General features: G+C 68.1%; 58 protein-coding genes and 4 tRNA genes (1 of these 62 running past the window's edge). 32 read left to right on the forward strand and 30 right to left on the reverse strand.

Annotated elements, in window-relative coordinates; all coding sequences use genetic code 11:
* Positions 1-43 precede the first annotated feature (43 nt).
* The 4 genes from ACWF9G_RS29015 to ACWF9G_RS29030 form a co-directional block, all read right to left on the reverse strand.
* Positions 44-508 carry a DUF5130 domain-containing protein gene (locus ACWF9G_RS29015; protein WP_379310481.1) on the reverse strand — a complete coding sequence of 155 codons (465 nt, stop codon included), beginning with the start codon at positions 506-508 and terminating at the stop codon, positions 44-46.
* Positions 495-773, reverse strand: a complete 279-nt coding sequence (gene ctaJ, locus ACWF9G_RS29020) for an aa3-type cytochrome oxidase subunit CtaJ (protein WP_379030216.1) — start codon at positions 771-773, stop codon at positions 495-497. The genes ACWF9G_RS29015 and ctaJ overlap by 14 nt, the downstream gene beginning before the upstream one ends.
* Before the next feature lie 72 nt (positions 774-845).
* A complete protein-coding gene (locus tag ACWF9G_RS29025; protein ID WP_452519204.1) occupies positions 846-2,450 on the reverse strand; it encodes a glycoside hydrolase family 13 protein in 1,605 nt (534 codons plus the stop codon).
* A 177-nt stretch (positions 2,451-2,627) separates the two neighbouring features.
* On the reverse strand, positions 2,628-3,041 hold the full coding sequence (locus tag ACWF9G_RS29030; RefSeq protein WP_379310479.1) for a globin: 414 nt from the start codon (positions 3,039-3,041) through the stop codon (positions 2,628-2,630).
* 185 nt (positions 3,042-3,226) lie between these two features.
* Here ACWF9G_RS29030 and ACWF9G_RS29035 point away from each other — a divergent pair, with 185 nt between their 5' ends.
* Positions 3,227-3,940 carry an HNH endonuclease gene (locus tag ACWF9G_RS29035; RefSeq protein WP_379082009.1) on the forward strand — a complete coding sequence of 238 codons (714 nt, stop codon included), beginning with the start codon at positions 3,227-3,229 and terminating at the stop codon, positions 3,938-3,940.
* On the opposite strand, the gene ACWF9G_RS29040 is transcribed toward ACWF9G_RS29035, so the two are convergent.
* The gene (locus ACWF9G_RS29040) at positions 3,941-4,510 is read right to left on the reverse strand and encodes a helix-turn-helix domain-containing protein (protein ID WP_452519206.1); all 570 of its coding nucleotides are present in this window, start codon (positions 4,508-4,510) and stop codon (positions 3,941-3,943) included.
* Between the two features lie 68 nt (positions 4,511-4,578).
* On the opposite strand from ACWF9G_RS29040, the gene ACWF9G_RS29045 reads away from it, so the two are divergent.
* From ACWF9G_RS29045 to ACWF9G_RS29055, 3 genes are all read left to right on the forward strand, one after another.
* Positions 4,579-5,277 carry an AzlC family ABC transporter permease gene (locus ACWF9G_RS29045; RefSeq protein WP_379310476.1) on the forward strand — a complete coding sequence of 233 codons (699 nt, stop codon included), beginning with the start codon at positions 4,579-4,581 and terminating at the stop codon, positions 5,275-5,277.
* Between the two features lie 127 nt (positions 5,278-5,404).
* Entirely contained in the window at positions 5,405-5,725 is a 321-nt protein-coding gene (locus ACWF9G_RS29050; RefSeq protein WP_452519266.1) for an AzlD domain-containing protein, read from the forward strand.
* Between the two features lie 42 nt (positions 5,726-5,767).
* Positions 5,768-6,286 carry a DinB family protein gene (locus tag ACWF9G_RS29055; RefSeq protein WP_452519209.1) on the forward strand — a complete coding sequence of 173 codons (519 nt, stop codon included), beginning with the start codon at positions 5,768-5,770 and terminating at the stop codon, positions 6,284-6,286.
* 16 nt (positions 6,287-6,302) lie between these two features.
* Here the strand turns inward: ACWF9G_RS29055 and ACWF9G_RS29060 are convergent, their stop codons facing one another.
* From ACWF9G_RS29060 to ACWF9G_RS29090, 7 genes are all read right to left on the reverse strand, one after another.
* Positions 6,303-6,974 (reverse strand): hypothetical protein, encoded by a 672-nt coding sequence (locus ACWF9G_RS29060; RefSeq protein ID WP_379310473.1) that lies wholly within the window; start codon positions 6,972-6,974, stop codon positions 6,303-6,305.
* Positions 6,975-6,981: 7 nt separating this feature from the next.
* Positions 6,982-7,407, reverse strand: a complete 426-nt coding sequence (locus ACWF9G_RS29065; RefSeq protein WP_379310483.1) for an acyl-CoA thioesterase — start codon at positions 7,405-7,407, stop codon at positions 6,982-6,984.
* 41 nt (positions 7,408-7,448) lie between these two features.
* Complete coding sequence (locus ACWF9G_RS29070; RefSeq protein WP_452519211.1) at positions 7,449-12,323, reverse strand: NAD-glutamate dehydrogenase; 4,875 nt, start codon at positions 12,321-12,323, stop codon at positions 7,449-7,451.
* 250 nt (positions 12,324-12,573) lie between these two features.
* Entirely contained in the window at positions 12,574-14,250 is a 1,677-nt protein-coding gene (ettA, locus tag ACWF9G_RS29075; protein ID WP_379310471.1) for an energy-dependent translational throttle protein EttA, read from the reverse strand.
* A 69-nt stretch (positions 14,251-14,319) separates the two neighbouring features.
* The gene (locus ACWF9G_RS29080) at positions 14,320-14,883 is read right to left on the reverse strand and encodes a single-stranded DNA-binding protein (RefSeq protein ID WP_452519213.1); all 564 of its coding nucleotides are present in this window, start codon (positions 14,881-14,883) and stop codon (positions 14,320-14,322) included.
* A gap of 121 nt (positions 14,884-15,004) precedes the next feature.
* Positions 15,005-15,979 carry a serine/threonine dehydratase gene (locus ACWF9G_RS29085; RefSeq protein ID WP_379310469.1) on the reverse strand — a complete coding sequence of 325 codons (975 nt, stop codon included), beginning with the start codon at positions 15,977-15,979 and terminating at the stop codon, positions 15,005-15,007.
* Positions 15,976-17,952, reverse strand: a complete 1,977-nt coding sequence (locus ACWF9G_RS29090; RefSeq protein WP_452519268.1) for a cytochrome c oxidase assembly protein — start codon at positions 17,950-17,952, stop codon at positions 15,976-15,978. Before ACWF9G_RS29090 ends, ACWF9G_RS29085 begins: the two co-directional genes overlap by 4 nt.
* A gap of 225 nt (positions 17,953-18,177) precedes the next feature.
* Here ACWF9G_RS29090 and ACWF9G_RS29095 point away from each other — a divergent pair.
* From ACWF9G_RS29095 to ACWF9G_RS29105, 3 genes are all read left to right on the forward strand, one after another.
* Positions 18,178-18,251: transfer RNA gene (locus tag ACWF9G_RS29095), tRNA-Arg, on the forward strand.
* A 96-nt stretch (positions 18,252-18,347) separates the two neighbouring features.
* Positions 18,348-18,815: a hypothetical protein gene (locus ACWF9G_RS29100; RefSeq protein ID WP_452519214.1), complete on the forward strand. Its 468-nt coding sequence runs from the start codon at positions 18,348-18,350 to the stop codon at positions 18,813-18,815.
* Positions 18,712-19,635, forward strand: a complete 924-nt coding sequence (locus tag ACWF9G_RS29105) for a site-specific integrase (protein WP_452519216.1) — start codon at positions 18,712-18,714, stop codon at positions 19,633-19,635. Before ACWF9G_RS29100 ends, ACWF9G_RS29105 begins: the two co-directional genes overlap by 104 nt.
* Before the next feature lie 70 nt (positions 19,636-19,705).
* On the opposite strand, the gene ACWF9G_RS29110 is transcribed toward ACWF9G_RS29105, so the two are convergent.
* Both ACWF9G_RS29110 and ACWF9G_RS29115 read right to left on the reverse strand, forming a co-directional pair.
* Positions 19,706-20,806, reverse strand: coding sequence for a BTAD domain-containing putative transcriptional regulator (locus tag ACWF9G_RS29110; RefSeq protein WP_379310465.1), 1,101 nt, complete (start codon positions 20,804-20,806; stop codon positions 19,706-19,708).
* A gap of 323 nt (positions 20,807-21,129) precedes the next feature.
* On the reverse strand, positions 21,130-21,774 hold the full coding sequence (locus ACWF9G_RS29115; protein WP_452519218.1) for a hypothetical protein: 645 nt from the start codon (positions 21,772-21,774) through the stop codon (positions 21,130-21,132).
* A 233-nt stretch (positions 21,775-22,007) separates the two neighbouring features.
* On the opposite strand from ACWF9G_RS29115, the gene ACWF9G_RS29120 reads away from it, so the two are divergent.
* Positions 22,008-22,082, forward strand: a tRNA-Arg gene (locus ACWF9G_RS29120).
* A 331-nt stretch (positions 22,083-22,413) separates the two neighbouring features.
* Here the strand turns inward: ACWF9G_RS29120 and ACWF9G_RS29125 are convergent.
* Positions 22,414-23,022 (reverse strand): helix-turn-helix domain-containing protein, encoded by a 609-nt coding sequence (locus tag ACWF9G_RS29125; protein ID WP_379310341.1) that lies wholly within the window; start codon positions 23,020-23,022, stop codon positions 22,414-22,416.
* Positions 23,023-23,037: 15 nt separating this feature from the next.
* Between ACWF9G_RS29125 and ACWF9G_RS29130 the strand changes: the two genes are divergently transcribed.
* Complete coding sequence (locus tag ACWF9G_RS29130; protein WP_452519221.1) at positions 23,038-23,949, forward strand: MBL fold metallo-hydrolase; 912 nt, start codon at positions 23,038-23,040, stop codon at positions 23,947-23,949.
* An 85-nt stretch (positions 23,950-24,034) separates the two neighbouring features.
* On the opposite strand, the gene ACWF9G_RS29135 is transcribed toward ACWF9G_RS29130, so the two are convergent.
* Positions 24,035-24,433 (reverse strand): hypothetical protein, encoded by a 399-nt coding sequence (locus ACWF9G_RS29135; protein ID WP_452519222.1) that lies wholly within the window; start codon positions 24,431-24,433, stop codon positions 24,035-24,037.
* A 104-nt stretch (positions 24,434-24,537) separates the two neighbouring features.
* On the opposite strand from ACWF9G_RS29135, the gene ACWF9G_RS29140 reads away from it, so the two are divergent.
* From ACWF9G_RS29140 to ACWF9G_RS29155, 4 genes are all read left to right on the forward strand, one after another.
* On the forward strand, positions 24,538-25,908 hold the full coding sequence (locus ACWF9G_RS29140) for an ATP-binding protein (protein WP_379310344.1): 1,371 nt from the start codon (positions 24,538-24,540) through the stop codon (positions 25,906-25,908).
* Between the two features lie 61 nt (positions 25,909-25,969).
* Complete coding sequence (locus tag ACWF9G_RS29145) at positions 25,970-26,845, forward strand: ABC transporter permease (protein WP_452519225.1); 876 nt, start codon at positions 25,970-25,972, stop codon at positions 26,843-26,845.
* Complete coding sequence (locus tag ACWF9G_RS29150; protein ID WP_189032919.1) at positions 26,838-27,671, forward strand: ABC transporter permease; 834 nt, start codon at positions 26,838-26,840, stop codon at positions 27,669-27,671. Before ACWF9G_RS29145 ends, ACWF9G_RS29150 begins: the two co-directional genes overlap by 8 nt.
* 2 nt (positions 27,672-27,673) lie before the next feature.
* Positions 27,674-28,666: an ABC transporter ATP-binding protein gene (locus tag ACWF9G_RS29155; protein ID WP_452519227.1), complete on the forward strand. Its 993-nt coding sequence runs from the start codon at positions 27,674-27,676 to the stop codon at positions 28,664-28,666.
* Between the two features lies 1 nt (position 28,667).
* Here the strand turns inward: ACWF9G_RS29155 and ACWF9G_RS29160 are convergent, their stop codons facing one another.
* The gene (locus tag ACWF9G_RS29160; protein ID WP_379030081.1) at positions 28,668-28,988 is read right to left on the reverse strand and encodes a hypothetical protein; all 321 of its coding nucleotides are present in this window, start codon (positions 28,986-28,988) and stop codon (positions 28,668-28,670) included.
* A gap of 355 nt (positions 28,989-29,343) precedes the next feature.
* Here ACWF9G_RS29160 and ACWF9G_RS29165 point away from each other — a divergent pair, with 355 nt between their 5' ends.
* A complete protein-coding gene (locus ACWF9G_RS29165) occupies positions 29,344-29,874 on the forward strand; it encodes a DUF4254 domain-containing protein (RefSeq protein ID WP_379310347.1) in 531 nt (176 codons plus the stop codon).
* A 3-nt stretch (positions 29,875-29,877) separates the two neighbouring features.
* On the opposite strand, the gene ACWF9G_RS29170 is transcribed toward ACWF9G_RS29165, so the two are convergent.
* From ACWF9G_RS29170 to ACWF9G_RS29180, 3 genes are read right to left on the reverse strand one after another with little or no spacing between them, the layout of a single operon-like run.
* Positions 29,878-30,150 carry a hypothetical protein gene (locus ACWF9G_RS29170; protein ID WP_452519229.1) on the reverse strand — a complete coding sequence of 91 codons (273 nt, stop codon included), beginning with the start codon at positions 30,148-30,150 and terminating at the stop codon, positions 29,878-29,880.
* Positions 30,151-30,192: 42 nt separating this feature from the next.
* Positions 30,193-31,341, reverse strand: coding sequence for a fatty acid desaturase family protein (locus tag ACWF9G_RS29175; RefSeq protein ID WP_379310349.1), 1,149 nt, complete (start codon positions 31,339-31,341; stop codon positions 30,193-30,195).
* 34 nt (positions 31,342-31,375) lie between these two features.
* The gene (locus ACWF9G_RS29180; protein ID WP_452519231.1) at positions 31,376-32,467 is read right to left on the reverse strand and encodes a ferredoxin reductase; all 1,092 of its coding nucleotides are present in this window, start codon (positions 32,465-32,467) and stop codon (positions 31,376-31,378) included.
* A 143-nt stretch (positions 32,468-32,610) separates the two neighbouring features.
* Between ACWF9G_RS29180 and ACWF9G_RS29185 the strand changes: the two genes are divergently transcribed.
* Positions 32,611-33,258, forward strand: coding sequence for a TetR family transcriptional regulator (locus tag ACWF9G_RS29185; protein ID WP_379310351.1), 648 nt, complete (start codon positions 32,611-32,613; stop codon positions 33,256-33,258).
* A gap of 125 nt (positions 33,259-33,383) precedes the next feature.
* On the opposite strand, the gene ACWF9G_RS29190 is transcribed toward ACWF9G_RS29185, so the two are convergent.
* Positions 33,384-34,712: an MFS transporter gene (locus ACWF9G_RS29190; RefSeq protein WP_452519233.1), complete on the reverse strand. Its 1,329-nt coding sequence runs from the start codon at positions 34,710-34,712 to the stop codon at positions 33,384-33,386.
* Between the two features lie 115 nt (positions 34,713-34,827).
* Between ACWF9G_RS29190 and ACWF9G_RS29195 the strand changes: the two genes are divergently transcribed.
* Entirely contained in the window at positions 34,828-35,382 is a 555-nt protein-coding gene (locus tag ACWF9G_RS29195) for a PadR family transcriptional regulator (protein WP_379310353.1), read from the forward strand.
* Positions 35,379-37,409 (forward strand): oxidoreductase, encoded by a 2,031-nt coding sequence (locus tag ACWF9G_RS29200; protein ID WP_379310354.1) that lies wholly within the window; start codon positions 35,379-35,381, stop codon positions 37,407-37,409. Before ACWF9G_RS29195 ends, ACWF9G_RS29200 begins: the two co-directional genes overlap by 4 nt.
* Positions 37,410-37,568: 159 nt before the next feature.
* Here ACWF9G_RS29200 and ACWF9G_RS29205 read toward each other — a convergent pair whose 3' ends face one another.
* Entirely contained in the window at positions 37,569-38,687 is a 1,119-nt protein-coding gene (locus ACWF9G_RS29205) for a phosphotransferase enzyme family protein (RefSeq protein ID WP_452519235.1), read from the reverse strand.
* Complete coding sequence (locus tag ACWF9G_RS29210; protein ID WP_452519237.1) at positions 38,675-38,833, reverse strand: hypothetical protein; 159 nt, start codon at positions 38,831-38,833, stop codon at positions 38,675-38,677. Before ACWF9G_RS29210 ends, ACWF9G_RS29205 begins: the two co-directional genes overlap by 13 nt.
* Positions 38,834-38,962: 129 nt before the next feature.
* On the opposite strand from ACWF9G_RS29210, the gene cmrA reads away from it, so the two are divergent.
* The 3 genes from cmrA (at position 38,963) to ACWF9G_RS29225 (ending at position 41,690) form a co-directional block, all read left to right on the forward strand.
* Positions 38,963-39,766: a mycolate reductase gene (gene cmrA / locus ACWF9G_RS29215; RefSeq protein WP_452519239.1), complete on the forward strand. Its 804-nt coding sequence runs from the start codon at positions 38,963-38,965 to the stop codon at positions 39,764-39,766.
* A gap of 154 nt (positions 39,767-39,920) precedes the next feature.
* The gene (locus ACWF9G_RS29220; protein WP_452519241.1) at positions 39,921-41,210 is read left to right on the forward strand and encodes a diaminopimelate decarboxylase family protein; all 1,290 of its coding nucleotides are present in this window, start codon (positions 39,921-39,923) and stop codon (positions 41,208-41,210) included.
* Between the two features lie 183 nt (positions 41,211-41,393).
* Positions 41,394-41,690, forward strand: a complete 297-nt coding sequence (locus ACWF9G_RS29225; protein ID WP_452519243.1) for a hypothetical protein — start codon at positions 41,394-41,396, stop codon at positions 41,688-41,690.
* 11 nt (positions 41,691-41,701) lie between these two features.
* Here the strand turns inward: ACWF9G_RS29225 and ACWF9G_RS29230 are convergent, their stop codons facing one another.
* A complete protein-coding gene (locus tag ACWF9G_RS29230; protein WP_452519245.1) occupies positions 41,702-43,360 on the reverse strand; it encodes a helicase HerA-like domain-containing protein in 1,659 nt (552 codons plus the stop codon).
* A 101-nt stretch (positions 43,361-43,461) separates the two neighbouring features.
* Here ACWF9G_RS29230 and orn point away from each other — a divergent pair, with 101 nt between their 5' ends.
* The 3 genes from orn (at position 43,462) to ACWF9G_RS29245 (ending at position 45,665) form a co-directional block, all read left to right on the forward strand.
* Positions 43,462-44,100, forward strand: coding sequence for an oligoribonuclease (gene orn, locus ACWF9G_RS29235; protein WP_379030038.1), 639 nt, complete (start codon positions 43,462-43,464; stop codon positions 44,098-44,100).
* Positions 44,101-44,155: 55 nt separating this feature from the next.
* Positions 44,156-44,228 (forward strand) — tRNA-His (locus ACWF9G_RS29240).
* 126 nt (positions 44,229-44,354) lie between these two features.
* Positions 44,355-45,665, forward strand: coding sequence for an FAD-binding oxidoreductase (locus ACWF9G_RS29245; protein ID WP_452519247.1), 1,311 nt, complete (start codon positions 44,355-44,357; stop codon positions 45,663-45,665).
* Between the two features lie 3 nt (positions 45,666-45,668).
* On the opposite strand, the gene ACWF9G_RS29250 is transcribed toward ACWF9G_RS29245, so the two are convergent.
* The gene (locus ACWF9G_RS29250) at positions 45,669-46,193 is read right to left on the reverse strand and encodes a CGNR zinc finger domain-containing protein (protein WP_452519248.1); all 525 of its coding nucleotides are present in this window, start codon (positions 46,191-46,193) and stop codon (positions 45,669-45,671) included.
* Between the two features lie 25 nt (positions 46,194-46,218).
* Here ACWF9G_RS29250 and ACWF9G_RS29255 point away from each other — a divergent pair, with 25 nt between their 5' ends.
* Positions 46,219-46,395 carry a hypothetical protein gene (locus ACWF9G_RS29255; RefSeq protein WP_378856687.1) on the forward strand — a complete coding sequence of 59 codons (177 nt, stop codon included), beginning with the start codon at positions 46,219-46,221 and terminating at the stop codon, positions 46,393-46,395.
* A 109-nt stretch (positions 46,396-46,504) separates the two neighbouring features.
* On the forward strand, positions 46,505-46,858 hold the full coding sequence (locus tag ACWF9G_RS29260; RefSeq protein WP_379311474.1) for a hypothetical protein: 354 nt from the start codon (positions 46,505-46,507) through the stop codon (positions 46,856-46,858).
* A 71-nt stretch (positions 46,859-46,929) separates the two neighbouring features.
* Here ACWF9G_RS29260 and ACWF9G_RS29265 read toward each other — a convergent pair whose 3' ends face one another.
* Positions 46,930-48,132 carry a L,D-transpeptidase gene (locus ACWF9G_RS29265; protein WP_452519270.1) on the reverse strand — a complete coding sequence of 401 codons (1,203 nt, stop codon included), beginning with the start codon at positions 48,130-48,132 and terminating at the stop codon, positions 46,930-46,932.
* A 360-nt stretch (positions 48,133-48,492) separates the two neighbouring features.
* Between ACWF9G_RS29265 and ACWF9G_RS29270 the strand changes: the two genes are divergently transcribed.
* The 3 genes from ACWF9G_RS29270 to ACWF9G_RS29280 all read left to right on the forward strand — a co-directional run bounded on the left by ACWF9G_RS29270 (position 48,493) and on the right by ACWF9G_RS29280 (position 50,246).
* Positions 48,493-48,565, forward strand: a tRNA-Lys gene (locus tag ACWF9G_RS29270).
* Between the two features lie 620 nt (positions 48,566-49,185).
* Positions 49,186-49,827, forward strand: coding sequence for a transglycosylase SLT domain-containing protein (locus ACWF9G_RS29275; RefSeq protein WP_379311191.1), 642 nt, complete (start codon positions 49,186-49,188; stop codon positions 49,825-49,827).
* Between the two features lie 74 nt (positions 49,828-49,901).
* Positions 49,902-50,246: a hypothetical protein gene (locus tag ACWF9G_RS29280; RefSeq protein ID WP_452519251.1), complete on the forward strand. Its 345-nt coding sequence runs from the start codon at positions 49,902-49,904 to the stop codon at positions 50,244-50,246.
* A 10-nt stretch (positions 50,247-50,256) separates the two neighbouring features.
* Here ACWF9G_RS29280 and ACWF9G_RS29285 read toward each other — a convergent pair whose 3' ends face one another.
* Positions 50,257-50,877, reverse strand: coding sequence for a LysE/ArgO family amino acid transporter (locus tag ACWF9G_RS29285; protein ID WP_452519252.1), 621 nt, complete (start codon positions 50,875-50,877; stop codon positions 50,257-50,259).
* Between the two features lie 72 nt (positions 50,878-50,949).
* Here ACWF9G_RS29285 and ACWF9G_RS29290 point away from each other — a divergent pair, with 72 nt between their 5' ends.
* Complete coding sequence (locus ACWF9G_RS29290) at positions 50,950-51,846, forward strand: LysR family transcriptional regulator ArgP (protein WP_452519254.1); 897 nt, start codon at positions 50,950-50,952, stop codon at positions 51,844-51,846.
* Between the two features lie 33 nt (positions 51,847-51,879).
* Here the strand turns inward: ACWF9G_RS29290 and ACWF9G_RS29295 are convergent, their stop codons facing one another.
* Complete coding sequence (locus ACWF9G_RS29295) at positions 51,880-52,683, reverse strand: alpha/beta fold hydrolase (RefSeq protein ID WP_452519255.1); 804 nt, start codon at positions 52,681-52,683, stop codon at positions 51,880-51,882.
* 136 nt (positions 52,684-52,819) lie between these two features.
* Entirely contained in the window at positions 52,820-53,800 is a 981-nt protein-coding gene (locus ACWF9G_RS29300) for a GlxA family transcriptional regulator (protein WP_452519257.1), read from the reverse strand.
* Positions 53,801-53,851: 51 nt separating this feature from the next.
* Here ACWF9G_RS29300 and ACWF9G_RS29305 point away from each other — a divergent pair, with 51 nt between their 5' ends.
* Complete coding sequence (locus ACWF9G_RS29305) at positions 53,852-54,247, forward strand: cupin domain-containing protein (RefSeq protein ID WP_452519259.1); 396 nt, start codon at positions 53,852-53,854, stop codon at positions 54,245-54,247.
* Between the two features lie 39 nt (positions 54,248-54,286).
* Here the strand turns inward: ACWF9G_RS29305 and ACWF9G_RS29310 are convergent, their stop codons facing one another.
* On the reverse strand, positions 54,287-54,751 hold the full coding sequence (locus ACWF9G_RS29310; protein ID WP_378847696.1) for a MarR family winged helix-turn-helix transcriptional regulator: 465 nt from the start codon (positions 54,749-54,751) through the stop codon (positions 54,287-54,289).
* A 73-nt stretch (positions 54,752-54,824) separates the two neighbouring features.
* Between ACWF9G_RS29310 and ACWF9G_RS29315 the strand changes: the two genes are divergently transcribed.
* A complete protein-coding gene (locus tag ACWF9G_RS29315) occupies positions 54,825-55,802 on the forward strand; it encodes a pirin family protein (RefSeq protein ID WP_452519260.1) in 978 nt (325 codons plus the stop codon).
* A gap of 135 nt (positions 55,803-55,937) precedes the next feature.
* Positions 55,938-56,105, forward strand: partial view of an excalibur calcium-binding domain-containing protein gene (locus ACWF9G_RS29320; protein ID WP_379039782.1) — the 5' portion only. 129 nt of this gene lie beyond the right edge of the window; 168 of the gene's 297 nt are visible here — the first part of the coding sequence; it begins with the start codon at positions 55,938-55,940; its stop codon lies beyond the right edge, outside the window.

Here is a 56,105-nt window from a genome sequence, read left to right on the forward strand (position 1 = left end):
CGTTCACCTCGAGAGGTGAACGCGCCGTTCGGAAGAGAAGGAGCTAGCGGCCGATCGCCGCGGCCATCACGCGGACGGCGGAGATCAGGCCGTCGATCAGGTTGCCCTGACGGAACGACGCCAGCGCGGCGGTGACGCCCAGCTGGCAGATGCGATCGTTGGCGCGCTCGGCGACGTTCGCACCGGACCGCACCTCGATCGCGCCCTGGTTCGGCGAGACGGCGATGAGTACCGAGTCGGCCGCCTCGGGGGTGTTCGGCAGGACCGCGTCCGCGCCGGCCGCCGGGTCGTTGCCGAGGTCGCCGAGGTAGATGTTGAAGCGGACCTTGGTCGCGCGGGTCGCTTCGGTGAGCGCGTTGTCGAGCATGATGCGTTCACGGTCGGTGAACGGCACCTCGTCGAAGACGGTGCCCGACTCGTGCACGCCCGACACCCGGCCGCTGCTGGTCAGCGCGGACCCGTGCGGCAGGTCGGCCTCGACCACCGCGGGCCACTTAGAACTTGCCACTTGCCCGGCCTCCGATCAGCTCCGCGTTCGCGGCTTCGAGAGCCGCATGGCTGCCATGCGACTCGGCGGTGTGGTGACCCGCCGCAGCGGTCACCTCGTCGGTAGCGCTCCACAGCACCGGCGAGTGGGTCCACTTCTGCCCGAGCGCGAAGTGGGCCGGCTTGTCACCGGGGAATGGCTTACCGAGATAGGACAAACCCGCGATCGCGAAATAGATCGCGGCCGGGATGCCGACGAAGATCAGCACTGTCTCGAGAATGCTCACGGTCCAACGGTAGACGATGCTGTGTAGTAGTTCATCCTCCGGCTATCCCGAACGTCCGCGTGTCCGGCGTGATCAGACCAACCAGGCCGCCGCGTCGGCGGGCAACCGGTCGTCGACGATGGGCGCGCTGGCCAGCAGCACCTCTCCCGGCGGCAGCTGAATCGGCCCGTCGGAAGCGTTGAGCACGCAGACCAGCCCGCCCGGCCTGCGGAAGGCCAGGCAGCCGTCGGGGCTGCCGTACCACTCGATCCGGTCGCCGGCGAACTCCGGCCTTGTCCCGCGCAGATCGATCGCCAGCCGGTACAGCGACAGCGTCGAATGCAGGGTCTCCAGCTGGGCTTCCACGGTGCGGTCGGCCCAGTCCGCTGGGATCGGCAGCCACGCCTGCTCGGCGGCGGTGAACCCGAACGGTGTGCTCGCGCCCTCCCAGGGAATCGGCACCCGGCAGCCGTCACGGCCGCGCTCGGTATGCCCTGACCGCTCCCACACCGGGTCCCGCAGCGCGTCCTCGGGCAGGTCGTCGACATTGGGCAGACCGAGTTCGGCGCCGTTGTAGACGAACACCGCGCCGGGCAGCGCCAGCTCGACCATCATCATCGCCCGCGCCCGCGCCACCCCGGTCTTGCCGCCGCCGTACCGGGTGACCTCACGCTCGATGTCGTGGTTGGACAGCGTCCAGGTCGGTGGCGCGCCGACACCGCTCACCGCGTCGAGGGAGAACGTGATCGCCTCGCGCACGCCCTCGGCGGTGAAGGGGACCTCGGCGAGGCGGAAGTTGAACGCCAGGTGCAGTTCGTCCGGGCGCACGTATTCGCCGAAGCGGGTGTTGTCGTCGACCCACACCTCGCCGATCGACACCGCGTGCGGGTAGTCGCCGAGGATCGTGCGGATGCGGCGATGGATGGCGTGCACACCGGGATTGTTGAAGCGCAGATCGTCGTCGTCGTGGACCAGCATCTTGGTCTCGACCCTGGCCATGTCGGGCAGGCCTTCCGGCTTGGCCATGCCGTGGGCGACATCGATCCGGAAGCCGTCGACCCCGCGGTCGAGCCAGAATCGCAGCGTCTTCTCGAAATCGGCGGCGACCTCGGGGTTTTCCCAGTTCAGGTCGGGCTGTTCCGGCGCGAAGATGTGCAGATACCACTGCCCGGGCGTGCCGTCGGGTTCGGTGACCCTGGTCCAGGCCGGGCCGCCGAAGATGCTCGGCCAGTTGTTGGGCGGCTCGGTGCCGTCCTTCCCGCGACCGTCGCGGAAGATGTAGCGGGCCCGCTCGGGGCTGCCCGGTACCGCATCCAGCGCCGCTGTGAACCACGGGTGCTCGACGCTGGTGTGGTTGGGCACCAGATCCATCGTCACCTTGATCTCGCGGTCGTGCGCCTCGGCGATCAGCTCGTCCAGCGCGGCCAGCCCGCCGAACAGCGGGTCGATGTCGCGCGGATCGGACACGTCGTAGCCGCCGTCGGCCTGCGGCGAGCGCATCACCGGGCAGATCCACAGCGCGTCGACACCCAGTAACTCCAGGTAGCCGAGCTTCTCGCGAACGCCGCCCAGGTCGCCGACACCGTCGCCGTCGGAGTCGGCGAACGAGCGGGGATAGACCTGATAGAACACGGCGGTTGTCCACCACGGAGCGGTGCTGTCTTCCCCCGGCACCGGCGAGGCAGGTGTCTGTGTCACATCGGCAATATTGCCAAAGATTGCCCGTGATATTCCTGTGGCGCGAGACTTTCTTCGAATCCGGCAAATCACCAGCGTTTCGCCACGCCGGGCCGAAACACCGGGGTAAACCTCGGCATCGACCCGAAACCGGCCCGTCACCTGCCGCTCATCAGCGAACGCGCGGCACCCACACCCTCAGCCGGGCGCGTTTTGCAGGGATGCCGCCGCCATCTGGAAGTAGTCCATCAGCGTCTTGCGGTGTTCGTCGTCCAGGATCGATGGCTCGATCTCGCCGACGGCGATCGTCATGCACCGTATCCAGGCGTCGCGCTCGAGCGGGCCGATGACGAACGGGTTGTGCCGCATCCGCAGGCGCGGGTGCCCGCGCTCGTCGGAGTAGGTGCGCGGGCCGCCCCAGTACTGTTCGAGGAACATGCGCATCCGGCGCTCGGCCGGGCCGAGGTCCTCCTCCGGATACAGTGGGCGCAGGATCTCGTCGGCAGCGACCTCGCGATAGAACACGGACACGATGCGCCGGAACGTCTCGGCGCCACCCACCGCTTCGTAGAACGAGGTCGTTGTCTGCTCACCTGAAGTCACGAGGTCCATTGTGCCCCGATGAGCCTGCGGGCGGCCCGGCGGCAGCCTCGGTCACGAACACATGGCCCTTCAACCACAGTTCACCCGAAAGTTTGAAAAATAGCCGTGCAATACCGGCTCAACCATGGTCAACTGGGGGGCAGTATCGGCCCCAGATACCACATGATCCTGCCAATCATGAAATTGAGGTCAAGATGAAGCAGCGACCAGGCGCCCGGTCACACGAGGCGCGCGCGCACCGACAACTCCAGCCCGCCGACGTCCACAACCGTGGCTCGGGGGCCATTCCGCTGCATATCTTGTCCGATCACCATCCGGGCGCACACGGTCATCACGACCTGCCGCATCACCCCGCGCCACTGCATCTCGCCGGAGACCACGACGCCGCCGCGTGGCGCAAACGCCGGGTCCTCCTCCTCAACGCCACCTACGAACCGCTCACCGCGCTGTCCGCGCGCCGCGCTGTCGTGCTGCTGATCTGCGCCAAGGCGGACGCGGTCCACGACAATCCCGAAGCCCCGGTCCTGCATTCGGCTGGCGCCGCGGTGGCGATTCCCTCCGTCATCCGGCTGCGCACCTATGTGCGCGTGCCCTACCGCGCCCGCGTCCCGATGACCCGCGCCGCTCTCATGCACCGCGACCGCTACCGCTGCGGGTACTGCGGCGGCAAAGCCGAGACCATCGACCACGTGATCCCCCGCAGTCGCGGTGGCGAGCACTCGTGGGAGAACTGCGTCGCCAGCTGCGCCCCGTGTAACCACCGCAAAGCAGACAAGATGCTCACCGAGCTCGGCTGGACCTTGCGTCATCCACTGGTTTCCCCCAAGGGCCCGCACTGGCGGCTGCTGTCCACCACCGCCGACCTGGATCCGATCTGGTTGCAGTACCTGGGCGAAGGAGCCGCCTGATCAGGCGCTTTCGATGACCATCGTGGCCCGCGTCCCCGGTTCGAGGGCTTCGAAGATGTGCGGTAGATCGCCCAGGTAGCGGATGTAGTCACCTGGGCGCATCTCCACGGGCTCGTCCGCAGGACCGACCATGGCGTGGCCGGCGGCGAGGACGACGTGCTCGACGACGCCGGGGGTGTGCGGGTCCGAGCGGCGGATGTGGCCGGGTTCGGCCGCGATGCGATAGACGTCACAGCGAGTGTGCGACTGACCCGCTGCGAGCAACGTCACCCGGTAGTCGGCATCGGCCGAGGGGACCGGCGCGCCCTCGTCCGCGCGGATCACCTGGACATTGGGACGAGGCGGGTCAAGCAGTCGGCTGAACGGCATCTCCAGGGCGACGCACAGCGCCCACAGGGTTTCCAGGCTGGGATTGCCGGTGCCCGATTCCAGTTGCGACAGTGTGGATTTCGCGACGCCTGCCCGGCTCGCGACCTCGGTCAGCGACAAGCCTGCGCGCGCGCGTTCGCGGCGCAAGGCCGCCGCGATCACCGCTTGGGGTGGTCCGGCGACCGGGTCCTGCCGGTCCATCGACGCCTCCTGGGGGCTGGCGGTATTCGCGTTGACTTTACCCAGCACTGGCGTTCATTATGAGAAACATGCGTTCGATATGGCGAACACTCGATCGGCGAACCGTCACCGCCGTGGCCGCGGCCTGCCTGGCCGTCGGCCTGTTCGGCGTGTCCTACGGCGCCTCGACGATCGCGGCCGGATTCCCGGTGTGGATGCCGATCGTGATGGCGGTGACGGTGCTGGCCGGCGGGTCGGAGCTGCTGTTCTTCGGCATCGTCGCCGCCGGTGGGAGCCCGCTCGCGGCCGTGGTCGCCGGTCTGCTGCTCAATGCCAGGCACCTGCCGTACGGGCTGTCCGCGCCCGAGGTGTTCGGCAGTGGCTGGAAGCGAGTGCTCGGCATCCACGTCCTCAACGACGAATCGGTGGCCTTCGCCACCGCGCCCGGCGATCACGAGCGCAAACGCGCCGCGTACTGGGCCTGCGGTATCGGTGTCGCCCTGAGCTGGCCGCTCGGCGCGACGCTGGGCGCCGCACTGGGCTCGCTCGTCCCCGACACCTCGGCGCTCGGTCTCGACGCGGTGTTCCCGGTGATCCTGCTCGCGCTGATCCTGCCCGCGCTGCGCGATCGCGCCACCCTGCGCCCGGTGCTGGTCGGCGCCGCGCTCGCGGTGGTCGCAGCGCCGTTCGTGCCCGCCGGCCTGCCGGTGCTGATCGCGCTGCTGGGTCTGGTGTTCGCGCTGCGGCCGCCGGAGAAGCACAGTGAACCTGCGGCACAACCATGCTGACGCTCCACACTCGGGCATCCGCCCGCACCGGTCGCACGCCCGGTTCGGAAGGGAACGTGCCTCGGCGGACACCGCTGTCCGGCGCGTCCGACGCGGACCGGCGGACACCACGGTGGCGGTGCGTATCGTGAATGCGCCGTACCTTCTCCCCGCGATGCTCGCTCTTGCTGTCGGCACCTACGCGCTGCGCTGGGCCGGTCCCGCCCTGCGGCATCGACTTCGCCTGTCGCCCAGGACGATCCATCTCCTGGACACCGGCGCACTGATCCTGCTCGCGGCACTGGTGGCGACCGCCACGCTGCCGACCGGTTCCGGCGAACTCGGGGTCGCGCTGCCCGCCGGGGTCGCGGTCGGCGGGGTCCTCGCGTGGCGGCGCGCGCCACTGCTGGTCACTGTGCTCGCGGCTGCGACGGCGACCGCCTTGCTCCGGCTCGCGGGCATTCACTGATCGCGTCGTCGACATCGGTTGATGTCCGACCGGACTGGCACCATGTCGCCCGTGACGACGAATGAACGGCCGATGCCGCCCTTGAACGCCGACGAGCGCACGACCATGGAGGCGTGGCTCGACTTCTACCGCGCAACGCTGGCGCTCAAGTGTCAGGGGCTCGACGATACCCAGTTGCGTATCGCCGCCGCACCGTCAGCACTGACCCTGCTCGGCCTGCTTCAGCACATGGCCGAGGTCGAACGGAACTGGTTCCGCAGAGTCCTCGCCGGGGAGCCGGCGCCGCCGATCTACGACCCGCACGCCGATACCTCGGGACACGATGGCGGGTTCGAGCTGTCCGACGACTCGTCCTACGACAACGCCCTGACGACCTGGCAGGACGAGATCGCCTATGCCCGCCGCCATTGCGCCGCACGCGAGTTGGACGACACCAGTCCGTTCATGGACAGCCGGGTGAGCCTGCGCTGGATCTACACGCACATGATCGCCGAGTACGCCCGCCACTGCGGCCACGCCGATCTCCTTCGCGAACGCATCGACGGAACCACGGGCGTATGACCCGCGGCGCGCGACGTCAGCTGGGCGACAACGGGATTCCGCCGCCCAGGCGACGGGCGACCGAACCGTAGCGGGCGTCGAGACGCAGCCAGGTACGAGTGGCGCGGACGCGGACCAGTTCCGTGGGCTGGATGCGGCGCGATTCGGTCTTCTCCCCCGCATGCGGGATGAAGTCCATGGCGGTGAGCGCGAAGACGACGCGCATCGGGACTTCGACCGAGATATCACCCGCGCCGGTGACCGTGAGTACCGACTGGTCGAGCAGCGACGCGGGCGGGCCGTGGGCGCCGCCGTGTTCACGGGCCACCTCGGCGCCACGCTCGGCCAGTTCGACCAGCGCGCGGGCCGGGACGTCGTCGATGTGGGTGAAGCCTTCGGTGGGCGGCAGTGCGCCGCGCCACGCCGAGTCCATCGAGTAGCCGAGGTCGACCGGGTGACCGGTGCGCAGTCCGGCCAGCACCATGTCGGCGCCGACGGTGACATCGTCGACGCCGAGCTCGGCGGTCACGGTCCGCACCGCGAGGGTTTCGAAACCTGTTGCGACCCAGGCGGAGACGAGGCTGGAGCCGCGCCGTCGCAGCCGCACGACGGCGGCGGGGTCGAGCCGGATCGCGCGGGTGAGGAAGGTGGCCAGGTTCTCGCGTTCGGCCGGGTCGGGTGCGTGCAGCACCCGCTGTTCGGAATTCACGGACGTCTCAGGCCCGCCATAGTGCGAGATAGTCGCGCTCGGTGTCGCTGAGCCTGCGCAAACGCTGGGTCTCGATGTCGAACGCGGCGAGCTGGGTGGTCGCGGTGACCGCGGGCGACGAGTCCGGCGCGGCGCCGCTGGCACGCACCTCGTAACCGATCGTGAAATCGACCGCCCGCAGCTGCTTGACCCACATGGCGATGTCGAGCGGGGTGTCCTCGTGGCGCAGCTGGCCCCGGTACTTCACGTGCAGGTCGACCAGCACGCAGCCCTGCCTGCCCATCGACGCCGTCGGCTTGTCGTCGTCGAACAGCCACGGAATCCTGGCCTCTTCCAGCAGCGTCACCATCCGCGCGTGGTTGACGTGCTGGAACACGTCCATATCCGACCAGCGGATCTCGACCTTGGCGTGAAAACGCTGCGGCAGAACCAGGTCCGCCGCGGGCGCGGCCGCGTTTCCGTTCGGCGAGCTCGTCACCGTGGTACCTCCGATTGGGCGCCCACCCCGCTCACCATGCTCCGCACCTGTCGCGCGGCGACCGACAGTGTGGCGAGGTCGTGGGTCCCGGACTCGAACAGTTCCGACAGCGCCGCGCGCGCACGGCCGAGCCGGGACTGGTTCTTCGACTCCCAGTATGCAATTTTCTCGTCGGCCGTTTCCTCCGGGTCACCCCCGGACAGCACATCCAGGGTGAGCGAGCGCAGCGAACCGTACATGTCGTCGCGCAGGGCGAGCCGGGCCAGCGCGTGCCAGCGGTCGCCGCGTTCGAGGTGGCTGACTGCCTCGAGCAGCCAGTCGATCTTGAGGTGCTCGTTGAGCGCGTAGTACAGCGCGCCCACCTCGGCGCCGTCGCGGTCGGCGATATCGGCGATGTCGACCACGTCCAGCAGCGGGTACAGGCTGAGCAGGCCGAAGACCTCGGTCGCCAGCTCGGTCGGCGCGCCACGGGCGATCAGCTCGGCCGCGCCCTGGGTGAGCGAGGTGACGTGGTGCCCGCGCAGCCAGCCCGGCACCTGCGGCGCCAGCTCCTGCACCCGGCGGTGGTACCGGTTGATCTCCGCGCCGACCGCGATCGGCTGCGGCCGGTTGCTCAGCAGCCAGCGCGAGGCGCGGTCCAGCGTCCGCTTGGATTCCAGTTCCAGCAGATCACAGACGCCGGCGGGGGCATCGGCGCTGCGGATACGTGCCCACACGTCGCGCAGCTCGAAGATCTCCGAGGCAGCGGCGAACGCGCGGACGGTGTCGGAGGTGCTGGCCCCGACCTCCTCGTTGAGCCGGTGGGCGTAGGTGATGCCGCCGTAGTCGACGACCTCGTTGACGATCATCGTGGTGACGATCTCGCGGCGCAGCCGGTGCCTCTTGATCTCGGCACCGAACCGCTCGCGCAGCGGCGTCGGGAAATACATCGGCAGCCGTCGCGCGAAGTAGACGCTGTCGGGCAGATCGGTCTCGAGCAGATCGGCTTTGAGCCCGAGCTTCACATGCGCGAGCAGGTTCGCCAGTTCCGGCGAGGTGAGGCCGCGGCCCTCCTCCCCGCGCCGCTTCAGATCGACCTCCGAAGGCAGCGCCTCGAGTTCCCGGTCCAGGCCGCGGCGCTGTTCGAGATCGTCGATGACCCGGCCGTGCACGCTGACCATCTGCGGCGCGTCGGTGCGCGCGATGCCGATCAGCGCGTTCTGATCGACGTTGTCCTGCAACACCATCCGCGCGACCTCGTCGGTCATCGAGGCCAGCAGCGGATTGCGGTCGGCGGGTGCGAGCGCGCCCGCGCTCACCACGCCATCGAGCAGCACCTTGATGTTGACCTCGTGGTCGGAGCAGTCCACACCCGCCGAGTTGTCCAGGGCGTCGGTGTTCATCTTGCCGCCCGAGCGGCAGAACTCGATCCGGCCCAGCGCGGTGGCACCGAGGTTGCCGCCCTCGCCGATCACCTTGACCCGCAACTGATTACCGTCGACGCGCACCGCGTCGTTGGACTTGTCACCCACCTCGGCATTGGATTCGGTGCTGGCCTTGACGTAGGTGCCGATGCCACCGTTCCACAGCAACTGCACCGGGGCGAGCAGGATCGCGCGCACCAGTTCCGGCGGCGAGAGCGCCTGCACCGCGTCCGGCAGGCCGAGCGCGGCCCTGGCCTGCGGCGAGATCGGCACCGACTTCACGGTGCGCTCGAACACCCCACCACCCGCGCTGATCAGGCTGCGGTCGTAGTCGGCCCACGAGGAACGAGGCAGCTCGAACAGTCGCTCGCGCTCGGCGTAGGAGGTGGCGGCGGCGGGGTTCGGGTCAAGGAAGATGTGCCGGTGGTCGAACGCGGCGACCAGCCGGATGTGGCGCGAGAGCAGCATGCCGTTGCCGAAGACGTCACCGCTCATGTCGCCGACGCCGACGGCGGTGAAGTCCTGGCTCTGGGTGTCGATGCCCATCTCGCGGAAGTGGCGCTTGACCGCCTCCCACGCGCCCCTGGCGGTGATGCCCATCGCCTTGTGGTCGTAGCCTGCCGAACCCCCGGAGGCGAACGCGTCGCCGAGCCAGAAGCCGTAGCTGGTGGCCACGTCGTTGGCGATGTCGGAGAAGCTGGCGGTGCCCTTGTCGGCGGCGACCACCAGGTAGGTGTCGTCGCCGTCGCGGCGGACCACCCGGGCGGGCGGGAGCACCGCGCCCGTGGCCAGGTCGACATTGTCGGTGACGTCGAGCAGCCCGGAGATGAAGGTGCGATAGCAGGCGATGCCCTCGGCGACGCTCGCCTGCCGGTCGGCGGCCGGGTCGTCGGTGGCGGCGGGCGGGCGCTTCACCACGAAACCGCCCTTCGCGCCGACCGGAACGATCACCGCGTTCTTCACCGCCTGTGCCTTCACCAGGCCCAGGATCTCGGTGCGGAAATCCTCGAGCCGGTCCGACCAGCGCAGGCCGCCGCGAGCCACCGAACCGAAGCGCAGGTGCACGCCCTCGACCCGCGGCGAGTAGACGAAGATCTCGAATTGCGGTCGCGGCTTGGGCAATTCGGCGATCTCGCGCGGTTCCACCTTGAACGAGAGGTACTCGCGCGGCCTGTCCTCGGCGTCGACGACGTAGTAGTTGGTGCGCAGGGTCGCCTTGATCAGACCGAGGATGGCGCGCAGGATGCGGTCGGCGTCCATGCTGACCACTTGGTCGATCCCGGCCCGCACCTTCGTCTCGATCTCGGCGGCTGCCTCGGCCGAGACGGTGGCCGGATCGAAGCGTGCCACGAACAGGTCGACGAAGGCGCGCGAGACCTCGGGATGGGCCAGCAGCACCCGGGCGATGTTGACCTGGCTGTACGGGAAACCGGCCTGCTGCAGGTACTTCGCGTAGGCGCGCAGGATCGCCACCGAACGCCACGGCAGACCGGCCCGCAGCACCAGTTCGTTGAGTCCGTCGGCCTCGGCCCGGTCGTACCAGACCGCCTCGAACGCATCGGTGAACCGGGAATGCAGCTCGTGGCTCGCCTGCTCGAGCAGTTCGGCGTCGAGATCACCGCCGAGCGCGTTGCGCAGCAGCTCGGGCCTGGCCTGCAGGCCGAAATCGTAGATCCAGCGCTCGGCGCCGCCGTCCATCTCCAGCTGATAGGGCCGCTCGTCGACCACCTCGACGCCCAGGCTCTGCAGCACCGGCAGCACCTGGCTCAGCGAGACGGCCGCGCCGGCGATGTAGAGGCTGAAGCGCCATGAGCCCGGCGCGGCCTCGGGCCTGCGATACAGGTGCTGGCCGATGCCGCCCTCGGTGAGCCGTTCCAGCCTGCCGATATCAGCCAGCGCTCGCGCGGGACCGAAGTCCTCCTTGTAGCTTTCCGGGAACGCGTCCGAATACCGTTTCACCACCGCGGGATCCAGCACGGTGGAGGTGGCGACCTCGTCGTCGATCCGATCGTCCCAGGTGTGGCTGGCCGCGTTCAGCAGGCCCTGCAGGCGCAGCCGGTTGTCCTCGGAGGTGTCGGGCGCCGCGGTGGCATCGGCAGGCAGCGTCACCGTGAAATACACACTGGCGAGCTCGCTTTCGCTCACCCGCGCCGAGTAGTCGATGTCGGCGCCGCCGAGCTCGCGGACCAGGATCTCCTGCATCTGCAGGCGCACGGCCGTGGTGTAGCGATCCCGCGGCAGATACACCATGCAGGCGACGAAACGGCCGTATCTGTCGCTGCGCAGGAACAACCGCACCTGCCTGCGCAGACCGACGCCGAGCACCGCGACGGCGGTGCGGCGCATCGCCTCGGTGTCGGCGGAGAACAGTTCGGTGCGCGGGAACGACTCGATCACCTCGAGCATCGCCTGCCCGGAGAAGGAGTCCTTGTCGAATCCCGCCGCCTCGATCGCGGTCCGCACCCGGGTGTTGATGACCGGGATGTCGAGCACGTTCTCGTGCACGGCGCTGACGGTGAACACACCGATGAACAGGTGCACGCCCGCCACGGTGCCGTCGTCGTCCACATCGGCGACACCGATGAAGTACGGGTACACCGAGCGGTGCACGGTCGCGCGGACCAGGCCCTGGGTGAGCATCAGCAGCGGGCGGTCGCCGCCGTTGAGCGGCACCTGGAAGTCGGTGCCGGTGTCGGCGCGCAGCACCCCGAGACTCACGCCGGGCACCGGTGTCGACACGGTATGGCCGTGGTCGATCTGGCGGTGGTAGCGCGCGTAGCCGAGCAGCGTGAAGTTGCCGCGGGCGAGCCAGCGCAGCAGCTGCGCGCACTCGGCCAGGTCGTCGGCCGGGAACGGTCCAGCGCCTGCGGCCGCGGCGCGGTCGAGCTGGTCGGCCAGCGAGCTCTGCACCTGGGTCATCGCCTCGGTGTCGTCGATGACCTGGCGGACGTCGGCGAGCACCGCGGGCACGGTCCGCTCGATGTGGTCGAGCTGGGCCCGGCTGGTCGACGGATGCAGCTGCAGGTGCATCCACGACTCCGGCTTCCCGGTCTCGCCGTTGGCGTCGACCTCGTGCGGTGCCGCGGTGACCAGCACGCCGTGCTCGTCGCGCGTGACCTCGAAGATCGGGTGGATGACCTCGGTGACGCTGACCTGCATCCGGGTCAGCGCCGCGGTGATCGACTCGACCAGCAGCGGCATGTCGTCGGTGACCACCTGCACCGCCGCACCCATGCTCGACCCGTCGTCGGGATGGTAGACCCGCACCAGCGCGGTGTCGGCGGGGCGTTCGGCGGCCAGCTCCATGTGCCGGCGGAAGATCTGGTTGATGCCGGTGACCGGGAAGTCGGCGTCACCGGCGTCGACGTGTCGGAAGTACGCTCCCTCGAGTGTCGCGAGTTCACCGCGCAAGCTTTGCGGCATTCCCGCGGCCCACGCCGCGCTCGACATTTCCGACGAGACCGTCATCGTTTTCGCCCACTCCCATGGATTCGGTTCGCTTCGATTCCGCAATTCAGGTGACGCAAATTCGAGACTAGCCGCGGGTACATGGACACGCGGAAGGTTTTTCGCCTTGCCGCGCCGGTAACTTGGCCAACGTTCGGTGAACGCGGGACATGACCCGGCTACCAGTACTTTTCGCGCACCGACGACGACGGCCCGGCAGGGATCGATCGTTCACCGATCGACCCCGCCGGGCCGTTGTGCGCGCCGCGAATCAGTCGCGGGTCAGCTTGCGGTGGGTCACCCGGTGCGGGCGGGCCGCTTCCGCGCCGAGGCGCTCGACCTTGTTCGCCTCGTAGGCCTCGAAGTTGCCCTCGAACCAGAACCACTTGGCGTCGTTGTCGTCGTCGCCCTCCCACGCGAGGATGTGGGTGCAGGTCCGGTCGAGGAACCAGCGGTCGTGGGAGATCACGACGGCGCAGCCGGGGAACTGATCGAGCGCGTTCTCCAGCGAGCTGAGGGTTTCCACGTCGAGGTCGTTGGTCGGCTCGTCGAGCAGGATCAGGTTGCCACCCTGCTTGAGGGTCAGCGCGAGGTTCAGGCGGTTGCGCTCACCACCGGAGAGCACCCCGGCCGGCTTCTGCTGATCCGGGCCCTTGAAGCCGAACGCGCTGACGTAGGCGCGCGACGGCATCTCCTGGTTGCCGACCTCGATGAAGTCGAGCCCCTCGGAGACGACCTGCCAGACGTTCTTCTTCGGGTCGATGCCCGCGCGGTTCTGGTCGACGTAGCTGAGCTTGACCGTCTCGCCGACCTTCACCTCGCCGCTGTCGGCCGATTCCAGGCCGACGATGGTCTTGAACAGCGTGGTCTTACCGACGCCGTTGGGGCCGATCACACCGACGATGCCGTTGCGCGGCAACGTGAACGACAGATCCTTGATCAGTTGACGATCGCCGAAGCCCTTGTCCAGGTTCGACACGTTGACCACGATGTCGCCCAGGCGCGGACCCGCCGGGATCTGGATCTCCTCGAAGTCCAGCTTCCTGTGCTTGTCGGCCTCGGCGGCCATCTCCTCGTAGCGACCCAGACGTGCCTTGTTCTTGGCCTGGCGGGCCTTGGCGCCGGAGCGCACCCACGCCAGCTCGTCCTTGAGGCGCTTCTGCAGCTTCTGGTCCTTCTTGCCCTGGACCTCGAGACGTTGGGCCTTCTTCTCCAGGTAGGTGGAGTAGTTGCCCTCGTACGGGTAGGCACGACCACGGTCGAGCTCGAGAATCCACTGCGCGACATTGTCGAGGAAGTACCGGTCGTGGGTGACGGCCAGCACGGCGCCCTGGTAGGAAGCCAGGTGCTGCTCGAGCCACAGCACACTCTCGGCGTCGAGGTGGTTGGTCGGCTCGTCGAGCAGCAGCAGATCGGGCTTGCTCAGCAGCAGCTTGCACAGCGCGACACGGCGACGCTCACCACCGGAGAGGTTGGTGACCGGCTCGTCCGGCGGCGGGCAGCGCAGCGCGTCCATGGCCTGCTCGAGCTGGGAGTCGACATCCCACGCGTCGGCGTGGTCGAGGAACTCCTGCAGCTTGCCCATCTCGTCCATGAGCTCGTCGGAGTAGTCGGTGGCCATCAGCTCGGCGATCTCGTTGAAGCGATCCAGCTTCACCTTGACCTCGCCGAGGCCCTCCTCCACGTTGCCGCGGACGGTCTTCTCCTCGTTCAGGTGCGGCTCCTGCATGAGGATGCCGACCGTCGCGCCCGGCGCGAGGAACGCCTCGCCGTTGTTCGGCCGGTCCAGTCCCGCCATGATCTTCAGCACGCTGGACTTACCGGCGCCGTTCGGGCCGACCACACCGATCTTGGCGCCGGGCAGGAAGTTCAGCGTCACGTCGTCGAGAATGACCTTGTCGCCGTGCGCCTTGCGAACCTTGATCATCTGATAAATGAACTCAGCCATATACGGAAGCCTATCGGTGCGGGTAACGGGGGTGAGATGCGGAGCGGGCCGGGGTGCCGCGGAGCGACCTCAGGCGTCGACCTGCTCGGGCATGCCTGAGATCGGCACCGCAACCGGCGATCGCGCCGGGAGGGAATCCGCCGCGGTCGTAGAGGCTACGGCAGTGGGTGCGGTCGACGCATACTCGGCCACGTCCTCGGACGGGACCGGGTGTACAGCGCCGCGGCGATCCGAAATATTCCGCACCGCGTGGGGCGCCGACCGGGCGACGTCGGAGCGGCGAACGATCGACGCGCTGCACCGCCCCAGATCAGGACCAACGGCCACCGCGCGCATCTCCAGATCGCGGCGTTCGGTGCCGTCCTTGCCACGGTACTCGTGCGAGCGCAGCTGACCGTAGGCGATCACCGGATCGCCCCGGTGCAGCGACCGGTCCACCCCGGTCACCAGCCTGCGCCAGCACGACACCGTCAGGTAGAGGGTCCCGTTGTCCACCCATTCCCCCGCCGCGGCGTCGAAGCGGCGGGAATTGCTCGCCATCCGGAATGTCACCACCTGCTCGCCGTTGGCGAGATCACGCCGTACCGGATGGGTGACCACCGTGCCGATCACCGTCGCATGTGCCTCGTACATCGAACCAGCCCCCGCTCGGTCGTTGCTGCTCTGACCATCCAAGGATGGCTCGTCGCCGCCCGGATCGGGAGGCCGTGCCGGTAGCTGGGGACAACTTCGACAGTTGTGGATATCGCCCGTGTCAGAGCACGGGAAGCTCGGTGTTCGCCCCGCACAGGACGACGATCGGCCGCACGCCCTGCTCCGGGCGGTACACGCCGCTCTGCACCGCGGCCAGGGCGGCGGCACCTTCGAGTTCGACGACGACGCGAAACTCACGCCACAGGTATTCGCGGGCCGCGGCGATCGCGTCGTCGGCGACCGACAGCACGGGCATCCGGTTCCTGCGGGCGATCCCGAAGGCGATGTCACCGACCCGCGTCGCGCACAGCAGTTCGGAGCCCGCCTGCGCATCGATATCGACCGGCCCGCCTGCCGCCAGCGCGGCCGACAGCGCCGGGGTGTGCTCGGCTTCGACGCCGACGATGTGCCTGCGCCTGCCCAGTGCGGCGCCGAGGCCGGCGATCAGGCTGCCACCGCCGATCGCGGCCAGCACCGGCGGCCTGCCCCGCACCTGTTCTTCCAGCTCGAGGCCGATGACGCCCGCGCCGGCGACCACCGCGGGCATGTCGTAGGCGTGCAGATGCGCGGCGCCGCGTTCGGCCGCCAAGGCGACGGCCTTGCGCTGGGCCTCGGCATAGCTCGTGCCGTGCCAGAGCACCTCGGCACCGTGCGCCCACATCGCCGCGACCTTGGTGTGCGGTGCCGATTCCGGCACCACCACCGTGCACGCCTTGCCCAGCTGCGACGCGGCCAGCGCGACCGCGATCCCGGCATTGCCGCCGGAGGCGACGACGACATGGTCGGCGCTCGCGTCGGCGGCGAGCAGCGCGTTGAGCGCGCCGCGCACCTTGAACGTGCCGCCGTGCTGCAGGAACTCCAGCTTCAGCGAGACCGGCACCGGCCCGTCCGGCCCGTCCACGCTGGTGTGGAACACCGGCGTCTTGCGCACCCGGCCGGCCAGCCTGCGCCGCGCCGCCCGCACATCCGTGCGGAGCACCCGCGGCGGTTCGGCGCGGTCGGTCGATTCGCTGATCGGCACACCGCATCGACTCACCGGCGCACCTCGCGGTCGCGTCGCGCCAGCTCGGCGTACATGGCGTTGTAGGCGGTCAACTCGGCGTCGTTGTCGCGGTCGGCGGCCCGGTCGGTGCGCTTGGCCAGCCGCTGGTCGCTGCGTGACCACTGGATCAGCAGCGCCAGCATCACCACGACCAGCGGCACCTCGCCACTGGCCCAGGCGAAGCTGCCGCCGTTGCGCTGATCGGCAAGCAGGTCGATGTTCCAGCCGAGGCCGAGGGTGCGGTAGAACCAGCCGCCGAGCACCGTGGTCATGCTCATCAGCGCGATGCCGAAGAAGGCGTGGAACGGCAAAGTGCCGAACACCATCCCCAGCTTGGTCAGCGGCGCCACCTCGCGCGGCTTGGGATCGATGCCGATCACCACCCAGTAGAACAGGTAGCCGCTGAGCAGGAAGTGCGCGTTCATCATCAGGTGCGCGGCGTGCGAGTCGACCGAGGCGTCGAAGATCCCGCCCAGGTACAGCGCGTAGAACCCGGCGACGAAGATGATCGAGGCGACGACCGGCTGGGTCAGGAACCGCGAGACCGGGTTGTGCACCGCGGCCAGAATCCACTCGCGCGGACCGGGCACGCCCTCGCGTCCGGCGGGCGGCAGCGCCCGCAGCGCGAGCGTCACCGCGCCGCCGAGTGCCAGCAGAATCGGTGCCAGCATCGACAGCGCCATGTGCGCACCCATGTGCACGCTGAACATCGCAGGCGCGTAGCGGCCGACACCCGAGGACGTGGCCAGCAGCAGCACCAGGCAGCCGCTGCACCAGGCGATGGTCCGCCCGACCGGCCAGGCGTCCCCGCGCTTGCGCAGGCGGTAGACCCCGAGCAGGTACAGCGCGGCCAGCACGATGGCCAGGGTTCCGAAGATCAGGTCGAACCGCCAGTCGAACAGCAGCCTGCTCACGGTCGGCGGCCCGGCGAGGGTGTAGCCGAGTTCCACTTCGACCGGCGTCGGAATCGACGTGGGCGGCGGTGGCGGGGTGCGGCCGAGGCCGACAGCCAGACCGATGGTGGCAGCGAAGATCAGCATCTCCACCCCGGCGAACCGGATCAGCGCCCTGCGATCACCCGGGTCGGCGGTCAGGGCGGGCAGCGCGGCCCTGCGCTGCAGATAGCCGATCACGCCGAGGACCAGCAGCGCCGCCGCCTTGGCGAGCACCAGCTTGCCGTAGGTGGTGCTGAACAGGTCCGATGCGGGCAGCCGCACCCAGGCGTTGATCACGCCGCTGAGGCCGATGACGACGAAGGAGATGGTCGCGGCGAGCGAGAACCGCCGCGCCGCCACATCGATGCCGGGACCGCCTCGCAGGGCGTAGGCCAGCACCGCGACCAGGCCGCCGACCCACACCGACGCCGACACCATGTGCAGGATCAGCGAATTGGTCGCCACATCGTGGGCGCCACCCGAGGACGAATGCCCGGTCAGCGCCAGCGGCATCATGGTGATCAGCGAGCCTGCCAGCAGCAGGGGCGTCCAGCCCCAGCGCAGCGCCAACCGGCAGCCGATGGCGACGATCAACGCGAACAGTGTCGTCGTCCGCCAGGCGCCCGCCACCTCGACCTGCGCGATCACCGGCCACAGCACCTCCGGCCGCCAGATGTCACCGACCGGCTGACCGGTCGTGTCCGACACCGTCAGCGGCACGAGCAGCGCCGCACACGCGGCCCAGACCAGCGCGGCGTCCGAGGCCCGGCGCACCGCGCGGTAGCCGCCCGCCTCGAGCAGTCCGCTGTCGCGCGGGGGCAGCAGGAACGCGGCGAACAGCAGCGAGCCGACGGTCACCGCGGCGGCCAGATCGGCCACCGCACGCAGCGCGGGCAAGCCATATGTTGTCAACGGCCCCGGATCGGGTATACCCAGCAGGCTCAACGCTTGCGCCGCGGACAATCCGACCACGACGGCCGCGACGAAGGCGGCCATCGCACCCGCGACGACACTGAGCACCCGGAAGGACATGGCGTTCCCTGTCGGCGCCGCCCGACCCGCTTCCACCGGTGGCGCGCCGTCCTCGGCGAGTCCGGCGGCGGGGTCCTGCGATAACGACATGACAACGAGGGTAGTTCGGCATGCCCGGAGCCGCCCCGATGGGGCGTCGCTCCCGACCACGGATCTCGATCTGGTCGGTCGCTATACTTTTCGCGCTGGACACCGGGGCCGAGTTCGGCCAAGGTGGATGCCACTGCCTCCGTAGCTCAGTTGGATAGAGCAAGGGCCTTCTAATCCCTAGGTCGCAGGTTCGATTCCTGCCGGGGGCGCAAAGCGGCCCTGACCTGTGAGAACATCAGGTCAGGGCCGCACAAAGCTCGCAGCACAATGCTCCACCAGATAGGAACTTTCGTAGGACTGGGCGAATGGCCCAGGATTTCGACGATCTCGAAGAGCTGTTGGAGGACTTTGTCGGCGAGCTCCGGCAGACAAACAGGTCCAAGGGCACCATCGACACCTACAGCCGCGACATCCAGTACTTCCGCAAGTACCTCGTGGCACAGGGCCTGCCGACAAACACCGCGTCGCTGACCAAAGAAGCGATCGGTGGCTACACAGAGCACACCCTCAACCGGCCTAACCAGCGGACCGGCAAGCCAGTTACACCCGAGTTCGCGCATCGGAAGTATCGCAGCCTGCAGCAGCTCTGCAAGTATCTCCTCCGCGAGGAGCTGCTCGACGCCAAACCCGTTCACACGGATGAGCCCACCTACCGTCCCAGACAAGCCGGTGCCAGTACCCGCCATCGATGCTCTGAAGAAGCTGCTGACCGCCTGCGATGGAACCGAGTTCGAGGATCGTCGCGACGCCGCCATAATCCGGCTCCTCGCTGACACCGGTCCACGCATCGGCGAAATCGCTCCGCTCAAAGTCGACGCCATCGACTTCTCAGAGAACACCATTCTGGTCCTCGTCCTGTGGCTGTCCGCGCTGGTCGGCGTCGGCCTAGCGGGGGTCTATATGGGCGTGTACCTCCAGGAACTGATCGCCGCACGCCTGCCCGATGCCGCCGCTTCGCAGATGCGCAAGAGCACCATCATTTACGACCTCTGCGCCTTGCCGCTGGCCGTCCTCGTCTACGTCTACATATCGCGTGATCAGCTTGCGGTTCTTCGCGGCTTGCGCAAGGGCAGACGCTACGGCGAGGCAAGGCTCGCGCGGGTGCGGTCGCGAACACTGTTCTGGGGCGAGCTGTGTGCGATGAACACCCTTCTGTTCGCGGTCTTCGGAACCGTGATAGGGATGGTGCTGCTTATTCGGCCAACCGACCTCCCGGCGCGGCTGATGGTCCATGCGGCAACGACTGGTCTGATGACGGGCGCCAGCTCGGTCGCCTACACCTTCTTCCTTTCCACGTTCTACCTCGTCCGTTGCGTCTATCCCAGCTACCTGCGCCACGGACGCACGACCGAGCGCGACTCCGCCGACCTGCGCTGGCTGCGCCGGAGAACCACGGTCTATCTCGCGGTGACGGCGTCGGTGCCGCTGATCGGGGTGCTGACCGGATTCAGCTTTCTCGAACCCGAGGAGCTTGCGGACGTGCGCGATTCGGTCCTGGGGTTCTGTGCGGCCTCCGGGCTCGCGTTCATCGCCGTTTATTGGCTGTACAGGAAGCTCGATGCAGACCTGCGCGCGCTCGAGCGGGTGGTCTAGCAAATCAGCCGCGACCTGCCCGCTGATACCTGCGCCGGCTCCTCCGCACTCCCTCGGCAGGAACGTTGCGCTATCCAGTACTCACCTCACACGTCATGCTCGTCGAGCCAATGCGAATCTCGGTCCCTACCCGCAGCACCTCATCACGGTTCACCCGCAGTCCGTTGAGAAAAACGCCGTTGGTCGATTCCAGATCCCGCAGCACCAGTCCGTTGGGACTGGGTGCAATCTCGGCGTGGTAGCGGCTCACCTTCGGGTCGTTGAGCAACAGGTCGTTGTCCGACATGCGGCCGATCCGGATGCCGGCAAGTGGCACATCCAGAACCCGACCGTCGTATAGGCGCAGCCGGCAGCGCTTCATCTTTGCGGGAAACTCGGCCTTCGTCGTAGCCATCTCGAGAGCGTCCTTTTCGCGTTCTCTACCCTGTCCGATCGTCTCCTGGCGCAGCACCTGTTGTTCGAGCTGAGTCAGCTCCGGGCTCGGATCGATGCCGAGTTGCTCGGAGAGAATGGCCCGTACCTTGCGACACTCCTCAAGCGCGTCGGTCTGCCGCCCTGACAGGTACAACGCGGTGATCAGCTGACCCCACAGCGGCTCGCGTAGCGGCTGCTCGTTGATGAGCGACCGCAGCTCGCCGATAACAGCCGATGCTTTACCGCAGCCGATGTCGGCCTCGATCCGCGCCGACGCAGCCTGCCACCGGTCCTCGTCGAGGGCGGTCGCGAACTCGTCGGCGAAGGACAAGCCGCGCAGATCCGCCAGGGCTTCGCCCTTCCACTCGCTGAGCGCCGACCGGTAGAGGCCCGCCGCGGCGGCCGGACTGGTCGCGCGGGCGGCCGCAGCCCGCGCCATCTCGAACCGCCCGACATCGCACTGCTCCTCGGTGATGTCGAGCAGATACCCCGGAGCAACGGTCCGCAGAATCCGCTCGGCCTCGATCTTTTCCGCCCGCAGCGCCTTGCGAAGATTCGATACCGAAACCTGCAGGCTCGCCCCGTACGTCGTCGGTGGGTTCCCGTCCCACACGGCATCGGCCAAAGCAGTCGACGAGAACACCCGGCGTCGGTGCACGACCAGTGCCGCAAGGACCGCGCGCGACTTACGCCCCCCGATCGGTAACGATCGGTTGTTGACTAGCAGCTGCACCGGGCCGAGCACGCGCACGTCCACGATCGAGACACTACTCCACACGAACGGGCCGATCGACCAAGCACTCGAAGCGGCCTTCACCACTACTACGCGGGAGCGAAGGCCTCTATCGACTGGTCTCGCTCCAGTATTTCGAATTGAGCGCGGCCATACGCTGTTGCTCGAATTATCTAGAACAACGCTCCGCGATCACCCGAATTGAGTGCGTTGCCGCCTCAGCCGCCCAGGGCCAATTGTGTTGGCCCTACCGTTTCCGCCGGGCGCCGGTGCGGGCCCAGGGTTTGGCGCACGAGCCGGACCGGGCTTCCGGTCCGGCTTTGGATCGCCCCGGTGCGGCGTTCCCCCTATTTGCCGGTGCCGGTGCCGTTGCCCGGTGTTCCCTTGTCCGGCGTATCCGTGCCCGGCTTATCCGGCGTACCCGGTGCCGGCTGCGGCGCGGGCTGCGGCGCGGGCTGCGGTGCGGGCTGCGGCGCGGGCTGCGGCGCCGGCTGCGGCGCGGGCGCGGGCACCGGGACGGGCCTCGGAATCGGTGCTGGAGCCGTGATCACCGCGCGATTGAACTCGAGCCGTTGCAGATCCTGAGGGAAAATACTGAATCGTCCGATGTCGTTCTGCCCGAACAGATCACAGTTCGAAGGCATGCTGTCCTGGAACGATGTTCCGTTCACCAGAGTGATCTTGAGTGACGCCACGCCATTCTCGACGAACTTGTCGTCGGAGCCGAGAACATCGATGCTCTGCACCTTTTCGAGCAGCAGCTCCTGGCCGCTGAACAACGGAATCGACAAGCCTGCAATGCTGCAGTACCGAACGGAGTCGGGCTGGACTGACGTTGTTGCGCCGTTGCGATTGATAAATTCTGCGGCGGCACCGGTCGAGGGTTGGATCGGCTGGGCGAATGCGTTGCCGATGCCGGACGCAGTAAGGACCGCGGCGATACCGGTGGCACAGGCCGCGCGCCGAACTGTCTTGATTCTTAACTTGGTCATGGGGTTCCCTTCTTCGACTGCCTCTATCGGCATGTCAAAAAAGGTCCCAAGCTCCGCTAATCGACCCCTTACCGCTGACCAACGAGTTTGTGCAGTCGAGGCGACACGTCCGGAAGTCCAGCCACCGCGGAGTGAGCCGCGCTTGGGGGCAGGTTCGAGTGTTTTCGCCACCCCGAACCCTCGTTTTCACCAGCTAGGGATTTTACGATTTCGCTCGCCCGCGACCTGCATTGGTCCAGCTCAGCACAGTGTTCGCGGGTCAGGAACTTCTAATCCCTAGGTCGCAGGTTCGATTCCTGCCGGGGACGCACATGCTCCGCAGCATTTCGCTCCACCAGATAGGGACTCAGCTGTGGTGCCGCGCGCGGGCCGCGGCCGCCGGTCGAGATCGCGCAGCGCTGGCCGTCGGCCTTGATTGCGCCGCATTGCAGGTCGGTCGCGTGCACGGGCACCGGTTGTGGCCGGCGAGCAACTCGATACCGAACGAGGGCTTTCACGCGGCCTGGACCTCTTCTGCGCTCTGGGGACTCCAACATCACAACTCCGACTGAGTGATCCAAGTCACAGACCAGCTCGTCGAAATCCTCACATAGCCCCACGGAGGGTTGAACCGCACCCGAGCCCGCAAGCTGCGGCCGTTCAGGTTCTGCGCGAGATGACCATGATGTATTCGCAGGGAGCGTCCGTTCGGTTGGCGAAGCCGTGGTCCGCGTCGGCCTGGAAGAACAGAGAGTCGCCTGCATTCAGGATCTCGCTGATCCCGCCGATCGCGACGGTGAGGGTGCCCTCGAGCACCACGAGTTGCTTCTCCGTACCCGGCGGATACGCGGGCAGCAGCCCGGTAGAGACCTGTGCGGGAAGGTAGTGGACAACCATCTCGCCGCCTCCCGCGCCCGGGGCCGCCGACACCATGTGCCGTTCGAAGCCAGTTTCCGGGTCACGGAAAACGGGGCGATCGTTCTTGCGCAGGACAACGGCCACACCGGACGCAGCAGCAGCCGCTCCACCGATCAGGTCCGAGAGCGACGCGTCGAGCGCGTGGGCGATCCTGGACGCGACGCCGATCGTCGGGCTCTTCTCACCGCGTTCGACCTTGGACAGCATCGCCCGGCTGACCGACGACTGCGTGGACAGCTGTTCCAGCGTCAGGCCCGCCTCCTCGCGGCGTCGCCGTACGTTGCGGCCGAACGCGCCTGCCAGGTCATCACGGTGCTGTGGTTCGGCCACGTTTCCGTCTTGCTCGACCACCGTGCTCCTCGATCGATGGATACCTCGCTGCAGTGTAGACTTTCTCCTAAAGAAGATTTAGTCTTCCATCGGAGAGGCGCAATACGCGCCCAACACGATGGAGGTTCCATGCGTTTGATCTCGAGTGGCCGGCACCATGCCACGTTCGAATTCGGCGGTCTGCAGGTGATCTCGTTGCGAGACGGGTACATCGACATGCCACCGACACGGCTCCGCGACGAGGACGGGCGCCCGCTCCCCGCGCTGCCGGCCGCCGTGCCGCTGGCCGGCGACAACTTGCGGCTGTCGGTCAACGCCTTCTTCGTCAGCGACGGCACGCGGTCGGTTCTGATCGACACCGGCGCGTCCAACGTCTGGCACGACCCCACCATGGGATTGATCTACGACGCACTCGACGAAGCGGGAATCGACCGCGCGCATATCACCGATGTGGCCATCACCCACAACCATGAAGACCACGTGAGCGGCCTGATCGCGCCGGACGGTTCAGAGGCGTTCACCAAACTCGAGCGCGTGTGGATCGGCGCGGGCGATACCTCGGTGTTCACAGGGCGGCTCGAGCCGATCCGCGACCGGGTCGTATCCGTGTCGGAGAAGGTCGCGATCAATGACTGGGTCACCGCGATCCCGACACCGGGCCACACACCTGGTCACACCGTCTACGACGTCAGGAGCGGCACCGACCACCTTCTTGTCTGGGGCGACACCGTTCACGTTCCCACGCTCCAATTCGATCAGCCGAACGTGTCCTGGGAGTTCGACGGCGACCAGTCCCAGGCCCGGGCCGCGCGAGCGGCGCTGCTCGAACAGCTGACCCAACCGGACCACTTCGTAGCCGGCGCCCACCTCGACTCACCCGGCATCGCCCGCGTAACCCCCTCCGGCGATGGTTATGCGCTGGAATACCTCGCACCACCGATCGGCTGATCGAGCCCGTCGGTATGGAGGTGGCCCGCATAGGTACTCGTCGCCCCTGGATTGCCGGGGCGACGTGGCCTGCGTATTCGTTACCTCAGTGCGAGTAGTCCCGGAACGTCATGACGCCGCCGACCAGGACGACCATCACCGTGAGGATGTAGACCGTGACGCGGAACCAGGTCGGCCCGTAGAAACTGACCGCCATCGACGCACCGAGCGCCGCGATAATCAGCACCACACCGTAGAAGGGTGTGCGTTGCTCCCTGTCAACCATTCCTCCAGTGTCCGCCGACGACGCGGCGGTGCCAATGCCCCGACGAACCAGGGCCGCGAGGTACTCAGCGCAGCGCGCCGAGCTCTGACCGCCGAAACTACCGTGACCTGCGGCGACGTTCCAGCACAGCAGTGCGATGACGGCGACACGCCCGGGTACGGGTACCCTTCCCCTCATGTGGACTATTCTCGCCATTTCCGTGGTCAGCTCCGTGATCATTGCGATCCTGTTCGCCACCGGATTCCCGGAGCACTGACGACATTCCGGTAGCTGTCGCATAGCTATCAGGCCCCGATACCGGGGTCAGGTGAGAAGATCGCTGGGTGCCGACCAATAGCCAGCCCAGTGCGCGGTCCGACGACGGCCGCTCGTTCGTAGTCACCGATGCCACCGGCAGTGCGCTCGTCGCCGGTTCCCTGGCCGTGATCGTCGCGGCCGATCGCCGTCAGCTCGTCCTCGTCGAGGAACGGTCGGAGACCTCACCGGTCCGCCTGCGCGGCCGGTTGATCGGCGAGCTGGGCGATAACGGCATCGACGTGCGGGTCGGCTATCCGTTCACCGACGGCGCCGTCGAGATGGTCGACGCGGAAACCGTCCAAACCCTGCACGAGACGACCGGCGCCCTGCTCGACGTCGGGGTGAATCTCACTCCGCCCGGCGGACCGGCCCGGCTGCTGCCCAAGCGGTTCAATCGGCACACCTTCTGGTGTGGTCAGAGCGGTTCCGGCAAGACCTACGCGCTCGGTGTCGTGCTCGAGCAGGTGATCGCGCACACCGCGCTGCCCGTGGTGATCTTCGACCCCAATTCCGATTTCGTCCGGCTCGGCGAGACCGCCACGGACGCGAGTGGCCCCACCGCCGCCGCGCTGCGCGCCCGCGACATCCGGGTGCTGCGCCCACACTCCGAGCAGCCGTTGCGGGCCAGGTTCACCGCGCTGCCGCTGACCTCCAAAGCCGCGATCCTGCAGGTCGATCCGATCGCCGACCGGGAGGAGTTCAACGAGCTGCTCCATCTCGCCGACCAGCTCGCCGCCGCCGAACTCGACGACGCCCTGCCCGATCTGCGAGGCTCGGGGTCCGCGGCACAGCGGCGGCTGGCCATGCGGATCGAGAACCTGGGCCTGCTCGACTGGGAGGTGTGGGCGCGCCAGGATCGGGCGGTGACCGAGGTCGTCGACGAGCGACCCGATGCCACCGTTCTGGATCTGGGCGGATTCTCCACGGCCGCACAGCAACTCGTCGTCGCGCTGGCCCTGCTCGACGACCTGTGGGCGCGGCGCGAGGAACGGCGTCCCGTCCTGCTCGTCATCGACGAGGCGCACAATCTGGCCTCGCCCCGGCTGGATTCGCCGATCGCCGTCGCGGTGCGGGAGCGGTTGATCCAGATCGCCGCCGAGGGCCGCAAATACGGTCTCTGGCTGCTGCTCTCGACACAGCGGCCGTCGAAGGTGCACCCCGGCATCATCTCCCAGTGCGACAACCTCGCCCTGATGAAGATGACCTCGCCCGTCGACCTCGCCGAACTCGGCACCTACTTCGGCTACGCGCCGTCGGCCCTGCTCGGCCGCTCCCCCTGGTTCCGCCAGGGTGAGGCCCTGTTCGCCGGTGGTTTCGTCCCCGCGCCCGCCCTGGTGAAGGTGAATACGCGGATCACGCCGGAGGGCGGCAGCGACGTCGGGGTGCCACTGCGCTGAGCAGTCGCGATCGTGCCGTTTTCGTCCGGATCACGATGGGGCCGCCTAGAGTTGACTGATTGTGCGGGGCGATGCGGAGGGGGACGGCCGACTAGCCATCGCGGTGCGTCACTGCCCGTTCCGTCGTCGCAGGCCGAGCGCTGCCGGGGTGTACTGGAAGCTCGCGCGGGCAGGGTTCAAACGGCAGGCGCAGTACAAGCTGGCGATGTTCGCCGGGCTGTTCACCAACTGTGTGTTCGGTTTCGTCCGCGCGGCAGTGATGGTGGCCGCGGTGCGCGCGGCCGGCGATTTCGGCGGCTACGACGAGGGAACCATCGGCGCCTACGTGTGGCTGTCGCAGGCGCTGCTCGGCGCGACGCAGTTCATGGGGCCGCCGATCGACCTGGTCGAGCGGATCAAGACCGGTGACGTCGCCATCGATTTCCTGCGCCCGGTCGACGTCCAGCTCGGCTACCTCGCCACCGACATGGGCAGGGCCGCCTGCACCTTCCTGCCGCGCGGCGTGCCGAGCATCGTCATCGGCGCTGCCACCTTCGGCCTGTCGATGCCGACGACGCCGGTGGCCTACCTGCTCGGGCTGATCAGCGTGCTGCTGGCGGTGGCGCTGTCGTTCCTGTGCCTGTTCGCGGTGGCGCTGATCGGGTTCTGGGTGGTGGAGATACGCGGGATCCGGGTGCTGTACCAGATCGTCGGCACCTTCCTCGCAGGCCTTTTCGTCCCGGTGCACATGTTTCCCGACGTGCTGCGGACCGTCGCCATGACAACCCCGTTTCCCTCCATCCTGCAAGCCCCGATCGATACGCTGTCAGGGCGGGTAGCGGGGATGGATGCCGTGATCACCGTTGCGGCGCAAGGCTTCTGGGTCCTGCTGATCGGACTGCTCGGCAGAGCGCTGCTGCGAGCGGGACAACGCAGGCTGGAGGTACAGGGTGGCTGAACCGGATTCCGCGCGCATCGTGTCCGGGACCTGGTTCACCCCCTATCTCGCAGTATTGCGTTCGCGTGTGAAAGCACAGCAGGTGTACCGGCTCTCGTTCGCCACCGAGGTGTTCAGCGCCTTCCTCATCGGCCTGGTCGAGTTCGCCGAGGTGTGGGTGATCTTCCACAATGTGGGCACGCTCGGCGGCCTCGACACCAATGCCGCTCTGTTGCTGTTCGGGCTGTCCAACACCTCGTTCGCGCTGGCCCAGGTGCTGGTCGGGCACCTCGACTCGCTGCCGGCGATGATCAGGATGGGCACACTCGACGCCTACCATCTGCGCCCGCAACCGCTGCTGCTTCAGCTGATCACCAGCGACATCTCGTTGCGCAGGCTCGCACGCGCCGCCGTCGCGGTGATCGTGCTCGCCGTCGGGTTGTGGCGCAACGAAATCGACTGGGGCATCGCACCGGTTACCTTGATCGTGATCACCCTGCTGAGTGGAATCGCGCTGTTCTGTGGCCTTTTCGTATGCGCGGCAGGACTACAGTTCTTCCTTATCGACGGTGCCGAGCTCACCAACAGCTTCACCTACGGCGGGTCGTTCGCCGCGATGCAGCCTGCCTCGGTGTTCCCCGCGCCGCTGAAGCTGTTGTTCGGGTTCGCGATTCCCGTCGCGTTCACCGCCTACGTGCCGACGATAGCGCTGCTCGGTCTCCCCGGACCGCCGCTGTTGCCCGCGTGGTCGGCCTGGCTGACACCGGTCGCGGCGGCGTGGGTGTGGTTGCTGGCATTCGCAGCATGGCGGATAGGGACGAGGCACTATCAGGGAGGAGGGGGATAACGATGGACGAGAACAACACGTCGGAGCCGATCATCGACATCGGCGACCTCACCCGGCAGTTCACGGTCTACCGCAAGAACGGCAGCCGCTGGCGCAGACACCGGGACACGATCACCGCCGTCGACCGGATGAGTTTCCGGATCGAACGTGGGTCGGCGGTCGGCTATATCGGCGCCAACGGCGCAGGCAAGTCGACGACGATCAAGATGCTCACCGGCATCCTGGTGCCGACCACCGGCACCGTCCGCACCTGCGGCCTGGAACCGGTGCGCCAGCGCAAGGAACTGGCCTCGCGGATCGGCGTCGTGTTCGGGCAGCGCTCCCAGCTGTGGTGGGATCTGCCGCTGCACGAATCGTTTTCGATCCTGGCGGCGATCCACCGCCTCGATCCCGACATCGCCGACAAGCGCACGCACGAGCTGGTCGAACAGCTCGAGATGGCCGATACCCTCGACACCCCGGTGCGCCAGCTCTCGCTCGGTCAGCGGATGCGCGCCGAAGTGGCTGCCGCGCTGCTGCATTCGCCGGAACTGGTGATCCTGGACGAGCCGACGATCGGCCTCGACGTGCTGTCCAAGCAGCGGCTGCGCGAATTCCTGCGGGCCGAGCGGATCGAACGCGGGACGACACTGCTGCTCACCACCCACGACATGGGCGATATCGAGCGACTCTGCGATCGGGTCCTCGTCGTCGATCACGGCAGACTGGTGTACGACGGTTCACTGACCGGACTCGGCGCCACCGTCGGCGCCCGCCGGGTACTCGTGGTGGATCTGGCCGCACCGACACCGGATCTCGACGATCTGCCGTGCGGCGCGCAACTGCTGTCCAGCGAGGCGGGCGGCATGCGTCAGCGCCTGGCGTTCGATGCCGAGCACACCACGGCGGCGGCGCTGCTGGCATCGGTGTCGGATCGGGCGCAGGTGCGCGACCTGTCGATCGAGGAACCCGGCATCGAGGACGTGGTGCGCCGGATCTACGAATCGGCGCGCTGATTCAGCTCGGCGCGTTCGGGTTTCCGGAGTACAGGCTGATCTCGCCGCTCTCGCCGAGGAAGGCGTTGACCAGCATGATCCGCTGCGCCTGGAGGTCGGAATCCTCCGGTGCGCTGGTGGTGATCGAGATCTGCGGGATGGCAGCCCAGTTCACGACGTAGCGCTCGGGCGGGCCGTCGTCGTCGGACAGCCGCGCGATCCGGAACACCGAGACCGCGCGGCGCTCCATGAGGTCGCCGACGACGTCGGCGATTCGCTGCGGGTCTTCCAGGGCGAACAGGAACCCGAAGGTCAGCTCGGGTGAGGACACATAGGCGGGCACATTTGTCGAGGTTAGTGCATGCGGTAGCGTCCGCGGCGGGCCGCGGTGATCCGATTGCCGGAAATGCGCCGATGGGTAACACGGGGGACGTCTCGTGGTGACCCCGTTGTAACGGTCGATAACAATTCTCGCCGACCCCGGAATTCGTACACCATACTATTGCGCGGCCGCGCCGAATCGCGCTTTCCTGAGAGGGTCCCGATTTTTCCCCGGGCCGTCTTCCTCACCGCAGCGTCGCGGATATTCGTCGACGCCCGGGCGGGGCTACGCCGGCGCCGGGGAGTGGACCTCCCCCGAATCCTCCCCGGCTCTGGCGTATCCAAGCTCGAATTCAGCGTGTTCAGGGGCGTGCACCATGCCGATCAATCCCGGCCATCGTGTGGATGCCGCGCAACTCCCGCCACCCTCGGCGCTGTTGCGGGCTTTTCTGGAATCCAGTGATCCCGACCCGCTGCGGCACCGGGTACTCGACGCGGCAGGCAGGCTGGCCCGCTGCCATGAGCGCAGGCGCTCGGCGATCGCGGCGGCGCGCGCACCGGAGGCGCCGAGCAGCCGGGTCGCGGCCTGCGGCAGGCTCATCGACGACATCGACCACGATCGCGCCGCCCTCATCACCCGCATCGACGACTGGGTCGCCGCCAATGTGGCGCACCGGGAAGGCGCTTCCCTGCACACCGAGACCCTCGGCGCGGTGATCGACCGGATGGCAGCGAAATGGATCGCCGCCCAGCAGGCGCTGGGCGGCGATCCGATCGAGCCGACGACACCGCGGCAGTGGGAGGCCCGGATCCATCTGCATTGGTCCCGGCTGGCCGAATTGACCGACGGCTACCGGGATCTGATCACCGATGTCACCGAGCACCGCAGGCGGTTGCCGGTGTGGTGACGCTCAGTTCTTGTCGGTGACCTCGGCCTCGACGAACACGGTGTCGATACCGGCGTCCTCGCCGACCGGGACGTCCTCGGTCTCGGCCTCGACGAACGCGTCGGCGGCACGCTCGTCGTCGAGCTGCTGCTCGGCATCACGGCGGGCGGCCGCGGCGGCCTCGTTCATCTCGATCGCGTCGGTGACGAACTCGCCGATCTCCCGCGCGACCTCGGCCACCACGCCGGTGATCAATGTCGCAATATTGCCGACATGCCGGGCACCGGAGGACGTCAATTCCTGGACAAGATCTTTATTGCTTTCGAATTTCCCGATCATTTACACGCCCACTTCGGTTGCCTTCCGATTACGCACAACGATAACACCGGGCGTCGGCGCCCTCTTGACGAAGCGATCCGGCACCGACAGCAGGAAGATCTTGGCCCAGACCGAGCCGATCTGCTTGGCGAAACGGCCGGTGTTGTAGGGCAGGCCGTACTTCTCGGCCAGCGCCTTCACCTCGGGCGCCATCTCCGGGTACCGGTTGGCCGGGATATCCGGGAACAGGTGGTGCTCGATCTGGTGCGACAGGTTGCCCGACATGATGTGGAACAGCTTGGAGCCCTTGATATTGGCCGAGCCGAGCATCTGCCGGACGTACCACTCACCGCGGGTCTCGACCTCGGTCTCCTCCTTGGTGAACGTCTGTACACCAGCCGGGAAGTGGCCGCAGAAAATGATCGAGAAGGTCCACAGGTTGCGCACCAGGTTGGCGGCGGCGTTGCCCGCCAAGGTGTGCAGGAACAGCGGGCCGGTCAGCGCGGGGAAGACGACGTAGTCCTTGAGGACCTGCTTGCCCGCCTTCTTACCCTGACCCTTGAGCAGCGGCTTGAGGTCGGACCACTTGCGCTTGCCCTTGATGATGTTGTCGGCCTCGAGGTCGTGCACCATCACGCCCCACTCGAACAGCACCATCAGCAGGAAGGCGTAGATCGGGTTGCCCAGGTAGTAGGGGTTCCACTTCTGGCCCTCGTCGATGCGCAGGATGCCGTAACCGATGTCGCGGTCCATGTCGTGGACGTTGGTGTAGGTGTGGTGCATGTAGTTGTGCGAGTGCTTCCACTGGTCGGCCGGGCAGACTGTGTCCCAGTCGAACTCGCGGGAGTTGATGCCGCGCTCGCGCATCCAGTCGTACTGACCGTGCATGACGTTGTGGCCGATCTCCATGTTGTCGAGGATCTTCGACACACCGAGCGCCGCCACGCCGGCCAGCCAGAACGGCGGCAGGAAGCCCAGGTACATCAGACCGCGGCCGGCGATCTCGAAGCCACGCTGGGTCTTGATGATCTTGTAGATGTAGTCGCGGTCGCGTTCGCCCAGATCGGCTTCGACGCGGGCGCGCAGGTCGTCGAGCGCCTGGCCGAGCTCCTCGACCTGCTCCGGGGTCAGGATGACCGGGCCGTCTTTGCCTTCGGTGAGGATCGTCATAGCTGTATCTCCCCTTGGTTGGTTGATCGGTTGTCTAGAGGGCGATGTCGACGTCGCCGACGGCGGTGTTCACGCAGATCTGGATCTGCTTGTCCGGGTCGGCGTCGAGTTCGCCGGTGCGCAGGTTGCGGGTGCAGCCGGAGACCTTGGTCGCGGTGCAGGAGAAACAGATCCCCATGCGGCAGCCGTATTCCGGGGTCAGGCCCGCCGATTCGGCCTGTTCGAGCAGCGATGCTCCGCTGTTGTCGGCGGCGACGTCGCTGCCGGAGAAGGTGATGGTGCCGGTGGCCTCGGCCGGGTCGGCCGGGACGGTGGTGAGGGTGAACTCCTCGCTGTGCACCCGATCCGCGAGACCCTCGGCCTCGAAGATGGTCCGCACGGCCCGCATCAGCGGCGGCGGCCCGCAGACGAAGGTCTGCGCTTCGGCGAACCACGGGGCGACCCGCTCGAGCTCGTCGTAGTCGAAGAACCCACTGCCGGTGGAGGTTTCGCCGTTCACCACGGCACCCGGCTCGACCGGGTACCGGTACTCCACCCGGAAGTTGGGGCGGCGGTTGGCGATCGCGGTCAGCTCGGCCCGGTGCGGCACCATCTCGGACTGACGCGCGTAGTGCAGGAAGGTGACTTCACCGGTGAAGCCCTCCGCGTCGAGGGTACGCACCATCGACAGCACCGGGGTGATGCCGCTGCCACCGCTGATCAGCAGCACCCGGTCCGGGCGCTGCCCTGGTAGCGCGAAGACGCCGGCGGCGGGCGCCAGGTCGACGACCATGCCCGGCTTGGCGTTGTCGTGCAGGTAGTTCGACACCAGCCCGCCCGGATGCGCCTTCACCGTCAGCTGGATGAACCGGTCGCCCCGGCTCTCCGGATCGATCGGCGAGTAGCAGCGGGTGTGCCGGACGCCGTTGATCGAGACGCCGATCTGCACGTACTGGCCCGCGGTGTGGCCGCGCCACTGCCGGGACGCGCGCAGGGTCAGCGTCACCGAGCCGGGCACCGCGTGCGAGACATGGGTGACCTCGGCGCGCAGCTCCCGCGCGGTGAGCGCGGGGCTGACCAGCTCCAGGTACCGGTCCAGCGGATGCGGCGTCGTCAACGTCTGCACCAGGTCGATCAGTCCCACCATGCGTCTTGCCCCTCTGCGGAAGTCCTTCGGCATGCGATTCACATTTCAGTGCACGCCTGTACACTCACCAGTGTGCCGGATGGACCCATCCCGCTGTCAACCGGCAAAGATGTGAGGCGGGCAACATATCCAGGGAAGCGACTATGGTGAACGGATGTATGCTCACCGATGTGACTGAGCAGGCAGGAACCCGCAACGAGCGCAAGGCGCACACCCGTGCGGCCCTCCTCGAAGGCACCCTGACGCTGGCCGCCGACCGCGGATTCGCGGCGCTGAGCCTGCGGGAGATCGCCCGCTCGGCCGGCATCGTGCCCACGGCGTTCTATCGCCATTTCGCCTCGCTCGACGATCTCGGCGCCACGCTGGTCGACGAGGGCGTGACGGCGCTGCGGCTGGCATTGCGCGAGGTCAGGCGCAAGCCGGACGCGCATCTGGCCGATACCGTGCGCTTCGTGTTCGAGCAGGTCCGGGCCAAGCGCGCGCTGTTCGGTTTCCTCATCCGCGAACGCCACGGCGGGCCAGCCCCGCTGCGCCAGGCCATCGCGATGGAGATGCAGCTGATCGTGCGCGAGATCGTGGCCGATCTGTCCCGGGTGCGCGCACTCGACAACTGGAGCACGACCGAGCTCGAGATCGCGGCCGACCTACTGGTCACCACGGTCACCGACGGCATCGCCGCCTACGTCGCGGCCTCGCCGCGCGAGGAGGCCGCGGTGGTCGCGCGCACCGTCATGCAGATGCGCCTGATCGCTCTCGGCATCGGCGGCTGGGTTCCCAAAGCCGCTGACTGAGAGGTATTTCCACTGCTGTCGCCGCATGCGGTCCATGGTGTAACACACCGCACATCCGGCACAGCGGGTATTTCAGAGTACGGGCGTACACACAATGCGGGGCGCGGGTACCTGGTGAAGTACCACTAGGCCGCGACGGTCGCGGGCGCGCGCACCGGCAGCAGCACGAGCAACCCCGCGAGCAGGACGACGAGCAACCCGGCGATCCCGGCCCGGTCGCTGTGGAAGATCGAGACGAACACCCCGAACAGCGCGGGCGCAAGGAACGACACCGCCCGCCCGGTCGTGGTGTACAGCCCGAACATCTGTCCCTCGCGTCCCGGCGGCGCCAGGCGCGCCAGGAACGAGCGCGCCGAGGCCTGCGCGGGCCCGACGAACACGGTGAGCGCGAGCCCGAAGATCCAGAACATCACCGTGCCGGACACCACCAGCAGCACCAGTCCGCACAGGATCATCCCGACCAGCGACGCCACGATCACCCGCTTGGGCCCGAGCCGGTCGTCGAAGCGGCCCGCCGTGATCGCCGCCGCACCCGCCACGACATTGGCGGCGATGCCGAACAGCAGCACATCGGCGTCGGCGAAGCCGTACACCTGCACCGCGAGCACCGCGCCGAAGGTGAACACCCCGGCCAGCCCGTCGCGGAACACCGCGCTGGCCAGCAGGAACCACACCGTGTGCCGGTCCTGCGCCCACAATTCCTTCACATCACGCCACAGCACGCGGTACGAGCCGAGGAGACCGGCCCGCGCCGCGCCGGGATCGGCCGTTGTGCGCGGCAGTTCGGGCACCGCGAACAGCACCGGCAGCGCGAACGCGGTGAACCAGACCGCGGCGAGCACGATGGCCAGCCGGACATTGAGGCCTTGGTCGGTGGGTATCCCGAACACGCCGCGGGTATCGCCGTCTCCGGCCAGGAAGCCCACGTAGCAGATCAGCAGCAGCACGATGCCGCCGAAATAGCCCATCGCCCAGCCGAATCCGGAGACCCTCCCGACGGTGGCCGGTGTCGACACCTGCCGCATCATGGCGTTGTAGGGCACCCCGGCCAGCTCGAACACCGCCGAGCCGAAGGCCAGCAGGGCAAGGCCGAGCCACAGGTCGTGATAGTCGTCGCGGACGAAGAACATCAGCGACATCGCGCCGACGGTGAGCGCCGTCAAGGTCGCCAGTGCCCGTTTCCTGGAGCCGACGGCGTCGAAGTACTGCCCGCAGACCGGCGCCGTGAAGGCGACGACCAGGCCGGCGGCGGCCAGCGCCCAGCCCAGCCAGGCGCTGGCCGGAGTATCGCCCGGCAGGTCGTCGCCGACCTTGTCGGTGAGATACACCGAGAACACGAAGGTCAGGGTGACGGCCTGGAACGCCGACGACCCCCAATCCCACAGCCCCCACGCCAGCACCTGCCCGCGTCCGGCCGCCTCGCCGACGGTCTCGGACGCGTTCACCTCGGTCATGCCCGAAGCGTAGAGGGGATCGCGGCTCCCGGCAGGACACATCGGCGTTTCGGCACGCCGTCAATTCATATGAACCTGGTTGCATAGTACCGCGCGTTCCGGATACCCTCGTCCCATGGCACTGGAGCACGCGCTGCTGGTCTCGCTCAGCGAACGGGCCGGCTCGGGCTATGAACTCGCTCGCCGATTCGACAAGTCGATCGGCTACTTCTGGAGTGCCACCCACCAGCAGATCTACCGGGTACTCAAGCGTATGGAGGATTCCGGCTGGGTGACCGTGGAATCGGTGGCTCAGCAGGGAAAACCCGACAAGAAGGTGTACTCGGTCGCGCCGGAGGGCCATACCGAACTGGCCCGCTGGATCGCGGAACCCACCGAGTCCAGCCCGTCCCACGACGAGCTCGGCGTGAAGATCCGTGGCGCCGCGTACGGCGACATCGACGCCGTCTGCGCCGAAGTGACCCGCCATCGCGCCCAGCACGCGCAGCGACTCGACGAGTACCTGCTCAGCGAAAAGAAATTCTTCCCGGCACCGGACCAGCTCTCCGGCGCCGCTCTGCACCAGTATCTGGTGCTCCGCGCGGGCATCCGTGCGGAGTCCGGCTATGTCGAATGGTGCGACGAAGTACTGCAGGCCCTGCGACCGCGAAAAGGTGACAACCGCCCATGACGTCCTACCCCCACCTGTTCGAGCCACTCGACCTCGGCCACACCACCCTGCGCAACCGGGTGGTCATGGGCTCCATGCACACCGGTCTGGAAGACCGCGCCTGGGACACCAACAAGCTGGCGGCCTATTTCGCCGAGCGCGCCCGCGGCGGTGTCGGCCTGATCATCACCGGTGGTTACGCCCCCAACCGCACCGGCTGGCTGCTCCCGTTCGGCGGCAAGCTGACCACCAGGACCGAGGCCTACCGCCACCGCAGGATCACCAAGGCGGTGCACGCCGAGGGCGGCAAGATCGCCATCCAGATCCTGCACGCCGGTCGCTATTCCTATATGCCGACCAGTGTCTCGGCCTCGGCGATCAAGTCGGCGATCAACCCGTTCAAGCCGCGCGCGCTGTCGAGCAAGGGTGTCGAGAACACCATCGACGACTACGCCCGCTGTGCCGAGCTGGCCAAGTTCGCCGGCTACGACGGCTGCGAGATCATGGGCGGTGAGGGCTATTTCATCAACCAGTTCCTCGCGCCGCGGGTGAACAAGCGCACCGACAAGTGGGGTGGCACGCCGGAGAACCGGCGCAGGCTGCCCGTCGAGATCGCCAAGCGCATTCGCGCCAAGGTCGGCCCCGATTTCATCATCGTGTTCCGGCTGTCGATGGCCGAACTGGTGGAGAAGGGACAGACCTTCGAGGAGATCATCGCCCTTGCCCAGGAATTGGAGGCCGCGGGCGTCGACATCCTCAACACCGACATCGGCTGGCACGAGGCGCGGGTGCCCACCATCGTCACCTCGGTGCCGCGCGCGGCGTTCGTCGAGTTCACCGCCAAGATCGCCCGCAAGGTGACCATCCCGGTGTGCGCGTCGAACCGGATCAACATGCCCGAGATCGCCGAGGAGATCCTCACCCGCGGCGACGCGGCGCTGATCTCGCTGGCCCGCCCACTGCTGGCCGACCCGGAATGGGCCAACAAGGCCGAGGGTGACCGCACCGACGAGATCAACACCTGCATCGCCTGCAACCAGGCCTGCCTCGATCACGCCTTCGGCAACAAGAAGGTGTCGTGCCTGGTCAACCCGAGGGCGGGCAGCGAGACCACGCTGCAGCTGCTGCCGACGCGCCGGGCCAAGCGCTTCGCGGTGGTCGGTGCCGGTCCGGCCGGGCTCTCGGCCGCGGTCAGCCTCGCCGAGCGCGGCCATCACGTCGACCTGTTCGAGGCCGACGACAAGATCGGCGGCCAGTTCGACATCGCGCGCCGCATCCCCGGCAAGGAGGAGTTCGACGAGTCGATCCGCTACTTCCGCCGCAAGATCGAGCTGACCGGTGTCACCCTGCACCTCGAAAAGCGCGTCGACGCGGACGAATTGATCGCCGGCAAGTACGACTCGGTGGTGCTGGCGACCGGTGTTCGCCCGCGCATCCCCAACATCCCCGGCATCGACCATCCGATGGTGCTGTCCTACGCCGAGCTGGTGAAGGAGGAGAAGCCGGTCGGCAAGAAGGTCGCGGTGATCGGCGCCGGTGGCATCGGCTACGACGTGAGCGAATACCTCACCGTCGAGGGGCATCCCACGCTCAAGCTCGACGAGTGGAAGGAAGAGTGGGGCGTGGACTCCGAGGACGAGCAGGCCCGCGGCCAGCTCAAGGAGCCCAAGCCCTCCCCCGCCGCCCGCGACGTGGTGCTGCTGCAGCGCAAGTCGACCCCGTTCGGCAAGGACCTCGGCAAGACCTCCGGCTGGGTGCATCGCGCCGCGATCAAGGCCAAGGGCGTCGAGCAGGTCGGCGGCGTGAACTACGAGCGCATCGACGACGCCGGCCTGCACATCAGCTTCGGTGAGAAGCACGAGAAGCCGCGTGTCATCGAGGTCGACAATGTGATCGTCTGCGCCGGACAGGAATCGGTGCGCGAACTCGAGGAGCCGCTGCGCGCGGCCGGCGTCGACCTGCATCTGATCGGCGGCGCCGACCTGGCCGCCGAACTCGACGCGAAGCGGGCCATCGACCAGGGCACCCGCCTGGCGGCGCGCCTGTAATCCCCGAACCCGGTCGTCCGACGCGACGGACGATCGTCGCACCGCCCCGCCCACCGAACTCGCATCCGGTGCGCGGGGCGGTGTTCTGTTCCGGGCTCGATGGCGCCTGCGTGCGGTGGCGGGACCGCGGATCAACACCGACGGCTGCGCCGCGCTCGACTATTCGGCGGCCACATCGCGAACGAGGGCGCGCAGCTCATGTCCGGCCGGTGTCCGGAACCAGGACAGGTGGCCGAGTAGCCAATCCTGGTAAGCGATCTCGGCATTGCGTGGCTCGGCGGCGACGGTCAGGAAGTAGTCGATCTCGGAGAGCTCGTAGCCGATGTGCACGAGTGGGAGCAGGTCGGCCAGCAGGGTTTGTTCGGCGCCGGAGAGCGGGCGCACCGATCGGTACCCCTGGATCAGGGCGCGCACCTGGTCCTCGCGGACGTGCGCCGATCCGCCGTCACGGAGCGAAACCCAGTCCACCGCAGCGCGTTCGATGGCGGTGGCGAGGTCGAAGACAGCGGTCGTGCGGTTGGCGAGGCCGAAGTCGAACACCGAGGTCACCTCGTCGGATTCCCACAGCAGGTTGGTCGGGTGCCAGTCACCGTGCGTCCACAACGGCGCGACGGCGGTGAGATCGACGCGCAGATCAGGGATTTCGGCACGCCACTCGCGGTCGGCGAGGAACCGGGCGACGGCAGGTCGGTGGGCGATGTGCCATTCGAAGGCGCCTACGACGCTGTCGCCGTGCAGACTGGCCACCAGGGGACGCGCGGGGCGGACAGGCGCTTCGAAACCTGTTGCGGCCAGGTGCAATCGGGCCAGCATCGTCCCGGCCGCAGTGGCGTCACCCGGGTCGCGGTACGGCGTCCAGGAGAAGTCGGCACGATACCGGTCCTCCCCCAGACCCGCACGGTGCACTTCGTAGACGAAGCCGTCGGACACTCGATCAGCCGGTGTGGCCCAATTGCCAACGGCGGACCGCACTTCGGGCACCGGAATGCCCGCGTTGCGCAGATGGTCCATGAACTGGTGTTCCTCGGCGAGCGCCACCTGGTCACGCAGCCGCAGCGGCAGGCGCTTCACGATGACCCGCGCGCCGTCGCTCAATCGCACGCCCACCGTCGAGGACAGCGGACGCGCGCTGCGCCATTCGATCTCGGCGGGCTCGGGTCCGCCCCAGGTCGCGGCGACAGCCCTGGCGATCTCGTCCTCGGTCGGCGAAGGCCAAGAGGGCGCGGCCGTCGGCTCATCGCCCATCCCGAACACCGGCGGGTCGGTCACGACAGGCACGCGCGGGTCGGTCGAGGTCCGCCGATGCCAGAGGCCGTGGTCCAGAAGGCGGGCTGGTCGGCGAACCCGAAGGTGCGCGGCGGCTCGGTGGTGGGCGGCAGCGGCGTCTCCCGGTCGGCCCGGCTGGTTGGTGCGTCGGTCGTCATGACAGCTCTCAGCCTATGGGCCCGGCGACCGGATCTCGCGACCACCGCGGACGAGCCGCCCCGCTCACGTCGCACCGACCGCCCGACGTGGCCACCGCCCGGTCGACGCCGATCCCCTAAGCTCCCCGTGTGAGCTTGCCCTCCCCCACTGCAGACAATCGTGCCGTCGTCACCGGCGCGTCCTCCGGCATCGGCACCGCGCTGGCCGCCGAACTGGCGGGGCGCGGTTACTCGCTGATCCTGGTCGCCCGGCGCGGTGAGATCCTCACCGAACTGGCCCAGCGGCTGACGCTCGCGCACGGCATCACCGCCGAGGTGCGTGCGGTCGACCTCGCCGACCGCACGCAGCGGGCCAGCCTCGTCGACGAACTCGCGGTGCGCGATATCGCGATCCTGTGCAACAACGCGGGCATCGCCACCTTCGGACCGGTGGCCGAGCTGGACTTCGCCTACGAGCGGGCGCAGATGGAACTCAACGCCACCGCCGTGCACGACCTGACCCTGGCCGTGCTGCCCGGCATGATCGAGCGCAAGGCGGGCGGCATCCTGATCAGCGGCTCGGCCGCGGGCAACATGCCGATCCCGAACAACGCCACCTACGCGGCGTCGAAGGCGTTCGCCAACACCTTCTCCGAGTCGCTGCGTGGCGAACTCAAGGGCAGCGGCGTCAATGTCACCCTGCTGGCGCCCGGTCCGGTGCGCACCGAGACCCCGGCGCCCGAGGACGAGTCGATCGTCGACAAGATGGTCCCCGACTTCCTCTGGGTCTCCTCGGAGTACACCGCCAAGGTCTCCATCGACGCGCTGGCCCGCAACAAGATGCGCATCGTGCCCGGCCTGATCAGCAAGGGCATGAGCGTCGCGGGCAACTACGGCCCGCGCGCGATGACCGCCCCGATCGCGGGCGCGTTCTACAAGAAGCTGGGCAACTGACACTCGCCTGGCGGGTTGCTACGTCAGCAACCCGTCAGGAACATCGCCCAGGTGGTCAAGGACCCGTAAACAGCGAGTTCAGCGGCCCGCCGGCGGCGTAGTCCTGGAATCGGCCCCGCCGTTCGGAGCGCGGGGGCGTCCCCAGGAGACCACCGTGACGTTGCTCGACATCTTCCCGTCGTTGCGCGCGACCACCGTGCCGCGGCTCGACCCCGCGGTCTGGCCGGCCGACACCCACTACGACGCCGACGGCCGGATCACCCTCGGCGCGGTGGCACTCGCCGATCTCGCCGACCAGTTCGGAACTCCGGTCCACGTGGTCGACGAAGCCGAGGTGCGCGAACGCTGCCGCGCCTACCGCAAGTACTTCCCCGACGCCGAGATCGTCTACGCGGGCACCGCGTTGATGGTCGGCGCGGTGGCGCGCTGGGTTGCCGAGGAGGGCCTGTCCGTGCAGGTCGGGTCGGCGGGCGAACTGTCGGTGGCGCTGGCCGCCTGCATCGATCCGCGCCGGATCGTGCTGCACGGCAACGGCAAGACCTTCGACGAACTGCAGTCCGCCGTGGCCTGCGGCGTCGGCCGCATCGTGGTCGGCTCGCTCACCGAGATCACCCTGCTCGCCGCGCTGGCGACCACACCGCAGCAGGTGCTGTTGCGCGTCGCGCCCGGCATCGAGGTGCCCGGCAGCCCCCAGTTCGGCTTCCCGCTCGGCGGCGATTCGTTCGAGACCGCCGTCGCCAGGATCGCCACCCAGCCGAACCTGCAGCTCATCGGACTGCACTGCCATCTCGGCGCGCAGATCCACAATCCCGACCACTACGGCGAGGCGATCCGCAGGATGATCGGCGAGATGGCCTGGATCGACAACGAATACGGCATGCTGCTCACCCATCTCGACATCGGCGGCGGGCACGCGGTGGCCTACCGCAGCGGTGACGCCGAGCTCAATCTGCACGAGCTCGCCGACATCCTCGACGACGCGCTGGACGCGGGCTGCGCGCGGCACCGCTTCCCCCGCCCCGCGCTCACCATGGAACCCGGGCGGGCGATCGTCGCCAGAGCCGGTGTCACCCTGTACCGGGTGCTGGCCGTCACCGAGACCACCGACGGTGGGACCAGGGTGATCGTCGACGGCTGTGGCGGCGGGAACGGCAGTGCGGTCGTGGTCAACCGGCACCCGACCGGCGCGCAGCTGACCGCGTCCATCGCGGGCAGGCACAGCGAATCCGGGCAGCTCATCGCCACGGGTGTGCGCCTGCCCGCCGATCTGCGCCCTGGCGAAGTACTCGCCGTGCCGTGCACCGGCGCCTACCACCACGGGCTGGCCTCGACCTACCGCACCGTCGGCAGGCCGCCGATCGTCGCCGTCGCCGACGGCCGCGCCACACAGTTGCTGCGCCGGGAAACGACCACCGATCTGCTGAGGCGCGAACTCCCCGAATAAAGCCGGTATTTCCGCCGCCACCGGTCTGGTGGCGGCACGGTCGCGCGCCTACTATCAGATAAGTCGGGGAATATCAACCAACTCGACAGACGGCGCGCAGAGCCGAGGACGAGCGCGCCGGAAAAGGCAGCCATGAAGATCTACGGAACACGCGAGGTCGGCGTACGCCGGCTACTTATGAGTATGGCAGTGGTTGGTGCGGCCGTCACCTTCCCACTGACAATGGCGACCCCAGCGCTCGCCCTGCCCGCCGCCGTCCCAGACCTGGTACAGACCGACCGCGGACGGTGCAACGACTGGAACCGCGGCTACGGCTACGACCGCTGCGACCGCGGCCACCGCTGTGACTACAACTGCGACCGCAACTACCGCTGTGACAACGACTGGTACGGCCGTGGTTACGACCGCTGCGACCGCGGCCACGGCGGCGGCTACGGCTGGAACAACTGGTTCCCCTGGGGCTGGTTCGGCAGCAGCTGAGCCGAACTCCGCTAGCGCCGCCGGGTGCCGAAGATACTGCGACTGATCTCGCGACCGGCGGCGCTCGCTGCTGAGCGCAGGAAGCTCTTCACCGCCGGGTTTTTCATGATCCGCTCGGCCGCCGAGTCCTCTTCCTGCGGTGCCTGCGCGCGCCCCGGCGCCTGCGGCGTCTCGGGCGTCGGAGCGGCGGCGGCCACACTGGCCAGCAGCATCTCGTAGGCCGACTCCCGGTCGACGCTCTGCCCGTACTTGCCCTGCAGGGCGCTCGACAGCGCCTTGGACTTGATCCGGTCGTCGCCGATGGTGTCCATCAGCGAACGCGGCGGCGCGATCTTGGTCCAGGCGACCGGTGTCGGCGCGCCCTTCTCCGAGAGCACGGTGACGATCGCCTCACCGGTCCCCAGCGAGGTCAGCGCCTCCTCCAGGTCGTAGACCGTCGACTTCGGATAGGTCCGCACCGTCTTCGCCAGCGCCTTCTGATCGTCGGGGGTGAAGGCGCGCAGAGCGTGCTGGATCCGGGCGCCCAGCTGCGACAGCACCGGATTCGGGATGTCGGTGGGCAACTGGGTGCAGAAGAACACACCGACGCCCTTGGACCGGATCAGCTTCACCGTCTGCTCGACCTGCTGCAGGAACGCCTTGGACGCGTCGGCGAACAGCAGGTGTGCCTCGTCGAAGATGAAGATCAGCTTCGGCTTGTCGACGTCACCGACCTCGGGCAGCGTCTGGAACAGATCGGCGAGTACCCACATCAGGAAGGTGGAGAACAGCACCGGCCGCGCCGCCTGCTGGCCGAGCTCGAACAGCGTGATCACGCCCTGCCCGCCCGCGGTGCGCAGCAGATCGGCCGGGTCGAGTTCGGGTTCGCCGAAGAACGTGTCGCCGCCCTCGGCTTCCAGATTCACCAGGGCGCGCAGGATCACGCCCGCCGTCTGCGCCGAGACACCGCCGATGCCCTTGAGATCTTCCTTGCCCTCGGGGCTGGTGAGATGGGTGATCACCGCGCGCAGATCCTTCAGGTCCAGCAGTGCGAGGCCACGCTGGTCGGCCCAGTGGAAGATCAGCCCGAGGGTGGATTCCTGGGTGTCGTTGAGGCCGAGCACCTTGCTGAGCAGGATCGGGCCGAACGAGGTGATCGTCGCCCGGATCGGCACGCCGATGCCGCCGGTGCCGAGCGAGACGAACTCGGTGGGGAAACCGCTCGGCGCCCAGCCGCTCGCGCCGGTCTCGGTGGCGCGGCCGCGGATCTTCTCGTTGTCCTCACCCAGTTCGCTCAGCCCCGACAGGTCGCCCTTCACGTCGGCCATCACCACGGGAACGCCAGCGCGGGACAGCTGTTCGGCGATGCCCTGCAAAGTCTTGGTCTTGCCGGTGCCGGTGGCGCCGGCGACGAGTCCGTGCCGGTTCATCATCCGCAGCGGAATGCGCACGCGCGCCGCGGGATCCGCCGCACCGTCGATCATCACCGTGCCGAGCTCGAGCGCCGGTCCGTCGAACGCGTAACCCGCCGCGATCTCGCCGGCCTCGCCGGATGCGATAGCTGATCCGGTGCCCGCGGCGGCGGCTTCCTTTTCGGCGGCCTCCGCTGCCGCGGCCGCTTCGGCGGCGACCCGCGCGGCCTCCTCGGCCGCCTCGCGTGCCGCTGCCGCTTTCTCCTGGGGGGTGGTCATTCGCGCGTCCTCCGTCTGGTCATGACTGCCGTACGCAAGAAATGCTCGAAACGTCTGCGGGGAATTCCAAGCAAACTGTATCGCCCGTTAGGGTGGCTCAGGTGTCCGACAAACTCTTGGTCTGGATGGATTGCGAGATGACGGGGCTCCGTCTCGACAGCGACAAGCTGATCGAGATCGCCGCGCTCGTGACCGACAGCGACCTGAATATCCTCGGTGACGGTGTCGACATCGTCATCCACGCCGACGACGCCGCACTCGCCTGCATGCCACCGGTCGTCGCCGATATGCACGCGAAATCCGGTCTCACCGAAGAGGTTCGGCGTTCCACCGTGACCCTCGAGCAGGCCCAGGCCGAAGTGCTCGACTACATCCGCCAGTACGCGCCCACCGCGCGCACCGTGCCGCTGTGCGGTAACTCGATCGCCACCGACCGCGGTTTCATCGCCCGCGACATGCCCGAACTCGACGAGCACCTGCACTACCGGATGGTCGACGTGAGCTCGATCAAGGAGCTGTGCCGCCGCTGGTATCCGCGGATCTACTTCGGTCAGCCGGAAAAGGGCCTCGCGCACCGTGCCCTGGCCGACATCAAGGAATCCATCCGCGAGCTCGAGTACTACCGCCGCACCGCGTTCGTGCCGCTGCCCGGACCCTCCACCACGGAGATCGCGGCGGTCGCCGAAGCCGTCACCGAGGCCATCGATGTCACCGGATCAAGCCCCCGACCAGCGGATTAGGGCTTGGAGGCTGAGACAAGCTAGTATTTACCGCGCCGGTGAATAACCGGTGATGGTGACTGTAGTTCAGTTGGTAGAGCACCAGGTTGTGATCCTGGCTGTCGCGGGTTCGAGTCCCGTCAGTCACCCCGAACAGAAGGGCCGGTCCTCGCGGACCGGCCCTTCTGCGTTTCACCGGGACTGGCGAGGATGTCACAGTCGCCGGTCCTCTGTCGTCGACTCGGTAGACAACCGAGAGAAATGAGGATTCGGCCATGGGTATCGACGAACTGCGCGGCGCCGTCCGCGGGACGGTGTTCCTGCCGGGCGACGAGGGCTTCGACCAGGCGGCCCGGCCGTGGAACGTGGCGGTGACGCAGTCGGTCGCCGCCGTCGTCGAGGTCGCCGACGCCGACGACATCGCCGGCGTCGTGCGCTACGCCCGCCGCGCGGGCCGCACGGTGGTGACACAGCCGACCGGCCACGGCGCGACCGGCGATATCGAGGACACGATCCTCGTCCGCACCGGCAAGCTCGACAGCATCGCGGTCGACCCCGATCGGCGCCTGGCCCGCGTCGGTTCCGGCGCGCAGTGGGGACGTGTGCAATCCGCGGCCGCCGCGCACGGACTGTCCGGCCTGGCGGGCAGCAACCCCGTCGTCGGTGTGACCGGATACACCCTGGGCGGTGGGTTCGGCTGGCTGGCCCGCGCGCACGGCTGGGCGGCGAACGCGGTCCGCGCGGTCGACCTCGTCGACGCCGCGGGCGAACAGACCAGGGTGACCGCCGACTCCGACCCCGAGCTGTTCTGGGCCCTGCGTGGCGGCGGCGGCGACTTCGGGATCGTCACCGCGCTCGAGTTCGACCTCGTCGAGCTGCCCCAGCTCTACGGCGGCCGGGTGAGCTGGCCCGCCGAGCAGACCCGCGCGGTGTTCGAGATGTTCACCGCGCTCACCACCGACGCGCCCGCCGAGCTGTCGGTGTGGTTGCAGCGCTACCAGATCCCCGGCGCGGCGCCGACGGTCGCCATCGACTTCGCCTACCTCGGCGACCCGGCGCAGGGACGTGCGCTGACCAGCGTTCTCGACACCCTGCCCGGCCGCCTCGCCGACACCCGTGGGGCCATGACGCCGGACCAGATCGGCACCATCACGGCCGAACCCACCGATCCGAGCCCGTCGCTGTCGCGCGGCGAACTGCTCACCGATCTCGGTGACGCGGTCGTGAAGACAATCATCGACGCACCGGTGGCCCCGCTGCTCAACATCCAGATCCGCGGCCTCGGCGGCGCACTGGCCCAGAGCGGCCCTGACGACGGCGCGCGCGGAAAGGTCACCGAGCCCTATGCCCTCTACCTGCTCGGCCTCGGCCTGCCGCACCTGATCGACGACGTCACCGCCGGTTTCGCCACGATCCTGGACGGACTCGGCCCGCACATCACCGGCGCCAAGCCCTACACCTTCCTCGCGCCGGGCGAGTCGGCGAGCGCGGCCTTCGACGCGGCGACGCTGACCCGGCTCCGCCAGATCAAGCGGGCCCGCGACCCGCACAGCGTCCTGCGCGCCAACTTCCCCGTGCTGGAGTGACCGTCACCCGGCGACGCGGCCGGCCCGGTGCCTGCGCACCGCCGACCGGTTCGCACACGCCGGGCTGCAGAAACGCTGTCTGCCGTTGCGTGATGTATCGGCGTACACCCGCGCGCACCCCTCGGCCGCGCACTCACCGAGCCGGTCCATCCCCAGACCGGTCAGGTGCAGTGCGGTGCCGACGGTGATCAGTGCGGCGACCTGGCGATCGGTCGGAACCCCTTGGTCGCGGAAATGCAGGTGCCAGCCGTCGCCCGCGTGGTCGGTCAGCCGGGGCGCCGACGCGTACTCGGCGAGCAGCACGTTGAGCAGCGCCGCGCGTTCGGTCCGGTCCGCGCACGCCACCACCCGCCGCCAGCGCGACAGAAACGCCGTCACCGACGCCAGATCGTCGTCCGTCGGCGGCTGGGACAAGACAAGCCCCGCCGCCGCACAGCGCCGACCCAGCTCCGCGGCACTCCCACACGGTTCGTTGAGCAGGTCGACGCCGAGCTGCACCGGCTCTCGCCCGTAATGGTTGTAATGCACAATGCCATTACAACAGACTCGAAGCATGAACAGCCACACCACGCACACCTGGCGGATCGAGTCCTGCCACCGGACCAGCGAGGGCCTCATCGCCTACCAGCGGTGCCGCTGCGGGGCCCGACGGGTCGTCGTCGGCGACCCCGGCGTCAGCATCTCGGCCGAACTCCACGGCGCCGACCACGGGCTCGCCGCCACGGCGTAGCTCGCAGGTGGCCGGTGCCATGACGAACGTCACGTTTGACCGCTACACTCTGGACCACTGCCCAGATGTGGGGCATATCTCGTCAGCGTTCGACCGGAAAGACCCCTTGATGAAGCGTTCCACCGTCGTCGCCGCCTTCGCGGCCGCCACCGCGCTCGGCCCGATCGCGGGGACCGCGGCGGCCGAGTCGCCCGGCCTGCCCCTGTCCCCGTACGTCGCCGCCGCGCCGACGGCCACCGGCGAATTCGGCCTGCCCACCGAGCAGCCCGAGTCCGGCTCGGCACAGAGCGGCTCCACCACCGGCGTCGAGACCACCGGCTCCTCCGGCACCGGCTCGGCCGGCCTGCCCAACCTGGACCGGCTGCTGTTCGGCGGGCGCATCCTGTGCGGCGCGCTCGGCAGCGCTCTGGCTGTCGCGGGCGAGGCGATGATGGACTGCAGCGACCTGCCGACCCCCGCCTGAACCACCCGTTCACCAACCTTCAAAAACAAAGGGCCGCCGGAAACTTCCGGTGGCCCTTTGTTTTTCGCGGATCAGGCGGCGTCGGCGTTGCCCGCCTTCCATTCCGGCCACGGAATGTTCCAGTCGCCCAGACCGTCGACACCGGACAGGGTGCCGCCGACGGTGTTCTTGATGATCGTGATGTCACCACGCTTGGCGTTCTCGTACACCCAGCGCGCGTTCGCCGGGCTCAGGTTCAGGCAGCCGTGGCTGGCGTTGGAGTAGCCCTGCTGCCCGATCGACCACGGGGCCGAGTGGAAGAAGATGCCGCTGTAGGAGATTCGCGTCGCGTAGTCGACCGGGGTGCGGTAGCCGTCCGGCGAGTTCACCGAGACGCCGTAGGTCGAGGAGTCCATGATGATCTTCTCGTGCCGGTCGCTGACGATGTAGATGCCGTTGTCGGTGGGCGTGCTGTCCTTGCCCATCGAGGTCGGCATGGTCATGATCACCTGACCGTTGCGCTCCACCGTCACCTGGTGGGTGTTGTCGTCGGCGGTGAAGACCTGCGCGTCACCGATGGTGAAGAACGAGTGGATGTTGTCCTGGCCGTAGAGCCCCTTGCCGAGGTCCTTGCCGTAGACGTTCACGTCGATGGTCACCTTGGTGCCCGGAGCCCAGAAATGCTCTGGCCGCCACCGCACTTCGCGATTGTTCACCCAGTAGAAGGCACCCTCCACCGCGGGCTCGGTGGTGATCTTGATGGCGTCCTGCGCGGCCCGCCGATCGGGGATGTTCTCGTCGAACTGGATGGCCACCGGCTGACCGATGCCGACCACCTCGCCCTCGCCGGGAAGCAGGTAGGGCTTGGTCTGGCTGTTCGGCGAACTGGTGGTGAAGCTCAGGGTCGTCGAGTTCACCCCGCCGAGGCCGATCGCCGACGCCGTCAGGTTGTAGGTCTTGCCGTAGCCGAGCACCTCGGTGGTCGCCCAGGAGCGGCCGTCGCCCGCCAGCTGCCCGGAGACCGGGCGGCCTTCCTTGTTCGCGAGCGTGACCTCGGTGAACTTGCCGTCCTCGACCTGGAAGGCCAGCGGCATGCCGGGTGAGACACCGACCTGCCCGTCCTTGATCGTCGACACCAGCTTCGGCTTGATCAGCTCGGTGATCGGGTTGCGGTCGATCGCGACCTCGACCCCAGCCCCCTCCGCCGCCGAGCACGCCGACGCCCCCAGCGCGAACACCGCCAGCAGTGCCACCGGAACGATCGTCCGCAGCGACCGATGTCGCCCCCGCTTCATACCCATGTCAACCCCGTTTCCGTACCGACGCAATAACGTGTGTGCGCCGCAGATCCCATCGACGCCTATCACTCGTGCCATCCGCGTCGACGGGGGCGACCGAGATCGTCGTCCCGCCATTCTGCCAGCCCGCCCGGTCGTGACCAACGGGAAAGCCCCCGCGACACGACCAAGTCACAATCGTTAGATACGTGCCGGGACCTGGATCGTTAACACTTCGAAGAGGTCCGCATTGTCGCTGGTCAGAGCCCGATTTCACTTTCCGGCCCCTAGCCTGTTAATGTTTGTTCCGCACCGGAGAGCGGGGCGAACGGAGAAGCCGAGAGGTTCTCTCCTAGAGTCGCGATCCGAGCAAACCAAGCGCCATTAGCTCAATTGGCAGAGCAGCTGACTCTTAATCAGCGGGTTCGGGGTTCGAGTCCCTGATGGCGCACAACAGACCGCATCCCGGCAGTTACCGAAACTGCCGGGATGCGGTCTTTCTGCGTCAGGTCTCCGCGTTCGACAACGGTCACGAGGTCGTTATCAAATCGGTCTGGACACGGGCGCTCGAAGCCACTGCAGCCCCGATCCGGACACGCTGGAGCTGCGCAAATGATCGTGAAACCCGATTTGGGCAAACTTTTTCTGTGACGCGCGGCACATCGGAAGCAGCAGTAAACCCCCTGCGTAGATAACGATTCCGCAACTGCCCGGTGGAGCAACCAAGATCGTCAGCGTTTGCCGTTCAGGTTTCGTTCACCTTGCGTTAACCCGTCGTGACCATTCTGCAATCAGGTCACAAACAGACCTGCGGTTTGGTTAGCCCCGAGGTATCCAACTTCCGGAGCACGAGAACCGAACAGCGCGTGGTCTCCCCGCAGCCAGCTGTGGAGCACCGTGCGACGCGCGGACCGCCGACGAGCGAGTCCGACCCCGACAGCGTCGCACATTCCCATACAGACAGAAACAACACATCGCCTGACCGGCGTGCGCCGCTGCGCGCGCTGCGCGATCCACCGAGCCCCTACCAGGGCCTGCGTCGCCAGACAGAGATGAAGGAACAGAAAAGCAATGCTCAACAAAGACAAGCTCAGCACCGTTATCGGCCGTCGTTCGCGCCGTGAGGCGTTCACCGTGGCCGTCGCCGCGGTCGGTCTGGTCGCCGTAGCCGCGTCCTCCGCCGTCTCCTTCGCCGACGACAGCGTGCCCGAGCGTGCAGCCATGGTCGTCGAGCAGGCGGAGAGCATCCCCGCCGTCGGCGCCGCCCCCGCCATCGAGGCGATCCCCGCCCCGGCCCCCGCGCCGGAGGCCGCTCCCGCCCCCGCCCCCGCGCCTGCTCCGGAGGCCGCCCCGGCCCCGATGCCCGAGCCCGCCCCTGCCCCGCCGGTGTACGCGGACAACCTGGACGGCTGGATCCGCGAGGCCCTCGACATCATGGCCGCCAAGGGCATCCCCGGCAGCTACGACGGCATCCACCGCAACATCATGCGCGAGTCGACCGGTAACCCCCAGGCGATCAACCTGTGGGACTCCAACGCCGCGATGGGCATCCCCTCCAAGGGCCTGCTCCAGGTGATCGACCCGACCTTCGCCGCGTACCACGTCGAGGGCACCCCGTTCGACGTCTGGAACCCGGTCTCCAACATCGTCGCGGCCTGCAACTACGCCGCGCACCGCTACGGCTCGATGGACAACGTCAACAGCGCCTACTGAGCCACCTGACGGGTCAACGCCCGCGCCCCGGTCATCGCCGACCGGAGCGCGGGCGTTCGTCGTAGGATGACCCTGTGCCAGACAGCGCCGATCAGGCACCCGATCACGCGCATTCCGACGCGGCCACCGCGAGCCGCGCCACCAAGGCCCGCCGTCTGGCCGGCTACGCCTGGTCCCGCGACATCCGCGGTGCCGAACTCCTCGACCTGCCCGCGTCCACCCTGCGCAAACTGGCCAGGGCCGCCGACACCAATCCACCCAGCACCGGCGAGACCTGGCAGGTGGTCGCGGACCTGCTCGACCAGAAGGACGCGTGGGCCGCGCGCAACCCCGGCCACGCCGCCGCGGTGCGCACGCACGCGGACGAGAAGCTGCTCTGGGTGAAACCACCCGTCAAGCCGTGGGCGGCCGAGTCCTAGGCCTGCGCTGTCAGGAGACGACGAGGCCGACCGCCAGCGCGAACATGATCACCGCGATCAGCGAATCGAGAACGCGCCACGCGGCAGGCCGCTCGAACAGCGGTCCGAGGCGGCGCGCGCCGTAACCCAGCGCCAGGAACCAGACGACGCTGGCGACCATCGCGCCCGCGGCCAGGAACCAGCGATCCGGACTCGCGTAGGTGCTCGCGAAGGAACCGAGCAGCACGACCGTGTCCAGGTAGACGTGCGGATTGAGCCAGGTCAGCGCCAGGCAGGTGAGCACCGAGGCGCCGACGGCCACCGAGGCGCCCGCGGCTTCGGCGATCAGCGCCGACGAACTCATCGCCCGCCGCACCGCCAGCACCGCGTACCCGATCAGGAAGGCCGCGCCCGCGTACCGGGCCACGGTCACGATGGCGGGCACCGCCTCGACGACGGTGCCGAAGCCCGCGACTCCCGCCGCGATCAGCACGATGTCGGAGACGGCGCAGACGGCGATCACCGGCAGCACATGCTGACCGCGCACACCTTGTCGCAGCACGAACGCGTTCTGCGCGCCGATCGCCACGATGAGCGAGAGACCGAAACCCAATCCGGAGAGGGCGGCCAGTGCCGCGGAAGATGTCGTCACGTCTTTCGACGTTAAGAGACCATCAATTTTCAGGCCAGCTAATGATTCTTCACTACCATTAGAATCGCTGATGTGGATCTGCAGCTGGACCAGTTGCGCGCGCTCGACGCGGTGCTCACCGAGGGCACCTTCGAGGCGGCGGCGCGGCGGTTGAACGTCACCCCGTCGGCGATCAGCCAGCGGATCAAAGCGCTGGAAGAGGCGGCGGGGCGCATCCTGGTGCAGCGCTCGAAACCGGTGCGCGCCACCGAATCCGGGCTCGCCGTACTGCGGCTCGCGCGTCAGGTCGAGTTGCTCACCGGTGACACCGCCCGCGAACTCGGCGATACCGATCGGCCCGCGGGCCGCCCCGCCAGGATTCCGATCGCCGTCAACGCCGATTCGCTGGAGACCTGGGTGATGCCCGCCCTGGCGGGGGTGCGCGGCCGGATCTACTTCGAACTGCACCGCGAGGACGAGGAACACACCACCCGGCTGCTCCGCGACGGCACGGTGATGGCGGCGATCACCGCGACCGCGACTCCGGTCCAGGGCTGCAAGGTCGAACCGCTCGGCGCCATGCGGTACCAGCCCCTCGCGACCCCTGATTTCGCGCAGTACTGGTTCCCCGACGGCGCGCGGCCCGGTGCGTACGCGGACGTGCCGATGATCCAGTTCGACCGCAAGGACGACCTGCAGTTCCGGCACGTCCGCGGCCAGTCGTCCCGGCCGATCGATCCCCCGACGCATTTCGTACCGTCCTCCAACGCCTTCGGCGATGCGGTGCGACTCGGCATGGGCTGGGGCATGCTGCCGGATCTGCAAACCGAACAGGACAGGTCCGCGGGAACTCTCGTCAACCTCGACGGCCGGTCCCACATCGATGTGCCGCTGTACTGGCAGCAGTGGAAGCTCGACTCCCCCGCGCTGAGCGCCGCGGCGCAAGCCATCGCGGCAGCCGCGGCGACCAAGCTGATCCAGCCGTCGTGAACCGGAGTCAGGCTGCCCGATCCGGGTGGGTGATCAAGCGGCGGAGAGGAATTCGACGAGCACGCGATTGACCTCGTCGGGCTGTTCGAGATAGCCGTAGTGCCCGCAGCGCTCGATCTCGGCGTAGCGGGCGCCGGGGATCACCTCGGCGACCTCGCGGCCGAACCGCGGCGGCACCATCTGGTCGTCGGCGAACCCGACGACCAGGCTGGGCACGGTGATCCGCCGATACGCCTCGCGCCGGTCCTGCGACCGATCCATTCCCAGCTGCGCCCGGGTGCCCGGAGTGCCCTTGCCCGAAGTGAATTCGAAGATGTCGAGCCATTCCTGCGCCTTGCCCGGGTCGGCCAGGGTGTGCGGGGACAGATTGAGCATCGCTTTGACCGCGGCCGCATACTCGGGCGGCAGCTGGATCCCCTTGTCGAACAACGCCTGCTCACCCCGGTTGAGCGTGCTCGACGGCGGGTGCGGACGCGCCGTGGCAGCGAACATGACGGCCTTACCAAGCAACTCGGGCCGAGCAAGCGCGAGCTCGGCCACCACCCGCGACCCCATCGACGTACCGACCACATGGGCGGGCGCCCCCAGGTGCTCGATCAGTGCCGCGGTGTCACCGACCAGGTCGGCCATGGTGATCCCCGCCGCCGATTCCGACGACGGCGCGATCCCCCGATTGTCGACCGTGGCGACCCGGAACCCGGCCTTGACCAGGGCAGGCACCTGATAGGTACGCCAGACGCGGCCAGGACTGCCACTGCCCATCACGAGCAGGACCAGCGGTCCCGATCCGGTGACGTCGTAGTTGAGCTGGATGCCGTTGAGCGAGACGAGGGGCATGCCGGGACCCTACCGGCACGGTGCCGCCTGCTCGCTACGCATCCCCGAGAACGACGATCACGGGCGGAATCCGGCGAGCGAGCGCGAGCCGATGGTCGGCCCCGGTCTTTCCGGCGGATACGCCGATACCGGCGGATCACGCGCGTCGGGTGCGGAACTGTCTGCGGTAGGCGGTCGGGGTGAGACCGGTCGCGGCGCCCAGGTGAGTGCGCAGGTTCACCGCGGTGCCGAGGCCGCTCGCGGTCGCGACCTGCTCCACGGAGAGGTCGCTTGCTTCGAGGAGCCTGCGGGCGTGGTCGAGGCGGCGGGCGGTGAGCCAGGCCAGCGGCGTGCAACCGAGTTCGGCGCGGAAGCGGCGATGCAGAGTTGCCACGCTCACGCAGGCGGTGGCCGCGATATCGGCGACGGTAATCGGTTCGGTGGCATGGTGTTCGGCCCACTCGACCGTCGACGCGAGCGACGGACCGGGGTCGCGGGACACCGGACGCTCGATGAACTGGCGCTGCCCGCCCCGGCGGTGCGCGGCGAAGACGAGACGGCGCGCGACCGCCGTGGCGATCTGCGCACCGTGGTCGCGGCCGACCAGGTGCAGGGCCAGGTCGAGGGCCGCCGCGCTGCCTGCCGAGGTGAGGATGTCCTCGTCATCGATAAAGAGCACGGCATCATCGACCTCCGTATCGGGGAATCTGCGCCGGAATTCGGCCGCCCACTGCCAATGCATCGTGACGGTGCGGCCGGTCAGCACCCCCGCTTCGGCCAGCGTGAACGCCCCGCTGCACATGCCGACCAGCCGCGCTCCGCGCGCATGCGCCCGCGCGATCGCCGCGAGCACGGCCGGATGCCGTGGCGTCTCGGTGTCCGGGCGATTCGGCACGATCACGGTGTCGGCGGAGTCGAGCAGGGCCAGGTCTGCCAGGCCGGTCATCGTGAAGAAGTTCTGCCGCATCGGCACCTCGCGCCGGTGCGCGCAGAGCCGGAAGTCGTAGAGCAGCCCGCCGATCTCGGGCCGGTCGATGCCGAACACCTCGGTCATACAGGCCAGTTCGAACGGGTTGGACCCCTCGTCGACGAGCGCTACTACCCGGTGCAAACCAGGCTGCGAGAAATCTTTCGACATGCGCTATTCATCGCACTGGTCAGGCACCGACCGCAACCGCGACCATGGGGCATGACCGATCGACCGAAGAATATCGACGCCGCGCTCGCCACCTTCGACGCGCTCTGGAGCCCCCGCATTCTCACGCGCGTCAACGACTGGGACGTACGACTGGCCAAGGTGCGCGGCGAGCATCTGTGGCACGCGCACCACGACACCGACGAGTTCTTCCTCGTCCTCGACGGCACACTCGACATCGACCTGCGCGAGCCGGATGCCCCGCAACGACGAATCACCCTGCATCGCAACGACACCTACGTCGTGCCGCGCGGTGTCGACCACCGCCCGACCTCCGCCGACGGTGCGACGCTGCTCTTGTTCGAACCGTCCGGCACCCTGACCACGGGCGACTACGCGGGCGAGGTCCCCGACCACGTCACCGCGACAACGGGCACGGCGCTCGCCTGAACCACCGTCTGGTCGGGGTTGCCCGGATACGCGAAACCGTCAACCGGGCAACGATGTTCGGTCGTCGCTCACCGCGATCACCTTCTCCGACAGTGTCCGCAGCGCGGTGCTCTCCCGCTGGGTCAACCGGTCGACGAACAGGTCACGCACCAGCTCGACATGCTCGGGCGCGGCCCGGCCGAGCACCGCGCGGCCCTCCTCGGTCAGCGAGACCACGATCCCTCGGGCGTCGTCCTCGGCGGGCCTGCGGTCGACGAGTCCGCGCGCCGCCATCCTGGCGAGCTGCTTGGAGAGCCGGGACTTGTCCCAGCACACCTCGCCCGCCAGTTCCTTGGCCCGCATGCACCCGTTCGGCGTCGCCGACAGCGGCACCATCAGCTCGTAGTCGGCCATCGACAGGCCGTGCTCGGCCAGGCCCGCCGCGATCGCCGCGTCCAGACGCTGGCGCATGCGGATATAGGCCTGCCAGGTCTGCTGCTCTTCCTCGGACAACCATCGGGTCACGGGAATGATCCTAGAACCCATTTGGTTGACATGGAAACAAAGTGACCGCAGAGCCCTCGAGGAGGCGCATCCCATGCCCGCAATCACCGTCGACGACATCATGGTGCTGCCCCGGCTGCCCCGCCCCGATGTCACCGAGACCCAGCGACCCGTCCGCCAGATCGTCACCGCGTCGCGCCAGCAGGAAGGCGCGGGCTTCGAGGTGACCCGGCCGTTCCCGAGCGTCGATCTACGCTCGGCCGACCCCTTCATCCTGCTCGACCAGATGGGCCCCGTCGCCTACGAGCCCTACGAGGCCAAGGGCGCGCCCTGGCATCCGCACCGCGGCTTCGAGACCGTCACCTACATGCTCGACGGCACCATGGTCCACCACGACTCGCAGGGCGGCGGTGGCGTCATCAGCGAGGGCGACACACAGTGGATGACCGCGGGCTCCGGCATGCTGCACGACGAACTGCCCGAGGAGAAGCTCGTCATCTCCGGCGGCACCTTCCACGGCATCCAGCTGTGGGTCAACCTGCCGCGCGCGAACAAGTTCGCCACCCCGTCCTACCAGGACCTGCGCGCCGGTGAACTGACCCTGGTCAGCTCGCACGACGGCGGCGCGCTCGTGCGCGTCATCGCCGGTGAGCTCGGCGGTTTCGCGGGCCCCGGCTCCACCTACACCCCGATCGCCTACGCCCACGCCTCGCTCGTGCCCGGCGCGCAGCTCGAGACTCCGTGGCCCAAGGACTACACCGCGATGGCCTACGTGCTGTCGGGCAGCGGCACCGTCGGCGTCGATCGCAGGCCGATCGGCACCGGGCAGCTGGTGGTCTTCGGCAAGGGCGACGCGATCACGCTGACCGCCGACACCGCCCAGCACAGCACCACCGGCGATCTCGAGGTGCTGCTGCTCGGCGGAATGCCGTTGCGCGAACCGGTGATCCAGTACGGGCCGTTCGTCATGAACACCCGCGAGGAAATCATCGAGGCCATGGAGGATTTCCAGGCGGGCCGGATGGGCACCATCCCGGCCGAACACCGCACCGGCCGACGCCTGGGCGAATAACCGACCGCCGGTCGCGGCGATCTGGTAGGGCTCGCGCGGTTGACAACCGGACGCCCGCTCACGAAGGTGGACGGGGCCGCCCGGCCACCAAGTGTCCGGGCCCACAACCGAACCGCCGCAGACATAGAGGAATCCATGAACGTTCGCCGGCTAACCGTCAGCCTCGCCGTCGCAGGGCTGTCCCTGCTCGCCGCCCCCGCCGCCCACGCCGATCAGGTGACCGGGTCCTCGGGCACCGGCTCTTCCAGCTTCGATTCCATCCTCAACGCGACCGGCTCGGCCAATCTGGTCCAGACCGGTTCG

The organism is Nocardia sp. NPDC055029, from assembly GCF_053608525.1.

Coding starts and splice junctions, on each gene's coding strand:
- ACWF9G_RS29030 (WP_379310479.1), bottom strand. CDS start 3,041: ATGGACCTCGTGACTTCAGGTGAGCAGACAACGACCTCGTTCTACGAA.
- ACWF9G_RS29035 (WP_379082009.1), top strand. CDS start 3,227: ATGAAGCAGCGACCAGGCGCCCGGTCACACGAGGCGCGCGCGCACCGA.
- ACWF9G_RS29225 (WP_452519243.1), top strand. CDS start 41,394: ATGGCAGTGGTTGGTGCGGCCGTCACCTTCCCACTGACAATGGCGACC.
- ACWF9G_RS29295 (WP_452519255.1), bottom strand. CDS start 52,683: ATGCCCCTCGTCTCGCTCAACGGCATCCAGCTCAACTACGACGTCACC.
- ACWF9G_RS29175 (WP_379310349.1), bottom strand. CDS start 31,341: ATGACGATCCTCACCGAAGGCAAAGACGGCCCGGTCATCCTGACCCCG.
- ACWF9G_RS29045 (WP_379310476.1), top strand. CDS start 4,579: ATGCGTTCGATATGGCGAACACTCGATCGGCGAACCGTCACCGCCGTG.
- ACWF9G_RS29300 (WP_452519257.1), bottom strand. CDS start 53,800: ATGTCGAAAGATTTCTCGCAGCCTGGTTTGCACCGGGTAGTAGCGCTC.
- ACWF9G_RS29165 (WP_379310347.1), top strand. CDS start 29,344: ATGCCGATCAATCCCGGCCATCGTGTGGATGCCGCGCAACTCCCGCCA.
- ACWF9G_RS29180 (WP_452519231.1), bottom strand. CDS start 32,467: ATGGTGGGACTGATCGACCTGGTGCAGACGTTGACGACGCCGCATCCG.
- ACWF9G_RS29200 (WP_379310354.1), top strand. CDS start 35,379: ATGACGTCCTACCCCCACCTGTTCGAGCCACTCGACCTCGGCCACACC.
- ACWF9G_RS29080 (WP_452519213.1), bottom strand. CDS start 14,883: ATGTACGAGGCACATGCGACGGTGATCGGCACGGTGGTCACCCATCCG.
- ACWF9G_RS29245 (WP_452519247.1), top strand. CDS start 44,355: ATGGGTATCGACGAACTGCGCGGCGCCGTCCGCGGGACGGTGTTCCTG.
- ACWF9G_RS29155 (WP_452519227.1), top strand. CDS start 27,674: ATGGACGAGAACAACACGTCGGAGCCGATCATCGACATCGGCGACCTC.
- ACWF9G_RS29135 (WP_452519222.1), bottom strand. CDS start 24,433: ATGATCACGGAGCTGACCACGGAAATGGCGAGAATAGTCCACATGAGG.
- ACWF9G_RS29100 (WP_452519214.1), top strand. CDS start 18,348: ATGGCCCAGGATTTCGACGATCTCGAAGAGCTGTTGGAGGACTTTGTC.
- ACWF9G_RS29210 (WP_452519237.1), bottom strand. CDS start 38,833: ATGACGACCGACGCACCAACCAGCCGGGCCGACCGGGAGACGCCGCTG.
- ettA (WP_379310471.1), bottom strand. CDS start 14,250: ATGGCTGAGTTCATTTATCAGATGATCAAGGTTCGCAAGGCGCACGGC.
- ACWF9G_RS29195 (WP_379310353.1), top strand. CDS start 34,828: ATGGCACTGGAGCACGCGCTGCTGGTCTCGCTCAGCGAACGGGCCGGC.
- ACWF9G_RS29185 (WP_379310351.1), top strand. CDS start 32,611: ATGGTGAACGGATGTATGCTCACCGATGTGACTGAGCAGGCAGGAACC.
- ACWF9G_RS29265 (WP_452519270.1), bottom strand. CDS start 48,132: ATGAAGCGGGGGCGACATCGGTCGCTGCGGACGATCGTTCCGGTGGCA.
- ACWF9G_RS29115 (WP_452519218.1), bottom strand. CDS start 21,774: ATGACCAAGTTAAGAATCAAGACAGTTCGGCGCGCGGCCTGTGCCACC.
- ACWF9G_RS29040 (WP_452519206.1), bottom strand. CDS start 4,510: ATGGACCGGCAGGACCCGGTCGCCGGACCACCCCAAGCGGTGATCGCG.
- ACWF9G_RS29305 (WP_452519259.1), top strand. CDS start 53,852: ATGACCGATCGACCGAAGAATATCGACGCCGCGCTCGCCACCTTCGAC.
- ACWF9G_RS29130 (WP_452519221.1), top strand. CDS start 23,038: ATGGATACCTCGCTGCAGTGTAGACTTTCTCCTAAAGAAGATTTAGTC.
- ACWF9G_RS29070 (WP_452519211.1), bottom strand. CDS start 12,323: ATGACGGTCTCGTCGGAAATGTCGAGCGCGGCGTGGGCCGCGGGAATG.
- ACWF9G_RS29230 (WP_452519245.1), bottom strand. CDS start 43,360: ATGACCACCCCCCAGGAGAAAGCGGCAGCGGCACGCGAGGCGGCCGAG.
- ACWF9G_RS29260 (WP_379311474.1), top strand. CDS start 46,505: ATGAAGCGTTCCACCGTCGTCGCCGCCTTCGCGGCCGCCACCGCGCTC.
- ACWF9G_RS29055 (WP_452519209.1), top strand. CDS start 5,768: ATGTCGCCCGTGACGACGAATGAACGGCCGATGCCGCCCTTGAACGCC.
- ACWF9G_RS29275 (WP_379311191.1), top strand. CDS start 49,186: ATGCTCAACAAAGACAAGCTCAGCACCGTTATCGGCCGTCGTTCGCGC.
- ACWF9G_RS29315 (WP_452519260.1), top strand. CDS start 54,825: ATGCCCGCAATCACCGTCGACGACATCATGGTGCTGCCCCGGCTGCCC.
- ACWF9G_RS29255 (WP_378856687.1), top strand. CDS start 46,219: ATGAACAGCCACACCACGCACACCTGGCGGATCGAGTCCTGCCACCGG.
- ACWF9G_RS29090 (WP_452519268.1), bottom strand. CDS start 17,952: ATGTCCTTCCGGGTGCTCAGTGTCGTCGCGGGTGCGATGGCCGCCTTC.
- ACWF9G_RS29190 (WP_452519233.1), bottom strand. CDS start 34,712: ATGACCGAGGTGAACGCGTCCGAGACCGTCGGCGAGGCGGCCGGACGC.